The 57671-nt window shown below is 33.9% G+C and carries 56 protein-coding genes (1 of these 56 running past the window's edge); 39 read left to right on the top strand and 17 right to left on the bottom strand.

From position 1 onward, the window contains the following. The 9 genes from CHB72_RS13290 to CHB72_RS13250 all read left to right on the top strand — a co-directional run. Window positions 1-124: the final stretch of an FAD-dependent oxidoreductase gene (locus CHB72_RS13290; protein ID WP_089283369.1), read on the top strand. The gene continues 1820 nt to the left of window position 1, outside the view; the window shows 124 of its 1944 coding nt (coding positions 1821-1944); its start codon lies off the left edge, out of view; the stop codon is at window positions 122-124. A 104-nt stretch (window positions 125-228) separates the two neighbouring features. Then, window positions 229-999 (top strand): MurR/RpiR family transcriptional regulator, encoded by a 771-nt coding sequence (locus tag CHB72_RS13285; RefSeq protein ID WP_089283368.1) that lies wholly within the window; start codon window positions 229-231, stop codon window positions 997-999. Window positions 1000-2021: 1022 nt separating this feature from the next. After that, complete coding sequence (locus CHB72_RS13280; RefSeq protein WP_089283367.1) at window positions 2022-2291, top strand: CD3324 family protein; 270 nt, start codon at window positions 2022-2024, stop codon at window positions 2289-2291. 169 nt (window positions 2292-2460) lie between these two features. After that, entirely contained in the window at window positions 2461-3189 is a 729-nt protein-coding gene (locus tag CHB72_RS13275; protein ID WP_089283366.1) for an MBL fold metallo-hydrolase, read from the top strand. Between the two features lie 390 nt (window positions 3190-3579). Continuing rightward, window positions 3580-4146 (top strand): sigma-70 family RNA polymerase sigma factor, encoded by a 567-nt coding sequence (locus tag CHB72_RS13270; protein WP_089283365.1) that lies wholly within the window; start codon window positions 3580-3582, stop codon window positions 4144-4146. Beyond that, window positions 4133-5200, top strand: a complete 1068-nt coding sequence (locus tag CHB72_RS13265; protein WP_089283364.1) for a DUF4179 domain-containing protein — start codon at window positions 4133-4135, stop codon at window positions 5198-5200. Before CHB72_RS13270 ends, CHB72_RS13265 begins: the two co-directional genes overlap by 14 nt. Window positions 5201-6209: 1009 nt before the next feature. Further along, complete coding sequence (locus CHB72_RS13260; RefSeq protein WP_089283363.1) at window positions 6210-6776, top strand: sigma-70 family RNA polymerase sigma factor; 567 nt, start codon at window positions 6210-6212, stop codon at window positions 6774-6776. Next, window positions 6769-7860 carry a DUF4179 domain-containing protein gene (locus CHB72_RS13255; protein WP_089283362.1) on the top strand — a complete coding sequence of 364 codons (1092 nt, stop codon included), beginning with the start codon at window positions 6769-6771 and terminating at the stop codon, window positions 7858-7860. Before CHB72_RS13260 ends, CHB72_RS13255 begins: the two co-directional genes overlap by 8 nt. Window positions 7861-8773: 913 nt before the next feature. Further along, window positions 8774-9940, top strand: coding sequence for a bis-aminopropyl spermidine synthase family protein (locus CHB72_RS13250; RefSeq protein WP_089283361.1), 1167 nt, complete (start codon window positions 8774-8776; stop codon window positions 9938-9940). 392 nt (window positions 9941-10332) lie between these two features. Here the strand turns inward: CHB72_RS13250 and CHB72_RS13245 are convergent, their stop codons facing one another. Then, window positions 10333-11226 carry a DMT family transporter gene (locus CHB72_RS13245; protein ID WP_089283360.1) on the bottom strand — a complete coding sequence of 298 codons (894 nt, stop codon included), beginning with the start codon at window positions 11224-11226 and terminating at the stop codon, window positions 10333-10335. Here CHB72_RS13245 and CHB72_RS13240 point away from each other — a divergent pair. Then, on the top strand, window positions 11215-12171 hold the full coding sequence (locus CHB72_RS13240) for an aminotransferase-like domain-containing protein (protein ID WP_176431371.1): 957 nt from the start codon (window positions 11215-11217) through the stop codon (window positions 12169-12171). The genes CHB72_RS13245 and CHB72_RS13240 overlap by 12 nt on opposite strands. Before the next feature lie 214 nt (window positions 12172-12385). Here the strand turns inward: CHB72_RS13240 and CHB72_RS13235 are convergent, their stop codons facing one another. Together CHB72_RS13235 and CHB72_RS13230 are read right to left on the bottom strand one after the other, a co-directional pair. Next, window positions 12386-12787 (bottom strand): pyridoxamine 5'-phosphate oxidase family protein, encoded by a 402-nt coding sequence (locus CHB72_RS13235; RefSeq protein WP_089283358.1) that lies wholly within the window; start codon window positions 12785-12787, stop codon window positions 12386-12388. Window positions 12788-12843: 56 nt separating this feature from the next. After that, complete coding sequence (locus tag CHB72_RS13230; RefSeq protein WP_242975126.1) at window positions 12844-13332, bottom strand: MarR family winged helix-turn-helix transcriptional regulator; 489 nt, start codon at window positions 13330-13332, stop codon at window positions 12844-12846. A 161-nt stretch (window positions 13333-13493) separates the two neighbouring features. Here CHB72_RS13230 and CHB72_RS13225 point away from each other — a divergent pair, with 161 nt between their 5' ends. The 3 genes from CHB72_RS13225 (at window position 13494) to CHB72_RS13215 (ending at window position 16134) form a co-directional block, all read left to right on the top strand. Then, the gene (locus CHB72_RS13225; RefSeq protein ID WP_089283357.1) at window positions 13494-14822 is read left to right on the top strand and encodes an FAD-dependent oxidoreductase; all 1329 of its coding nucleotides are present in this window, start codon (window positions 13494-13496) and stop codon (window positions 14820-14822) included. Between the two features lie 257 nt (window positions 14823-15079). Further along, window positions 15080-15559 (top strand): permease, encoded by a 480-nt coding sequence (locus CHB72_RS13220; RefSeq protein WP_089283356.1) that lies wholly within the window; start codon window positions 15080-15082, stop codon window positions 15557-15559. Further along, the gene (locus CHB72_RS13215) at window positions 15556-16134 is read left to right on the top strand and encodes a permease (RefSeq protein ID WP_089283355.1); all 579 of its coding nucleotides are present in this window, start codon (window positions 15556-15558) and stop codon (window positions 16132-16134) included. The genes CHB72_RS13220 and CHB72_RS13215 overlap by 4 nt, the downstream gene beginning before the upstream one ends. 327 nt (window positions 16135-16461) lie before the next feature. On the opposite strand, the gene CHB72_RS13210 is transcribed toward CHB72_RS13215, so the two are convergent. Further along, window positions 16462-17802 (bottom strand): DUF6398 domain-containing protein, encoded by a 1341-nt coding sequence (locus tag CHB72_RS13210; RefSeq protein WP_089283354.1) that lies wholly within the window; start codon window positions 17800-17802, stop codon window positions 16462-16464. 496 nt (window positions 17803-18298) lie between these two features. Continuing rightward, window positions 18299-19024: a M15 family metallopeptidase gene (locus CHB72_RS13205; protein ID WP_089283353.1), complete on the bottom strand. Its 726-nt coding sequence runs from the start codon at window positions 19022-19024 to the stop codon at window positions 18299-18301. A 559-nt stretch (window positions 19025-19583) separates the two neighbouring features. On the opposite strand from CHB72_RS13205, the gene CHB72_RS26595 reads away from it, so the two are divergent. After that, the gene (locus CHB72_RS26595; protein WP_176431369.1) at window positions 19584-19739 is read left to right on the top strand and encodes a hypothetical protein; all 156 of its coding nucleotides are present in this window, start codon (window positions 19584-19586) and stop codon (window positions 19737-19739) included. Between the two features lie 349 nt (window positions 19740-20088). Here CHB72_RS26595 and CHB72_RS13200 read toward each other — a convergent pair whose 3' ends face one another. Both CHB72_RS13200 and CHB72_RS13195 read right to left on the bottom strand, forming a co-directional pair. Continuing rightward, window positions 20089-20829: a class I SAM-dependent methyltransferase gene (locus tag CHB72_RS13200; RefSeq protein WP_089283352.1), complete on the bottom strand. Its 741-nt coding sequence runs from the start codon at window positions 20827-20829 to the stop codon at window positions 20089-20091. Between the two features lie 621 nt (window positions 20830-21450). Next, a complete protein-coding gene (locus CHB72_RS13195) occupies window positions 21451-22242 on the bottom strand; it encodes an acetoacetate decarboxylase family protein (RefSeq protein WP_089283351.1) in 792 nt (263 codons plus the stop codon). Window positions 22243-22389: 147 nt separating this feature from the next. Here CHB72_RS13195 and CHB72_RS13190 point away from each other — a divergent pair, with 147 nt between their 5' ends. Then, complete coding sequence (locus CHB72_RS13190) at window positions 22390-23181, top strand: AraC family transcriptional regulator (protein WP_089283350.1); 792 nt, start codon at window positions 22390-22392, stop codon at window positions 23179-23181. 76 nt (window positions 23182-23257) lie between these two features. Continuing rightward, on the top strand, window positions 23258-23665 hold the full coding sequence (locus CHB72_RS13185; protein ID WP_089283349.1) for a DUF2000 domain-containing protein: 408 nt from the start codon (window positions 23258-23260) through the stop codon (window positions 23663-23665). Window positions 23666-23881: 216 nt separating this feature from the next. On the opposite strand, the gene pdxR is transcribed toward CHB72_RS13185, so the two are convergent. Further along, the gene (gene pdxR / locus CHB72_RS13180) at window positions 23882-25390 is read right to left on the bottom strand and encodes a MocR-like pyridoxine biosynthesis transcription factor PdxR (protein WP_089283348.1); all 1509 of its coding nucleotides are present in this window, start codon (window positions 25388-25390) and stop codon (window positions 23882-23884) included. 115 nt (window positions 25391-25505) lie between these two features. Between pdxR and CHB72_RS13175 the strand changes: the two genes are divergently transcribed. The 3 genes from CHB72_RS13175 to CHB72_RS13165 all read left to right on the top strand — a co-directional run bounded on the left by CHB72_RS13175 (window position 25506) and on the right by CHB72_RS13165 (window position 27474). Continuing rightward, the gene (locus tag CHB72_RS13175; protein ID WP_242975125.1) at window positions 25506-26231 is read left to right on the top strand and encodes an AzlC family ABC transporter permease; all 726 of its coding nucleotides are present in this window, start codon (window positions 25506-25508) and stop codon (window positions 26229-26231) included. Continuing rightward, on the top strand, window positions 26221-26535 hold the full coding sequence (locus CHB72_RS13170; protein ID WP_089283444.1) for an AzlD domain-containing protein: 315 nt from the start codon (window positions 26221-26223) through the stop codon (window positions 26533-26535). Before CHB72_RS13175 ends, CHB72_RS13170 begins: the two co-directional genes overlap by 11 nt. Before the next feature lie 504 nt (window positions 26536-27039). Then, a complete protein-coding gene (locus CHB72_RS13165) occupies window positions 27040-27474 on the top strand; it encodes a C-GCAxxG-C-C family protein (RefSeq protein WP_089283347.1) in 435 nt (144 codons plus the stop codon). A 237-nt stretch (window positions 27475-27711) separates the two neighbouring features. Here CHB72_RS13165 and CHB72_RS13160 read toward each other — a convergent pair whose 3' ends face one another. Then, window positions 27712-28221 (bottom strand): GNAT family N-acetyltransferase, encoded by a 510-nt coding sequence (locus CHB72_RS13160; protein WP_089283346.1) that lies wholly within the window; start codon window positions 28219-28221, stop codon window positions 27712-27714. A 288-nt stretch (window positions 28222-28509) separates the two neighbouring features. On the opposite strand from CHB72_RS13160, the gene CHB72_RS13155 reads away from it, so the two are divergent. The 3 genes from CHB72_RS13155 (at window position 28510) to CHB72_RS28285 (ending at window position 31051) form a co-directional block, all read left to right on the top strand. Then, window positions 28510-28644: a hypothetical protein gene (locus tag CHB72_RS13155; protein WP_330397042.1), complete on the top strand. Its 135-nt coding sequence runs from the start codon at window positions 28510-28512 to the stop codon at window positions 28642-28644. Between the two features lie 461 nt (window positions 28645-29105). Next, entirely contained in the window at window positions 29106-30242 is a 1137-nt protein-coding gene (locus tag CHB72_RS13145) for an iron-containing alcohol dehydrogenase (RefSeq protein ID WP_089283443.1), read from the top strand. Window positions 30243-30664: 422 nt separating this feature from the next. Beyond that, the gene (locus CHB72_RS28285) at window positions 30665-31051 is read left to right on the top strand and encodes a DUF6076 domain-containing protein (protein WP_408606572.1); all 387 of its coding nucleotides are present in this window, start codon (window positions 30665-30667) and stop codon (window positions 31049-31051) included. Window positions 31052-31143: 92 nt separating this feature from the next. On the opposite strand, the gene CHB72_RS13135 is transcribed toward CHB72_RS28285, so the two are convergent. The 3 genes from CHB72_RS13135 to CHB72_RS13125 all read right to left on the bottom strand — a co-directional run bounded on the left by CHB72_RS13135 (window position 31144) and on the right by CHB72_RS13125 (window position 33956). Next, entirely contained in the window at window positions 31144-32688 is a 1545-nt protein-coding gene (locus CHB72_RS13135) for a M56 family metallopeptidase (protein WP_176431368.1), read from the bottom strand. After that, window positions 32688-33050 carry a BlaI/MecI/CopY family transcriptional regulator gene (locus CHB72_RS13130; protein ID WP_089283343.1) on the bottom strand — a complete coding sequence of 121 codons (363 nt, stop codon included), beginning with the start codon at window positions 33048-33050 and terminating at the stop codon, window positions 32688-32690. Before CHB72_RS13130 ends, CHB72_RS13135 begins: the two co-directional genes overlap by 1 nt. A gap of 285 nt (window positions 33051-33335) precedes the next feature. Then, complete coding sequence (locus CHB72_RS13125; RefSeq protein WP_089283342.1) at window positions 33336-33956, bottom strand: stalk domain-containing protein; 621 nt, start codon at window positions 33954-33956, stop codon at window positions 33336-33338. Window positions 33957-34190: 234 nt separating this feature from the next. Between CHB72_RS13125 and CHB72_RS13120 the strand changes: the two genes are divergently transcribed. The 8 genes from CHB72_RS13120 to CHB72_RS13085 all read left to right on the top strand — a co-directional run bounded on the left by CHB72_RS13120 (window position 34191) and on the right by CHB72_RS13085 (window position 40157). Continuing rightward, the gene (locus CHB72_RS13120; protein ID WP_089283341.1) at window positions 34191-34469 is read left to right on the top strand and encodes a hypothetical protein; all 279 of its coding nucleotides are present in this window, start codon (window positions 34191-34193) and stop codon (window positions 34467-34469) included. 165 nt (window positions 34470-34634) lie between these two features. Beyond that, on the top strand, window positions 34635-34805 hold the full coding sequence (locus CHB72_RS27030) for a hypothetical protein (protein WP_207652556.1): 171 nt from the start codon (window positions 34635-34637) through the stop codon (window positions 34803-34805). Next, window positions 34745-35269, top strand: a complete 525-nt coding sequence (locus CHB72_RS13110) for an aminotransferase-like domain-containing protein (protein WP_141131409.1) — start codon at window positions 34745-34747, stop codon at window positions 35267-35269. Before CHB72_RS27030 ends, CHB72_RS13110 begins: the two co-directional genes overlap by 61 nt. A 208-nt stretch (window positions 35270-35477) precedes the next feature. Continuing rightward, window positions 35478-35663 carry a hypothetical protein gene (locus CHB72_RS13105; RefSeq protein WP_089283338.1) on the top strand — a complete coding sequence of 62 codons (186 nt, stop codon included), beginning with the start codon at window positions 35478-35480 and terminating at the stop codon, window positions 35661-35663. Between the two features lie 105 nt (window positions 35664-35768). Next, on the top strand, window positions 35769-36044 hold the full coding sequence (locus CHB72_RS13100; protein WP_141131407.1) for a hypothetical protein: 276 nt from the start codon (window positions 35769-35771) through the stop codon (window positions 36042-36044). Continuing rightward, window positions 36031-36408 (top strand): hypothetical protein, encoded by a 378-nt coding sequence (locus tag CHB72_RS13095; protein WP_089283336.1) that lies wholly within the window; start codon window positions 36031-36033, stop codon window positions 36406-36408. Before CHB72_RS13100 ends, CHB72_RS13095 begins: the two co-directional genes overlap by 14 nt. Before the next feature lie 215 nt (window positions 36409-36623). Then, window positions 36624-38072 carry an aminotransferase-like domain-containing protein gene (locus CHB72_RS13090; protein ID WP_089283335.1) on the top strand — a complete coding sequence of 483 codons (1449 nt, stop codon included), beginning with the start codon at window positions 36624-36626 and terminating at the stop codon, window positions 38070-38072. Window positions 38073-38522: 450 nt separating this feature from the next. Next, window positions 38523-40157, top strand: a complete 1635-nt coding sequence (locus CHB72_RS13085) for a methyl-accepting chemotaxis protein (protein WP_207652552.1) — start codon at window positions 38523-38525, stop codon at window positions 40155-40157. A gap of 221 nt (window positions 40158-40378) precedes the next feature. Here CHB72_RS13085 and CHB72_RS13080 read toward each other — a convergent pair whose 3' ends face one another. Continuing rightward, complete coding sequence (locus CHB72_RS13080; protein ID WP_089283333.1) at window positions 40379-40645, bottom strand: hypothetical protein; 267 nt, start codon at window positions 40643-40645, stop codon at window positions 40379-40381. Window positions 40646-40694: 49 nt separating this feature from the next. Continuing rightward, window positions 40695-42455, bottom strand: a complete 1761-nt coding sequence (locus tag CHB72_RS13075) for a S8 family peptidase (RefSeq protein ID WP_089283332.1) — start codon at window positions 42453-42455, stop codon at window positions 40695-40697. Between the two features lie 370 nt (window positions 42456-42825). Between CHB72_RS13075 and splB the strand changes: the two genes are divergently transcribed. Further along, window positions 42826-43836, top strand: coding sequence for a spore photoproduct lyase (splB, locus tag CHB72_RS13070; protein WP_089283331.1), 1011 nt, complete (start codon window positions 42826-42828; stop codon window positions 43834-43836). 114 nt (window positions 43837-43950) lie between these two features. On the opposite strand, the gene CHB72_RS13065 is transcribed toward splB, so the two are convergent. From CHB72_RS13065 to CHB72_RS13055, 3 genes are read right to left on the bottom strand one after another with little or no spacing between them, the layout of a single operon-like run. Further along, entirely contained in the window at window positions 43951-45210 is a 1260-nt protein-coding gene (locus CHB72_RS13065; RefSeq protein WP_089283330.1) for a PTS ascorbate transporter subunit IIC, read from the bottom strand. 15 nt (window positions 45211-45225) lie between these two features. Continuing rightward, window positions 45226-45492: a PTS sugar transporter subunit IIB gene (locus tag CHB72_RS13060; protein ID WP_089283329.1), complete on the bottom strand. Its 267-nt coding sequence runs from the start codon at window positions 45490-45492 to the stop codon at window positions 45226-45228. 16 nt (window positions 45493-45508) lie between these two features. Next, window positions 45509-47596, bottom strand: a complete 2088-nt coding sequence (locus tag CHB72_RS13055; RefSeq protein ID WP_176431366.1) for a BglG family transcription antiterminator — start codon at window positions 47594-47596, stop codon at window positions 45509-45511. Window positions 47597-47830: 234 nt separating this feature from the next. Here CHB72_RS13055 and CHB72_RS13050 point away from each other — a divergent pair, with 234 nt between their 5' ends. From CHB72_RS13050 to CHB72_RS13015, 8 genes are all read left to right on the top strand, one after another. Continuing rightward, window positions 47831-47995, top strand: a complete 165-nt coding sequence (locus CHB72_RS13050) for an HPr family phosphocarrier protein (protein WP_089283327.1) — start codon at window positions 47831-47833, stop codon at window positions 47993-47995. A 221-nt stretch (window positions 47996-48216) separates the two neighbouring features. Then, entirely contained in the window at window positions 48217-49128 is a 912-nt protein-coding gene (locus CHB72_RS13045; protein ID WP_089283326.1) for a PhzF family isomerase, read from the top strand. A gap of 253 nt (window positions 49129-49381) precedes the next feature. Then, window positions 49382-50116, top strand: a complete 735-nt coding sequence (locus CHB72_RS13040; RefSeq protein WP_176431365.1) for a MerR family transcriptional regulator — start codon at window positions 49382-49384, stop codon at window positions 50114-50116. Between the two features lie 91 nt (window positions 50117-50207). Next, window positions 50208-51419, top strand: a complete 1212-nt coding sequence (locus CHB72_RS13035) for a M28 family peptidase (RefSeq protein WP_089283324.1) — start codon at window positions 50208-50210, stop codon at window positions 51417-51419. Between the two features lie 221 nt (window positions 51420-51640). Then, window positions 51641-52519, top strand: coding sequence for a pyridoxal 5'-phosphate synthase lyase subunit PdxS (pdxS, locus tag CHB72_RS13030; protein WP_176431364.1), 879 nt, complete (start codon window positions 51641-51643; stop codon window positions 52517-52519). A gap of 1 nt (window position 52520) precedes the next feature. After that, window positions 52521-53090, top strand: a complete 570-nt coding sequence (pdxT, locus tag CHB72_RS13025) for a pyridoxal 5'-phosphate synthase glutaminase subunit PdxT (protein ID WP_089283323.1) — start codon at window positions 52521-52523, stop codon at window positions 53088-53090. A 600-nt stretch (window positions 53091-53690) separates the two neighbouring features. Next, window positions 53691-56189, top strand: a complete 2499-nt coding sequence (locus CHB72_RS13020) for a DUF2339 domain-containing protein (RefSeq protein WP_089283322.1) — start codon at window positions 53691-53693, stop codon at window positions 56187-56189. A 1-nt stretch (window position 56190) separates the two neighbouring features. Next, window positions 56191-57462 (top strand): hypothetical protein, encoded by a 1272-nt coding sequence (locus tag CHB72_RS13015; RefSeq protein WP_089283321.1) that lies wholly within the window; start codon window positions 56191-56193, stop codon window positions 57460-57462. The last annotated feature ends 209 nt before the right edge of the window (window positions 57463-57671 follow it).

Here is a 57671-nt window from a genome sequence, read left to right as displayed (position 1 = left end):
AGGTGCGGATGCTGGAGGTATGTATGGGAAAGCATATGTTAATTTCGAAGGAGGAACACTAGGTTTTGCTTATACATCAGGCAGATTAGCAGGCCAAAATGCAATCTCTTATATAAACAAATAACTACTTAAATTGAATCTCTTAGCGAAGAATGGTATAATATTGACAATATTTAAACGATACTGACATTATGAGTCAGTATTATATCTTTTGGAGGATATTCTATTATGATTAACTTACTAGGGCTGATACAGATGTATAATACCTATGACCACAATAGCATTTTTCACAGCGTAGCAACCTGTCTTATTAAAAATTACAGGTTGTTGGATACAATGACTTCTACAGAAATTGCAGATTTATGTAATGTATCACTTTCAACTTTAAATCGGTTTTATAAGAAGATGGCTTACCCGATGACTGTATCAAGTCTACCTAGTTTAGTCAGCCAGACTAAGGATAATTACATGTTTGATGGGAATTACATTCCTTTTGGAATAAATAACAATATAGAGTGTGGAATGGATTATTATATTGACATATTACAGGAAAGAATCGCCTCTTTGCATGAATTGATTGATAAAGAACAGATTAAAAATTTAGTGGAGGATATCAACTCATGTACAAAGGTAGTATTTTTAGGATGCCCCATCCCACATGGAGTCTGGAGATTTCAGATGGATTTAACTTTACAAGGAATAGAGAACAGTGCTTTCATGGATCCAAATTACCAAGTTCAAGCGCTTGATTGTCTTGAAAAAGGCACAATTGTTTTTTATACACAGTACTGCAGACTTGGGGATAATATATACAAGAAAGGAATATTAAAATGTAAAGACAAAATTAAAAAAGTTGTGATTCTTACAAACAATAAAGAGCACCCATTGTCATCTCTTGCTGATTACTTATTTTACTACGAGGGGAATGGTACAGAACAGGATAATATCTTGATAAATATATATATGAATCTTATCGCTCTAACTTTTAGAAAAAAATAATAAATTATATAATCTTCTTAGTAAGATTGGAAAAAGCTGATGTACAATAATTATATGTACATCAGCTTTTTCAATTTGGGAATTCCCTCTTTGATATATATACTGAATTTTCCTGTGTTTTTTAAGTTGATACATTGCTTTTAAAAAATGTTACTTTTAGATTAATTCTTGTTATTCTAAATATTAGTATAATATTAACATTCGCTTTATTAGAAGTCGTTTCTAAATCTAGAAAGGATGACAATAATTTTTTAATTCATTGGGCTTAGAGAGCAAGTGCTATTCCAACCTGATTTTGTTGATACTATCAACTCCAGGCACCTAGTGTGTGATCTGACATCAATTACAGGAAAATTACCATATATTGGATAGTGCTGAGTATTATGATGAAGCCATATCAAGAATCTGACACAGGTAGTTACAGAGAAGTGTGGCTTATTTCAGATGTGATTTGGAAAGGGGAAAAATATATAGGAAAGAAAATTTTTTATCTGATGATGATAAAAACAGATTTATAGAAACCTTATTTAAAATGAAGGATAAATATAATTTTATGATCTATGCTATTGTCTTATGGATAATCATGTCCATTTATTAATCGGTGACAATGGTAATGACATATCCAAAATCAAGGGACAAGGGGACAGGTTCATTGTCCGAAAGTGGTTTATAGATTTCTCAATAAAACCATTGTTTAAACTCGATAAAAAACCGCCAGTTAAATGATACGGTGAACCTTATCATAAGTAACGGCGGTTTTTGAAGAACCTTAGAATCTAATAGATAAATAAAGAAATTTAATTTATAATAATAATATAGATGAAGTAAATGGTAGCAAAAAGGAGGAAACCATTATGAGTAAGCAAGATAAGTTGGTTATTGGATTCGGCTCCAAGCAAAGACTGTAAAAACAAAGATGTACTTTGTTTGGGGCCATTTTTAAAGAGAGATTCGATAAAATAACTTTATGCAGTCTTTGCTTCAATATTAATAAATAATAATATTGAATAGGAGCAAAGATTATGAAATATGAAAAGGCACAAAACCTATTACCAAAAGATATCGTTGAACTGCTTCAGCAATATGCTGATGGGAAATATATCTATATACCTAGAAAAACTGAAAATAAAAAGAAATGGGGAGAAAATAGTGGATATAAGGATGAAATAAAGAAAAGAAATATAGAAATTTTTAACAAAAACTTTAAAGGAACACCTATAAAAGCTCTTGCTAAGCAGTATTATCTTACCGAAAATAGCATTAGAAGAATCCTTAGAGCATACAAAATATGAAGAAAATAAAAATATCCAAAAGATACTTGATATTAAAAGAGATCAAGTATCTTTTTTTATTAAAAGGTCAAGGATAATACAGAAATGATTATGGTCACCAAAGAACTTGTGTTAATGGTATTATGAATATAATTGGATGAGAGAGTATACAATGGTAGGAGGGAGTTACATGAATAAAATCAATATTCTAGAAATCAAGGTTGGTTTTAATGATGAAATAAATAGGATTTATCCAGTAATAATTGAAGGTGAAGGGGAAATGATTTTGGTTGACTGCGGATATCCAAATTTTTTATCACTGGTAGAAGAGGAAGCAATAATTAGAGGGATTGATATAAAAAAACTGTCTAAGATAATTATAACTCACCACGATTTCGATCACATGGGGTCTTTAGCGGCATTTAAAAGAAAGTATCCTTCTATAAAGGTATTGGCATCCATAGATGATGAAAAGTATATAAATGGAAGTAAAAAATCATTAAGACTACAACAGGCAGAATCTATATATGATTTTTTATCAGAGGGAGAAAAAGAGGGTGCAAAAACTTTTCATAGCATACTTGAATCAGTAGAGCCCTGTGATGTTGATATATGCATAAAGGACAAGGATTTTTTTGATTGTTGTGGAGGTATTGAAATAGTTACTACTCCAGGACATGTGCCAGGACATATTTCAATTTACATTAAAACTAGTAAAACATTGATTGCTGGGGATGCATTAGTTATTGAAAACAATAAGCTTGCTATTGCAAATCCACAATATACTTTAGACATGGTAGCTGCAAAAAAATCAATTATTAAATTAATGAATTATGAAATAGATAGAATTATTTGCTACCACGGGGGAGTTTATAAAAAAGATATTAAAAAGTCGTTGAGTAGCATTATTTCAAGTTAAGTTAGTGATTTGTCCTAAGTAACTGTTTTATTATAAGTAAAATCGCCGATACAACGATACGGTAAACCGTACCATAAATGACTGCGGTTTTTTGATAATGGTACTAGCATATTGGAAGAAGTGGTTTTTCTAAAGGAGTTAGTAGGAGCAGATCCTGCTGGCTCCTTTGTTTTGCAAGGAAGGTGATTCCTATAAGGGTCTAGAATTGTAATAAAAGATTTCTTTAAAATTATAAAATCAAAAACTTAACCTAAATATAATTGACCTAGTAAATCTAAAAAGATAAAATTTTTGATAGATTTACTCTTATTGTTACGAAGTATTGAGTGAAAAGATAAATATATAAAAAAATCTACATGTAGAAAGCAACACTTAAAGAAGGTGATACTATTGAAAATAACAGAAGAAAATTTTATTGATCAAATGAAGATTGGAAATGAAGGAGCTTTAGAATATGTCGTTGATAATTATGCATGGATCCTCAAGACCGTTTTAAAAAAACATCTTTTCTCTCTTGTGAATTTTTATGAAGAATGTATGAATGATTGTATCCTTGCTATTTGGGAGAATATTCACTACTATGATCCAAAGAAATCCAGCTTTAAGAATTGGATAGGTGGAATAGCAAAATATAAGTCTATTGATTATGTAAGGAAATATTTAAAGGATTTAGAAAATGAAAATATAGAAGATTTAATAATCCCTGTGGAAGATTATTCTCTTATTGAAATTTTGACAGATGAAACCAGCAAAGAAATTAAAAAAATGCTACAGAGTTTATCGGAAGAGGACAGGAAGATTTTCCACAAATTATATTTTGAAGACAGAGATATGGATGAGATATCTAAAGATACAGGACTTAGCAAACCTATTCTTTATAATAGAATTTCAAGGGGTAAAAAGAAACTTCGTGGAATCATTGGTATTGAGGGAGGGTATGAAAATGAAAAACTCTAAAAATATTTATGAACTTCTAAATCAAATGGAATTTAATATTAATGATTATGAAAGAGAGGAATTAACGGATATGGAAAAGAAAAAATTGAAAGAGAATTTTAGAAAAAAAAGAAAGAAAAAATTTGATTTTAGAAAAATAGGCATCATTGTTGCTACTTTAGTATTAACTATAGGTATTTTTAGTCAAACAAGTTTTGGGAAAAATGTCTATGCTGCTACTCAATCAACAATCTCAGAAATTACTTATTCTATAGGGAAAGCATTGGGTATTGAAAGGAATATTGAGCTTTATGGAAATGTAGTTGATCAAATAGTAGAAAATAATGGAGTAGAAATCAAATTAACTGATGTTATTATCGATAAAGACGAGTTGATTTTTTCTACAATTGTCAACATCAATAAACCTGTAGACGGGTTTATGTTTGATCATAATATTTTTATTAATGGGAAGAAATTAAGGAATAATGGTATGACAGGTAGTTGTGGAAAAATTGATGATTCTGAAACAATGTTTGTTGACACTTATCTTGTTGATGCTGTAGGTATTGATACTAAAGAAAATATAGATATAAAAATTGTTTTTAGTGATTTGAATTACTTTACAATTAAATCTGAAGATATAGTAGAAGGGAAAGTGAAAGGAAAATGGATATTTGAATTCACAGCAGATGGTAGTGAATTAATGGCAGATACTTATGTGTTGCCATTAGATTATTCTTTCGACATAGATAATCAAAGCTACATTCTGGAAGAACTTAGATACAATCCTGTAAATCAAAAGATACGAGGAAATGTGAAAGGAAAATCCAATGGCTCTTATCAAATTGACTTAAGAGGATATGATAATTTAGGAAATGAAATAACCTTTTATTTAAGCAGTAAATCAGGTGAAGATTTTGTATTTAAATACTCAAATTTATACAAAGATTTTTCTGATGAAATTACATCTATTACCTTAACTCCATATGCTGCAAAGCTACCGGAAGAAAGCGGGAGGGAGAGTAATGATTATAAACAAGTTGGAGAAGAATTTACAATATTTTTAAACAAATAATGATATATGCAATAACAGAAGTGGTGAGGAAGTCCTCGCCACTTCTGTTATTTTTGCAACGTTATTTTGCTTGCTTCTTTACATAAAACCTTCAGTTCAGGGATACGGAGAACCGTACCATAAGTGACGGCGGTTTTTCCAAAAGTTAGTATTCACAATGAATAAGAAATATCTCCAGTGGAAAAGTCTCTGATGTGTAGTATATCTAGGCATGAAAAACCCCACTGAAATCAGTGGGGTTTAGGGTAAAATAAATTACAATCTACATTATAAAAAACCGACTTACTTACACATAATATAAAAGACATAGCTATATTCAGAACAATATTTATGGTATAGATTAATTTCTGTCTGTAGAATATTAATAGCCTGTTTTGCAACTTCATTGTTTGTATACTTTTTAAGCATCCTACTAAGATTAGCTTGCAATGGATTATGATAATTATCGGTCCAATCGATGACAGGCGCAATAAAATGAGATTTATAACAATACCCTGCATTTTTAATTTGATTTATTTTGGTTTCTACAGTATCAATTTGTGGATAGTTATTATTCCAATAATCATAATCGTTGAATGAATCGTGCAAGGTATGCTTTAGAATATATTTGCTGGTATAACTAGAAATATAAATGATGTCTCCAACTTATTTGTAGAAAAAGCTAAAGGTTGACGATAGAAGCGCGTTATTAGACATACTAGGCCACCTAATTACTCATAACAGTTAAAAAAATTGGTATATTTTTAGTTGAAGCAGAAAACATGCAGACAAAAATATAACTTGTGAAATAAAAATTAATTTTGATACTTTTATTTTTTTATAAAAACACAGGATAGTTAGACATAGCATAAGCTCCGCCAACATTTTAATGCTTTGAGATATTTGTTTCCTACTAAAAAATTTACCTAGGAGTGAGTGAAAACTCTACAATCTTACGAATAGTATTATGAAAGACGTTTTTCAAATATAAAATAACAATATAAAGTAAAAGGATTGTGAGGAAGTTAGAATGCAAGATATTAATGAGGAACGTGTCCTGCTTATGCTGAAAAAATCTCCGAGTGAAGGAATCGATATGGCAATAGATAAATATGGCGGTCCTGTTAAAACAATTTGTAAAAACATTTTATTCGACTGCAGTGGGGAGGATATTGAGGAAGCGGTGGCAGACAGCTTCGTAGGATTATGGAAATCTATTGACAAGTTTAAGAGCAACGGGAATTACTCACTGAAAAGTTATCTTTACGGGATAGCGAGGCATACTGCACTTGATAAACGAAGAGTGATGAAGAAAGAGACCTTTGTACTGTCGGTGGAAGAAGTAGTTATTGAAGCCACGGTTGATTTGGAATGCGATTATGTAAAAAAGCTTAATGAGAATATTGTCCATGATTCTGTAAATAGCATGGAAGAACCTATGCGGTCGGTTTTCATTCTAAGATATTTTTATTATGAAAAGGTAAATGATATTGCAAAGCGACTTGGTTTGACGCCAAAAGTTGTAGAAAACCATTTGTACAGAGGAAAGAGCAAGCTGAAGAGGGAGCTTCTAGGAAGGGGTGTCCAGTATGAATAATAACAATGAAACGAATCAAAAAAAAGGAGAATATCGTATAGATAAAATGTTCAGTGAGATCTTTGAGATGGAGACTATGAACATTCTGGATGGTTCGGACCTTTTACAGGATGATCTTTCAAAAGAGGAAAAGGAGAGGATATTAAAAATGACAATTGGAAAAATCGGAGTGGAGAATGAAGACAAATATACAACATCTCATCAGCCAAGAGGGAAAAAAAGAAAAATTCTAACTGTCGCATTAATAGCAGTATTTGCCCTTGTAACTACAGCTTTTGCAGCGGAGATATTTCAGTGGGATATTCGAATTTCCAACTACTTTGGGATAGAAGAATACAATAATGCAGATCTGTCAGGGGGCGGAATGAATGTTGGTATAAGTGATGAAAATAATGGGGTTACCATCGAAGTAGTTCAGACAATCGGTGATGCAAACAATTTGTACATTTTACTTGATATTACGGCTCCAGAAGATAAGGTTATCTACTCGAATATAGGATTTGATGCCTTCTATCTTCAGGTTGAAGGGGCTACAAGTCACGGATACAGTTTTGACATGTTAGATGACGACAATGAAAATGACAATAAGGCAACTATCTTGGTATATATGGATGCCGATGAAAAAATAAATAATGGGAAAATGATCAGCCTTAAGTTTAGAGATTTAAGACATTATATAAACGGAGATTGGATTACGGATATTGAAGGTGAATGGAATCTGGAATGGAAGCTGGATTATGAGGATATTTCAACAAAGTATACCATAGGGAAAAAATTGATGGTAGATGGAGAAACAGTTAATATCGATTCAATATCTATTTCACCGATTGCATTAAATGTACAAATAAGCGGAAGTTATATTGAAGAGCACGATTCAAAGCCTCCAGAGACTGGAACAGGGGAACTGATCCAAATTACAGCAATTGAATTAAAGGATGGTACTGTGCTGACACAGAAGGATGCATCTATGTGGGGTAGCTCTATGAGGGGGACAAAATGTGTGCTCAATATGCAGATGAAAAGGTTGATTGATGTGGATCAAATAAAAAGCATAACCTTGAATGATACAAAGATTGTTTTATAATTAGAGACTATTGAACAAACGATAATTTCCTACAAGGGGAGATGCTAAAGGCCAGCTAACTGCTATCAAGAAAAATTTCACAAAAACTATTTACTAAAAAAAGGGCATGGTAATTAGCCCTTTTTCTATGTGGTGCGTCCAGCAAAGCTGGACTACACTAGCCGGAAGTAATGATGGTTTTGAAAATAACTAATTAAAAGATATATTGATATAAGTAAAATAACATGCTAGTAATATGAAGGATAAAATAAACTAAAAATAAACAGATAAAATAAACTAATATTGCCGTGCAGATAAAATAAACTAATATTGTATTATTTATTTACATATGTTATAATATGGATTGAAAATAATCAAAGAATAAGAAGGGAGAGAATTTGATGTCCGAGGTAGTTCTTAACTAATTAACTGAATAGTTATTTCTTGAAAAATTTGCAAACTTAATTTATATTAAGTCTATTAGTCGATGAGTTTTTTAAGGAGAAGTTAGGAACACGGATAGAATTCAACCTTATATTATATGTTAATAAACCGTGCTTTTGTACGGTATTTTTATGTCAAAAAACGAGTTTTTATACTATATTTTCCCTTGCTGATTATTTATTCTAAAATTTAACAATTCAGTGTAGGGTTAAATAGGATATTGATTTGACATATATTGTAAAATATGAAAGGCTGTAGTGACTTTGTGTTGCTGCGGCCTTTTTTATTTTTGCTATTTATGTTTCTAATTAATTATTAACATACCAGTATTGAACTTTCCTTACTTTTAAGGAAATAGTTAAAAATTAATCTTTGAGAGAAACGATAGATTAAGCATACTTTATTTAGAGCATAGATTGCTTTTTATTAGTTTACATGCAGAAATAAAAGAATTGAGTAACTAAAATCAATATAATATGGAGTGATATCAATGGTTAATTATATAAAAAAAGTAAATGAAAATGTAAATATAGAAGAAGGAGAACAGATAATAGAGAATATATTGTTAAATGTATATTTCAAAGAAGGTATTTCTAACAAAGAATTGGCAAGAAAAAACCTTTTACCCATACCTGTGATTGTAGCCGTAAAAAAAGAGCTTATTAGATGTGGATTACTAATTCAAAATAATGGAGTAAGATTAACCAAAGAAGGGCTGTACTTCATAGAGAATAAGCTAGGTTTCCAGGGAATAAGAAAGGGCCTATATATGAGGTTATTGAAAGAAACATGGGAAGAAGAGCAAGAAATTACTGAAATAAAATGTATTTTAAATGAAATATTTATAGAGCGTCCCTCAGCAGATATTACTATAGATCAATCAAAATGCACTTTAGATACGGCTGTAAAAAGAGCAGTGTTATGCCTACAGAATTACGCGCTAATAGGTAAAAACATTTTATGTTTAGGAGATGATGACTTAGTAAGTATAGCGCTAGGTTTTTTGCTCAAGAAGTTGTTTACGAATATAGAACATTGCAGTACAACAATTTCTGTAATGGATATTGACAATAGAATTCTCAGTTATATACAAGATATAGCTGAGAAAGAAAGACTTCCTATTAAATGCGTGTGTTTAGATTTTAGAAAGGCATTATTAAATAATTTTATAGAACAATTTGATTGTTTCTTTACTGATCCTCCTTATACTTTGGAGGGAATGATCTTATTTCTTTCAAGAGGAGTTGAAACTTTGAAAAAGCGGAGTGGTCTTCCAATTTTTCTTTCTTATGCTCACAAGTCACCAGATTTTGAACTTTCTATGCAAAAATGCTTCGTAGATATGGGTCTTATGCTTTCTAAAGTGATGGCTAGATTTAATACCTATGAAGGAGCCGGGATAATTGGTAATACTGGTCAAATGGTAGTTCTTAGAACTACTAGCAAGAGTAAGGCATTGATACAAACTTTTTATCATGGACCGCTTTATACTGGAGAACTAAAAAAAACGGTTCGCCTTTATAGGTGCAGGGATTGTGGTGAAACCACTAAAGTTGGGCTTTTAGAAGAAATCCAAACTATAGAAGAGCTAAAGTCAAATGGTTGCAGTAGATGTGGTAAGCAAATATTTAATCTAATTGAGAAAAGCAAAATTTAGTTTAGGCTGATATGCTATAGATAAAGCTTTACTTATAATAATTAAGCGCAAGTACCTTACCCCTAGTAAGTTTTAGAGTGTTAGATTTACTAAACTAAATTGGACAGTTTTTGTAAGATTATAATCTTTAAAATAAACAAGAATTAAATGCCAAGGAGGGTTTTGATTACTACGTATTTATGGAAGCAGTAGACTTTGCAGGATTATTTGAACTTGTGATAAAATGTAAGCCATGATAAAGGGGAGGTACATTGTCAAAAACCTACTAAATACTGCCTTTGGTTAACATAGTTTGAGAAAACCGCAGTTCAAACGTTACGGAGAACCTTATCATGAGTAACGGTGGTTTCTGCTAATATACTAATTTGACTCTAAACTTTTAGCTAAAAGCGTCAATCAAATAGTGAAAGATTTGAAGTTGATTCTTTAGGTTTGCGTATGCCTAAATAAATTGCAGCAATTGAAAAGATCATACCGACAGCTTGTTTTGTTGTGAAACTTTCATGTAAGAAGACAATACCTACAAATGCTGAACTGATAGGCATAAATACTGTAAACAGCCCTGCTATATTAGCAGGAACATCAGCTATCCCTCTAAACCAGAGAAAAAATGAGAATATACTTGCCGTCAAAGAGTAATAAATCATTAGTAGCCATATACGGGGTGTTATGATTATTCTTGTTGTCATTAAAGAATATATTGAAAATGGAATAAATAACAAAAATCCGAAAACATTTACTATTGCAGTCATTTGCAACGGTTTAAGCTTGGTGGACACCTGTTTTGCAAAAATAGTGAACAGTGCTTCTGAAATCACTGCACATAGAATAAGGGCATTCCCAAACATATTGGCTGAATTTGGGGATACAATACCCTCTACATCAATTGAAATCAAGGTGATTCCTAAAAAAGCAAGTGCTATGGAGATAGAATTATATAAATTCAGTTTCTCTTTAAGAAAAAAGATGGCGATCAGAGCTATGCATGCTGGTGTAGTACTTGTAATAATACCGGCTGAAATGGCAGAAGTGTACCGGACGCCGTAAAGCATAAAGATACTGAATAGAAAGACGCCGAATAATGACTGTAGAAAAAGCAGCATCCAATCCTTTGGATCAAGACTGAATTTCCTATCTTTTTGCATAAAAACCATAGGTACTAATATAGCTGCTGCGATAACAAAACGGATATTGGCGAATAAAAAAACAGGAACTGATTGTGAAATCACTTTACCGACAGCGATATTAATACCAACCAAACACAAAGGAAGGTATTGCAGGATCATTTCAGCGAATACCAGGTATTTACCACAGAAGAGAAGATTTTTATTACTTCCGGGTCACAGCAGGCATTGAGTATTTTATCAAACATGCCTTTTCCTAATGGTAAAAAGAATATTCTGGTGGAGCAGCCTACTTACCGCCTTATGCAAGATATGACGATTTTAAATGGTAACAAACTGATTGGAATAAAGAGAAATTTTCATGGGATTGATCTGAAAGAGTTGGAAAAAATATTTAAACAAGAAAGCATCAAGTTCTTCTACACGATTCCAAGATTCCATAATCCTTTGGGTACAAGCTACTCTGAAAAAGAAAAGATGAAAATTGTTGGATTGGCCCAAAAATATGACGTCTATATTGTTGAGGATGACTATTTTATTGATATCGAAACAAACAGAAAAGCATTGCCCCTATATTACTATGATACCTCTAAAAAGGTAATCTATATTAAAAGCTTTTCTAAAACCTTTATGCCAGGAATTAGAATTGGTGCTGTTGTGTTACATGATCATTTGAAAGATGAATTTTTTGAACACAAGAGGTGTCATGACCAAAGCACATCGGTATTGGCTCAAGGTGCACTGGAGATTTTTATAAACAGCGGTATGTATAAGAACCACGTTAGAAAGATTCAACGAGAATATGGAAAGAAAATGACCTGTTTACGTGAATTTCTGAAAAACCAAAGTATTGAGGGAATTGAATATTTTGTTCCGCCCACAGGCTTCTTTATCTGGGTAAAGCTGCCTCCGGAATTGAATGTCAATACCTTGGCCAGAAGGCTTAAGGAGAAAAACATCCTTATTTTAACAGCAAAAGAATTCTTAACAGTAGACCATCAGGATGAGAATAGTTTCAGGATAGCCATATCCCATCTTCTTGTAGATCAAATTAGATGCGGCCTCAAGACAGTGTTTGAAGAAATCAGAGCTTATGCTTCACAGTGATGGTGTTTATACATTTTTTTTGATTTAAGTTAGAGCAAGAAGAGAGCTGCCTTTGTTCCAGCAAATTTGCATGGAGATGATTTTAATTAAATGCTTATGGAAAAGAAGAATAGTGGATAATAAAACAAGGCTATGGAGATCCATAGCCTTAAAAGCATTCAGAGGAGACATTTTTTTCATTAAAAGCCTTTATTCTGAATATAGATGGGCATATTTAAAATTCAAAGTTCTTTGGCGGTTGTCCGGAAAAGTCCGCTATAGTAGCTGCCCCATGTTCTATATAAAAAGCCTCAAATATTGGATTGTCTGCAGTCTTGTATATTGATTTTACCATAGGTTGAGTGTCAAGTATTTTTTCTTTGATTTTTAAATCACCAGTAAATTTAATTTCTCCTTCAATTCTCACCCAAACAAAGTCTTGCCCAGTAGCTGAAAACTCAACATAAGGGATTTCCTTCAACTGTTTGTAAACATCTTTTGTATTGTTTGTACAAAAATAGAATTTTCCCCCCTCTTCAAACATAAATCCCCATGGTCTGACCCGAGGTTTACCATTTTCAACTGTTGCTAAATACCCGTTCGAATTTTCCTTTAAAAATTTGATTACTTCTTGCATTAGAATTACCTCCAATTTTATTTATAGTTTGATATCAAATATTTTATGTAAAAAATTTAAAAATTCTCTTTAATTTTATTTAAGCTTTTAATGAGTATTTCCTTTTCACCCTCTGAAAATCCTTTATAAACTGTAGATAATAATGCATTTGATATCTCTTCAAAATTAGATTGTAGCTTTTTTCCCTCCTCTGTCAGCATGACTAAGATTACCCTGTTATCAGATGGATCTTTTTCTTTTTTGATATAACCTATGTCTATCAGTTTATCCACCAAGGCTGTAACGGTAGACTTATCTTTTTCGATTCTATTAGCGATATCCTTCATAGTAAGCACTTGCTCTTTAAAAAGTGCAACAAGAATATCACCATGGGACGTTACAAGACCTTTTATGTTTCGCTCCTTCATTTCACGCATAATGAACTTATGCGCTCTTTCTCTTATCGTTGAGATTAATGAGATAATGGTATTGGTTTTCATATTTTCATTATAGTTTGATATCAAACTAGTGTCAATAGATATTTTGAAAATTTTTTTAAATTTCAAATATTTTCCTGTTATGATGCCTGTTTTAGGGGTAAAAGATATTATGGAACAAGGATAGAATGCCTTAACGACAATGTAGAGCCTTAAGTTTCTAATAGGTTTTTTTGGGAGATTCATGATAATGAAACTCGTTATCAATATATTTAAGGAGGTATTTTGTAATGAAGATTGCTGTAATTGGTTGTACCCATGCGGGAACGGCTGCTATAAAGAATGCAGCTGGTTTATATCCAGAGGCAGAAATTACTGTTTATGAAAGAAATGACAATATTTCATTTCTTTCCTGCGGTATAGCCTTATATGTGGGTGGGGTAGTAAAGGATCCAAAGGGATTGTTCTACAGCTCTCCAGAGGAACTGGCAAGCATGGGTGTGGTTACAAAAATGAAACAGGATGTTATACATGTGGATATGGACAATAAAAAGCTTAAAGTCCGTGATCTTCAAACAGGTGAAGAATATGAGGATACCTATGATAAATTAATTATTACAACAGGATCATGGCCTATCGTTCCCAAGATCGAAGGTATCCAACTGGAAAATATTCTGCTGTCAAAAAACTATGTTCACTCCAATAAGATTATTGAAAAGGCAAAGGATGCAAAAAATATTGTCGTAGTAGGTGCAGGGTATATCGGTGTAGAGCTGGTAGAAGCCTTTGAAATGAAAGGAAAAAATGTAACTTTAATCGATGGGTTGGATCGTACCTTGAGCAAATATTTGGATCAAGAGTTTACGGATGTGGCAGAAAAGGCATTTACAGATCATGGTGTAAAACTGGCTTTAGGTGAGACCGTGATGCGATTTGAAGGTCAAGAGGGTAAGGTATCCAAGATAGTAACATCAAAAGGAGAATATGATGCGGATCTGGTGATTCTATGCATTGGCTTCAGCCCAAACACAGAACTGTTCAAAGATCAACTGGAAATGCTGAACAATGGAGCTATCATTGTGGATGAGTATATGCGTACCAGTAAAGAAGATATCTATGCTGCCGGGGACTGCTGTGCCATTATATATAATCCCACAGGTGAACACAGATACATTCCTTTGGCAACCAATGCCGTTCGCATGGGGACACTGGTGGCAAGGAATCTAAAGAAGCCAACAATAAAATATATGGGTACCCAAGGTACATCAGGAATCAAAATCTATGAGCATAATATTGCTTCTACAGGACTGACGGAGGCGTCAGCAAGAGATCTAGGTATGGATATTCAAACTGTAACGGTAACGGATAACTATCGTCCTGAATTTATGCCGGACTATGATGCAGCTACCTTGAAAGTCGTATATGATAAAGATTCCAGAAGGATATTAGGAGGGCAGATTGTTTCAAAAACAGATCTGACCCAATCCATCAATACAGTTTCTGTTTGCATTCAAAACAAAATGACCATCGATGAACTGGCCTTTATAGATTTCTTCTTCCAGCCTTATTTTAACAAACCATGGAATTTATTGAATCTAGCGGGATTAAGTGCAGAATAGGATCGTGAATAATAAAGAGAATTTTCTTGTGACTGAGGAAATTCTCTTTTTCTTGTAGCTTCAACATATACAGTTATTTTATTGTTTTCACGTGAAATCTGACAAGCTATATTTAACATAGGAAAACTATGGTAAAATAAGAATATATAACTTCAGAACAACGTCATTGAAGGTTTCAAGTATGGATTAAAGCTGTGAAATGGGAGATGAGGGTTGTTAGTCAACGGATAAAACTAAAACTTGCGAGTTGGTGAAAGATGTTTACATATATTCTATATATCATTACAATTATATTTTTGCTTTTATCTTTTGTTAAAGATAGAAAGAAAACAGCTTTGGCGTTAAAGAAGGCACGGAATAGCTTTCTGGCCGTATTGCCACAATTTTTGGCTATCTTATTTCTTGTTGGAGTTTTACTTACTTTATTGGATTCAGGAACACTACAAAGTATTATTGGAACGCAATCAGGTGTAAAAGGTATGATTTTCACATCTATTGTGGGTTCGGTTACGTTAGTTCCTGTTTTTACTGTTCTCCCCATTGTTTCACAATTACTCAAAAATGGTGCAGGTTTAATGCAAATAGCAGTTTTTATTTGTACGCTTACTACGGTTGGCTTTGTGACAATGCCCTTAGAAATTAAGTTTTTTGGCACAAAGGCTGCTTTACTTCGCAATATATTAGCTTACCTATTTTCGTTTATAGTCGCTTTTATTATTGGAGTGATATTGACATGAAAAAAATATTTCTAAAATATAAATTTTTTATAATCCTAGCCATTTTTGTTCTTTTGATGCTAATTTTCCATCCACAGGTTGGAAGTCAATCCCTGGTTTTTACGGGTAAGAATTTTATCAGTTTTTTATTTATGCTCACACCTATTTTCATATGCATCGGGTTACTGGATGTTTGGGTAGAGAGAGAAATGCTGATAAAGATTATGGGTAAAAAGTCAGGTGTGGAAGGGATACTTATTGCTTTTTTGCTGGGGTTAGTTACTGCAGTTCCGCTATATGCTCTGCTGCCAATAGCAGGAATATTGCTAAAAAAAGGCAGTAAGCTGTCAAATGTTTTAATCTTTTTATGTTCATCTACCAATATCAGAATACCTTTGCTACTTTTTATAGCGTCTTCCATGGGGTGGAAATATACCCTGTTGAGTTTTATTTTAAATATATTTGTGGTTATTGCCATTGCGTATACGATTGAAAAGGTTTTAACGGACAACGATAAAAAATTAATTTATAGCAATGCAAATAAGCTATACACAAACCAAGGGGAAGATAGGCTATATAAAAACTCTGATTTTTAAAGTTTATCCTCCACATAAATTAAGAATGTCAAGGGGACGTTTTGTTTGCCATCTGCTTTAAAGAATTTTTAGGGGAACAGACAAGATCTTCTCAATAAAATGATACTTTAACAAATAGATTATACTCAATATTAAATAAGCACTATAGCATAATTAAATAAACTATGAATCATTGACTGCACTGGCAGTAGATAAGAGCAGATATCGATAAAGGGAGATCTTCTCTTATCGACTACTAGCTATAAAAAATTTTAGCTTTGAACAGAATCTTGTTGGTAAGACATGAGAGCTTGCACTTTAAGGTTTATTAGTGTTTTAGCATACCATCTAACAAGATTTCTTTGAGAATGCATCAAAATGATTTTTTATCCATTCTTTGGCATTGGGAATTTTTTCCCATAGCTCTATGGCATCCCATACATAGGCCTCGGCCTCCGCTACATCTCCAATACCTATAAACTCTGGAGGTGACTTAGGGATTTTTTTCTTCCCTAAAATATATAAGGGAACATAAGCATTTGACTCAAAAGCTTCTTTTAACATTTTATCTGCCTGAGATTTCTTTTTTTCCCTAAAATAATATAGGGCCTTGCTATATAGCCATGCTGCAGACCATTCATCTTCATATTCTTTAAATAATCTTTCGATATCCGTAGTAGCCGAGATTTCCAGCAGCCAGTTTAGCAAAATATATCGTATCCCTTGATTGTCATTGGGATTCAGTCTCAATATATCTTTACAATGATCTATCGCTTCTTGTTTTTTACCAATGGACCATAGCATATCGGCTAAGGCAAACCTTGCCATCATATAAGGTCGTGTCTCTACAAAACCCCAAAAGTGACCTTCATAATCCCTAAAGTTTTCTTTTCCTATAATCCTTTCTCCAGCTTCAACTGCTTTTTGGTAAAAGTTGATAACCTCTTCGGAGGTTTTTGCTTCTTCTTCAGCTAAAATCATATAGGCATCTACACAGTCTTGACTCAATGCTAAAGCACGGTGAGCCAGCATACAGCTTTCCTTGCTACTATCTGCTCCCATAGCCTGATATGCAAGTTCTTGAGCTTGTTCAAGAAGTTTTTTGGGGTCTTTTCTTTCACTCTTACTTTTTTGTGTCCTTCTGGGAAATTCAATGACCTTCCCTTGAGGAATTTCTGATTTCTGATCAGGAATATAAGGGATCAATCCTTTTTCAAAGGCGATTTCCTGGATTTCCAAAGGGGCTTGTCGAGCATCTATAGCAAGGCCATCTACCATGATCATCCATGCCAAGGGGTTATCTTCTATTTTACTAGGTAATGTCCACTCAGGGTCAAAGGGTGTCATTCCTATCATATCCCGAATGAGTTTGGATTTACTGCTGGCGGTATTATTGCTGACCTCAAAGCGGTGATAGAGCTCACCAGCTTTCATATGAGGAATCTGAGAAGGGTCAAATAAAAAATTTACGCTTCCGACAGCATGTACAATGGCACAAGCCCATATCTTTCCTCTTCCTGTGGCAAGAGGAGAAGGTCTTTTTCTACATAAGGCAGCACACAGCTGTAAACAAGTAAACTTATATTCTTCATTGAGATATTTATCACAGAATCCTTCAATGAAGCTAGAGATCTCAGTATATTTGTCTTGCATTGTTTTTGGCACACTCATAGACTTTTTCTTTGCCATGATAATAATTCCTCCTATCATCGTAATTTATTTTATCGTACCATTTTTTGCATTTTTAGACAATATATGCTTTTCTATACTTTTATTTTCTACTACTGCATTTAATTGTGGAATCTGATCTGGCAGGATATTGATTTCTATGTTTATGGCGTGTTATGGTTGTGATAAAATACTATGAGATACTTTGAATATTTTAAGTCTTCTTAGAACTAGAAATGCAAAATTCTAGCATGGAGGAATCTTGAATGAAATCAAGCTGTTCAAGACATAAAAGATTAAATAGAAATTGGTGTTAGAACCGAAATTAATCAGAAGAAAAAAAGTATTGGGGCCTTTCTTCTATTAACCATATTGTTTCTGATACACGTATATCTTCATTGGCGAAATACAGTGCCTTCATTATGATTTCTGGCCGATACTCAAAATGAAGTATATCAAAGTATCCCCATTTGCCCCCCAAAATAAAGTAGTTACTCTCCATTACATTTACTATAGCCTACGGATAACCCTTTAATCGTTTTTCTCTTTCTATTCTTGCTGTCCATTGCCAGTAATCATTTTTATGAATAGCCAAATCTATTGATATGCCAAAGGCATGGGGACTTAGCATATTGGTTTTGGCTATGTACCTATAATTATACGTACCTCCTATGGGATACATATATCCCCAAAGTTCAGGATTATTTTTTGCCAGCTGATTTAACTCTGCAATTGCATTTTTAAGGAAATGAGCTGCTGAGTTATTAGCATTAAAACGATGGTGAGTAGAATTTAGTGTTATTCCTGTGAGATTTCTTTCTATTTCTGACTGATTATTTCCATACACTTCCTTCGACAGAGAGTATGCTCTTATTCTCCCAGGATTATAATCCTGAGGCATAAGAGCATCTATGGAACCCAGCATATACTTCTGCTCCATCATATCTTGCAGGTCAGGATTTTGTAGCTTTTCTAACGCTGTTTTTTCTTTTTTGCCATCATAGATCAATTTTTTCCCTGATTTTAATATAAGATAGACCTGATTTTTATCTATCACTTCAATATCTAGAATATATTCAGGATATGCCATCATTAGTGAGAATATATCTTTCTTTAATGTATTCTCATATTCTTTACTTAAAGCAATAGACACTTTTTTTGTTGTTTGCTTAAAATCAGAAATTCCTTTTACGGAGAATATGCCTATGAGAATCAATATTAGTATAATGATATATCTTTTCATTTATTCACCTACTCTTCTAGATTCTTGATGAATTTTTTGGCGGGGAAAGATTACCTCTTTTAATATTATTCAGTTTCTTTAATTTTTTTCCTTATATTCTATTGAATAATATAGTATAATAATACAATAGAATTTACTAAGGAGTAATTTTGATATGATATTGCTATTCATTTCACTGACAGCAATGATGTATATTTTTATTCGTTTCACATCAAGCTTTGCAGGTAGTAATTCTTTTTATTGCCACAGGGTTTCTTACCTGTGTGAAATATTATCTTATCAAAATCTTTTAAATAAGGATATATTATATCTTGATGTTATTATAGATATTATGATAAGTACGTGTATTATTTCTACATTTTTTCTAACTTCATTATCAAATCATTTAATAATGTCTCTTGATATTTTATTGCTTTTATATACATTACTTATTATAATTAAATACATTTTAAAAAATTCAATAACCTCACCAGTAAGATAATTTGGTAAACCTCTAATAACCTATACTTTTAGAGACTTTTTTCCAATGTTAAATTATTATATGGGAGGTTTTTTTGTTATGCTTAAAAAACTATCATCAGTTAGAGAGGGTTTAAGAAGTATAAAGTACAAGGAAATTTATAATATAGTGTTATATGAAAAAATTGTAAAGGAAATAAACAAAATAAATTACGAAAATTTAAGTGATACAGCCTTTTATAGTAAAGGCAACTGAAAATTATATGAAGGGAGCACTTTTTTCTCTAAGGCCTATTTATAGCAGGATTTTAAAGAAGTTTGAGGAAACTTTATACAAAATAAAGAAAATATAATTAGGCAAAAGTCAAATACACCACTAAAAAAGCCTATGTTTCGTTAACTCTAAAAAAAAACGCAGTTACAGCGTTACGGTGAACCTTATCATAAGTAATGGCGGTTTTTTGAAAGTTAGTATTTACAATATATAAAGAATATTTATAGAAAAAAAGCCTCAGTTTCCTAGGATTTTGAACATGAAAAAGCCACACTGACAAAGTGTGGCTTAGAACTAAATTATTTTAGATGATTTGTTTTAGAAAACCCACCTATTTAGACATAATATAAAAAACATAGCTATACTCACTACAATATTTGTGGTACAGATTAATTTCTGTCTGTAGCATATTAATAACCTGTTTTGCAACCTGATTATTTTCATACTTTTTCAACATCACATTAAGATTTTTTTGTAACGGAGTATAATAATTTTCTGTCCAATCAGTAACAGGCATGATAAAATGGGATTTATAACTATATCCTGTATTTTTAATTTGATTTATTTTGTTTTCTATAGTATCAATTTGTGGATATTCCTCATTCCAAAAACCACAGATTTCCTCCGAAGGGGTATTTATTATCCAACTGAGCTCACTGCAAATAAAATATCCATCATCCCTGAGAAATCTCTTCCAATCACGAAGTCCATTTTCAAAGCCAGCTATATAAATAGAACCCTCTGACCAGATTAAATCAAATGAATTATCCTCAAATGGCATTTCAAACATTGAGATACACTTTCCTATTACCCTATCAGATAATCCATATTTTTGTGCAGTGTTATTTAAATGCTCTATAAATGGCATATGATTGTCTATTGCAATAATCAAGGCATTGGGAAATTCCTGTGCTAATAACATTGTATGAATGCCATTGCCACAACCAATGTCTAAAATCTTAATATGCTCTTTTGAATTATTAAACATTGATATTGCTTTTAATGTAGAAGCTTTACTACCAGGAGCAAGCCTATCTAAACCTTCAAATGCTTCAAAAAAATATTTTTCCATTTTATAATCCTCCAGTTAGTTATTTATACTGGAATGCAGGAGGGTACGCAATAAAATTATAAATTATTTAGAAAAACCCTCCTGCTTTAAACCGACTCATTTTTAATATGTTTAAACATAAAAAACATCCTTTCAGTTATTATCAGTGCTATTATATAGCAATTTAGTAAAGTTGTCTATATTTAAATTTGAAACATCTTATGAATGAACTAAGTACTAAAGAATATTCCTTAAGTTTTTAATTGTAATAAGTTCGTTATATTTCTAATTCTATTGAAAATAATCTAATGAAAGTTGGAGGATTTCGCTATTATTTAGAGAATTTTCTTATTATTAATTAGTTCAAATTTCTATAATATTGAAAAAAGAGCAGTGGAAAAAACAATGGAAACAATTCAGTGAACTCAATAAAAAGTATTTCCAAGAGGGATACCAATATTTAACCGAGTTTGATCTATCATCTTTCTTCGACACTATAAATCATAGCATATTAAAACAAATGCTCTAAGAATATGGTGTAGATTTATTAATCAATTTATTAAGTAATGCAACGAAAGACAATGCTAGCGGGGACTAAAGTCCCCACTACAATTGTTTGCCAATTCACTGTATAGATGTTTCCTATCTCAAGTCACGAAGGTGGATTAGATCATCAACGGTAAGTGCCACAGAAAATCGATAACCTGCAACGACAGTTATTGGTTTTAAATCGGGTAGTTCAGTATAGGGATGATCGAATATTTCCATTGAAGCTTCACCCTTCAAAATCTGTGATGTTTTTACATTTCGTGATTTAAGCTGAACAAGCTGGTGAACTGCAGGTTGATCATGCTTATCCTTGATAAGCTCTGGAAAATATCTTACATTTACAGCAGATGCAAATGCTGGTGTAGGAAGGGAATTGCTTTCTTCAATTAGTGTTACCTTTGTCTCTGCTAGTCGGCGGCCCCCAACTGATAGAGCTGCACCAAATCTACCTCCTTTTCCTAGAAGGGGAGAAGCTTTAGAAGGTATATCATAAGAACGGGTTATCCAAGTTTCTCCAATTTGCTTAGGCCAGCCTTGAATTAACCCCCGCATAAGGGATTTGTCTTGATCAACCCAAATGAAGGGACAATAGGCTACTGGAGTATCTTTATAGCTTGCTGATAATAAAATAATCGTTTCACGGTATTGGCTACAAACAGGATCTAGATAGGCCTCCTCAGAGTCGCTGGTATATTGCCATTCAATGAAGTAAATTCCACATTGATTGGAAGCAAGCTTAAGACCCTCTGGCAAAAAAGCTGCAGCTTTCTCTTGATCTGCTACATATTCTACAGCCAATACATTACCTACATAATGCCAAGGTGGATTTGGCACAAGACTAGACTTGCCTTTAGGTGTCCGTGGAAGAGTATATCCTTTGATCATATTTTACCTCCTTTTATCAATATTTAATACGCTTATATTTTATAAAAGGAATTAGCCAGATGTATTGTAAAAAATTGCAGCAGCAGATAATTTAAAGAACTAAATTCATGCTATAATAAATTATATATTTTATGTAGGGTGGTGTTTATGAAAGGGATACACTATTATCGAGCAGATGCATGTAATATGGTTGAGATTAAAACCTGTACTAATGATGTACATGCATACAAAGATCATCTTCATCAAGAATTATCAATAGGCTATATCCAAAAAGGAGCAACGATATTAAATGTCAGTGGAAAAAATTACAACATTAAAGCTGGTGATGCGGTAATTATATATCCCTATGTAAGTCATAGATGTCAACCTTTAAACATTACTGAATGGGAGTTTACAATGATTTATATAGGGAATGAGTTCTGTAAGGAGATTTTTGATGATTTAGATGAGCAACATTCCATTGGTATAAAGAGATTAGGTAAGTACGAATTTGCTCAGATTAAACATTTAGCTGATGTTTTAAAGAGTGATGCTAGTAGGTTTGATAAGGAAATCGAACTAATAAATATACTTATTCAATTATTTAAGACATGTGATGTGGACATAAAGCTTGAAAGTAATCGAAAGATGAATGCAATCAAGACCTATATAGAGGGTCATTTTCTTCAGTCTCTACATCTGAAGGACATGGAGAAACATTTCAATATTAATAAATTTGCATTAATTAGAAATTTTAAGGATAAGTTTAATACTACCCCCAATGCCTATCAGTTACAGCTTAAAATTAATTATGGGAAATATCTCCTGAAAAGCAGTGATAATATAATAGATATTGCCTTAAGATCAGGTTTTTATGATCAAGCTCATTTTACAAAGGAATTTAAAAAAGCCTATGGAATAACCCCTCTTCAATACCATAAAGCGTTAAAAATTTGTTAAAAAATTCAAGTCAATATTATACAATAAAGAAATAGAAAATACCTCTATAATCATTTTATGAAGGAGGTATTTATATATGAAATGTGTAATGATTGTTGACGGGAATTTACCAATTGGTATGATTGCAAATACCACCGCCGCTTTAGGTGTTAGTCTAGCCAGTGAAATAAAGGGTTTGGCTGGTAAAAAAGTAATAGATAAGCATAGTAGGGTTCATGAAGGCATTACAAATATACCTATTCCAGTATTAACCTTATCTAAAGAAAAGATTAAGGAAAAATATGATGTGCTATTAGAAAATAATGATCCAGACATTAAGGCGATTGGCTTTAGTGACGTGGCACAAAAGTCCTTAGATTATGATGATTATGAAATAAAGCTATCCTCAACAAATGAAGACCAAATAAATTATTTAGGCGTATGTCTTTATGGACCAAAGAAAAAAATCAATAAACTAACTGGCAGCTTAACAATGCTAAGGTAGTGGGAGTGCTGGGGAATCTACCACAAATGAATTTCAAAAAGGCCAAACGCTAATCAGGTTCGGCCTAATTTCATTTGTTTATAGTATGAAAATCGCAGTTATAGTGTATAGAATAACTACAGTTATTAAAAGATATGTTGATTTTCCCATATGCGTGGATAAAAGAAAATAGTTTATAAAGATATATTTATCTATAAACTGTCTTACTGTTATAGTTTAGATAATTGGCCTTACTTCTCTTTTAGAGATAGAAAATTGACTTTTTTTAAATTTCCCTATTGATTTTTCCAATCTACTTATCCCTTCTAATATTATCTCTTCATTATGCTGGGAGAAGCATAGACGAAATTCCTTGTCTTCCCCTGGAGCTGCATAAAACGCTTCTCCTGGAACAAAGGATACTCCCGTTTTTAAAGCCTCTTGCAACAGTTTTTTTAATGAAATGTTTTCATTTATTTTACACCATATGTAAAACCCTCCTTGAGGGATCTGAAAGGAAAGCTTTGATTTGAGACTCTGGTTAAGGGCCTCAGTCATAACATTTCTCCGATTTCTATAGATTCCCCGCATCTTTATCAGATGATTTGCCAGGTATCCCTCCTTAATGAATAAGTCAAGCAGCCACTGTGAAATATTATTACTGTGCAAATCAACATACTGTTTCTCCAAAATTATTCTATGAATAAATGATGGATGGGCAACCATGTATCCCAGCCTTAATCCCGGCATTAGGATTTTTGAAAAAGTGCTTAAATATATCACTCCTCCATAGTCATCCAAAGCTTTCAAGCTTGCCGGGGGCCTGTCTTCATAGTAGAGGTTGCTGTAAGGATCGTCTTCTAGAATAGCCAGCCTATAACGTGCTGCAAGCTGGATAAGCTTCTTTCTTTCCCCGGCATTCATAACAGTACCGGTAGGGTTTCGGAAGGTAGGAATACAGTACAACAATTTTGGCCTGTAGCGGGTTAAATAATCTTCTAATATTTCAAAGGGGAAATCCTCGCTTTGAGGCAGGCTTAATACTCTTGCCCCCAATGATTGAAATACTTGGATAGCTCCTAGGTAAGTAGGAGCCTGGATGATCACATAATCACCCGGCTCAATCAGCACTCTTGCAGTAAGATATAAACCCTGTTGAGACCCTGAAAGAATAATTACTTCATCAGAGTAGCACTTGATACCTTCTGAACCTAACATTTGAGTAATCGTATGTCTCAAGGGTTCATATCCGTGAACAGGTATATGCCCAAAATCTCTAGGTTCCAACTCGGCCAAGTAATCTCTGTGAAGTTTAGAAAATATATCGATAGGATAATAATTAGGGTCCGGCATACCGGCATCAAGAGAAATTTTATCCTCCAGCACATTACTAACCATCAGTTCACTCATAAGTGTAGCCATCGAAGGATGAATATAAGGTTTTAACAATTGAGGCCAGGGTATTTCATTATTGGTTTTACTTTCCAAAGCATATCTATCGCTGACATATGTACCACTACCATTTTTTATGCTTACATAGCCACCCTTTTCTAAATGCCGATATGCATTGATGGCTGTGGTTCTACTAACCTCGAACAATAAAGCCAGCTCCCTTTCCGCAGGAAGCTTTTCACCTACTGTCAAGGAACCATCAACAATCTTAGTTTTTATAAGGGCAGCAATCTGCAAGTAATATGGTGAAGTAGTATCCAATTTCGTATTAACTATCAATTTGGATATATTCATTTTCTGGTTTTCACTCCTTTGGTATCCAATTTTACCTAATAATATTATAATTGGATATTTACTTAGTATTTCCTTCTAAATTATAATAAAAAAATGAAAGGAGTTGAAATCTCTAGTGGATAAAAATACATCTTACACTTTGCGAAATTGGAATACAGTTATCTGGAAGGAAGTATTAAAAGACTGCTTACCCATTACCGCAGGAATTATTCCATTTGGATTGACCTGTGGCATAATGGGCAGAACCGCAGGTTTTTCAGCTTTTCAAATAACCTTTATGTCCATAATAGTTTTTGCAGGAGCAGCCCAGTTTATGGCTATTGCCATGATGAATTCCGGTATTACCAATTGGGGAGTAATTGTCTTTACCACTTTCTTAATTAACCTGCGCCACTTGTTAATGGGTGCATCTCTATCATCTTATCTTTTTAAGCAACCTCGAACCCTACAGTATCTCTTAGCCTTCAGTATGACGGATGAAAGCTATGCGTTGACGATCAACCGAATTGAAAAAAAGGGCTATGATGCATATTACCAGTTGGGAGCAAGCTATTTTTTATACATCATATGGGCTTTTTCTACTTTTTTAGGAGCTGTTCTTTACCATAGTATACCTAACCCCTTGGAATGGGGACTTGATTTTGTCATACCATTAACATTTCTAGTTTTGTTAATACCCCGACTGATTAACCGAACTGCCCTGTTTGTAGCCCTAGTCTCTGCTCTGACAGCTGTTTTGGGGGCCTTACATCTGCCTGGCAAGTGGTACATTATTCTAGCCGCTGTTACTGCAAGTATTGTTGGAGGACTAATTGAAAGGGGAAGAAGAAATGAATTTTAAACTAATTTCTATTATAATAGGTATGGCTTTGGTAACCTTCATTACTCGCATTGGCTCACAGGTTATCTTTACCAGCACGGGAATACCAGCTTGGTTGGAGAAGTGGTTGAAACATGTACCGACAGCATTCTTAACGGCCCTGATAACTCCAGCTATTTTGCTTCCTAAGGGTTATCTGGATATATCATTCAATAATAGTTATCTTCTAGCAGGAATTATTGCTGCATTTATTGCTTATAAAACTAAAAACGTATTAACTACCATTATTATAGGAATGGCTGTAATGATATATGTGAACAATTGATATCGTAATAAAGATTTATATAATGGGATATGGCTTAAATAAATCGCAGCTAAGAGATATGGTGAATTCCACCAATGAAGGTATAGACCGTATTTTACTAAATGACTTAATATGGCCTATTAATTATATTACACCTTTAATTGACAGGAATACTAATAATACCGGGAATATGCTAATAAGTGATATATTTTAAAACAAATTGAGTAAAAAGCATGAGGGGACAGTTATGCGACAGTCTAAGTAATTGTGTATTATCGAAATATTTATTTTGATTTTAGATTAAGAATAATATCAACATATTCATAAGGCTTATTTATGTTATTTAAGTTTTTTGTCAGCATTGTTTAGCTTATTATGAACATTAAATTGATAAGGTTATTTTTAATTAAAAATACATTAATTCATCTTTAAGATTAAATAATTATGCTAAAAAATATATTATTGAGCTGATAATAATTTTCTTAATTAAGGATAAATAAAATTAAAAAATATGGAGGTAAAGTAATGAAATTTAAAGAGATTATTGATGAAAGAGTACATGATTATTATTGGAAGGAAGATTTAAATTGTGCTACTACAATGTTAAAGACATTAGCAGAAATATTTGAAATTAAATTGGAATCTCAAATTATAGATTCTGCTATTGGCATGCATGGTGCAGGAAAATTTGGAGCCCAATGTGGCTTAGTAGAAGGATCATTAATGTTTTTGGGTATATTTGGAAGAGGAAAAGGAGTTTCTCAAGAAATAATTATAAGTATATGTTATGATTTTGCAGATAATTTTCAAGAAGAGTTTCGGAGTTTAGTTTGTAGAGAATTACGACCAGAAGGTTTTAAAGACGATAATCCACCACATTTATGTGAAGATCTAACAAAAAGAGCAGTAAAATTTACTGTAAATTATATAATGAATAACAGAGATTTTACTTCTAATTAAAATATACTATATTATTAATCTTGAATGATAATTTTAATTGAAAAAGCAGACCATCACATAACAGCAGATTAGTAACATCCCAGTTGAGAGTATAAATGAGAGTTGGGCTGACTTATGTAAGGTTGCAATTTAAATTGGAAATTAGGAGCATTAATGGGGACGTTGCGAATCTGCGGGACGGTAGAGGCCACTGAAAAAGTACAGATTTTAGAAAATCATTCTAGCAAAAGTCCCTGATTACATACTTTGCACACAAGATAAATCCAGTGATTCACTCTGACCGAATTCCTTGTACAATAATGCCCTTATATACCCTCTGTCTGAAGTGGTTGAATGAATATAAAAGCCCAGACTATAATAAAAGTGGATAAGGGCTGTCATTTTTGATGCAGTATGGAGGGTTACGGCTTTAATATTGTCTTTTATAAGAGCATCCTCCACTGCTTGAAAAAGAGCTTTGCCTATACCATTGTTTTGTACTGTTGGCTTAACACCATAACGACTAATATATGTAATGTTCTCTGGCATTATTTCGTAACGTATAGAACCAATGACTTCATTGTTTAAACATGCAACCAGTATGTTTTTATTGTCAAGCTCATCCTTTATTGTTTCTTCCGTCTCTTTAAGGGCAGAGACCCTCTGGGGAAGACCGAGGTCCAGGGCATATTTATTAAAGGCCTCTCTTGTTATTATATATATATCTTTTATATCTGAAATATCCGCTTTTCTAATTATCAAATCCATATATTATTACTCCAATTTATTTTTATTTCTTATAAGTATACGCCAGTTTAAGGTTTTTAAGAGTTTTCTTCAATAGTTGTTTTGAGAAAAACTATTTATAATTATACAATACAATGAATTAAAATACAAGACTTGATTTAAAATACTCATAAACCAAGGGATAGGGAAGGCAGACAAGGTGGAACACCGATACCTTTTTTGTTTTACCATTTTATCCCGCGAAAAGGATTGGATGTAGTAATAGATATGTAAGAGTATCTCAAAAACTGCTCCAAGATTCACTGAGAAATGCAATCAATGGAAGAAATGGTTGGCAAGCAAGTTTTAGGGGTAGTAAACTTTCCTCCAAGACAAATTGCTGATTTTATGTCAGAAGTATTGGTATTAGGAATATACGCCGAGCAAGGCGTTGTATTAATTTAACCAGAACAGCCTGTTAAAAAAGGTGACAAATTAGGTTGATGCATAATTCTCTTAAACTATGAAGGAATCATACTAAAGGTAGAGTTAAAGGATCTGTTCGATAATGACTTTTTTCTCTCATAACAGCCCAGATTAAGTAGGGGTCTATTCCAAACTCTTCAGCAGCAGTTAAAACTTCTTTCTTAAAGGGTTTTTGATATGTTAATTCATATGCTTTACGACAGGGTTTTTCCCTTAGAGCTCTTATTCCCCACCTTACAGATATATAATATTGCTCCTGTTGTTGGTACCAATCCAAATTGCTTTTTAAATTTCATAAGAATTTGTTATAATGTTCATAGGAAATTCTTTGCATTTAAGTAGTGCCAATTAATGAAAATGAAGAAAAAACTTGTGAAGAAGAACTTGTAGAAGTAGTCATATGTATATTCATTATGAGATTATATAGGAAGGTGATGAAAATGAAAGAATTGAGATTTCACGGAGACTTAATCGTGATAGGAGAGGATTCTATTGAGTATTTAAAAAAACTTGAATGCAAAAAGGTGATGATCGTTACAGGGCAAAGTGCTATGTTTAAAAATAGTACAATTGATAGAATTAAGTGCATTTTGTCAGAAAAGAGTTGTGTAGTTGAAATTTATTCAGGAATTAAAGCAAATCCTACAACCACGGATATTGAAGAGGGAGTAGGAAAAATGAGAGAATTTCAACCGGATGTTTTAATCGGAGTAGGTGGAGGTTCTGCTATTGATGCCTCTAAAGTAATGGGATTGTTTTATGAGTATCCCGAGTATAATTTTCAGCGAGCTTTAAAAGAACCACTGCCTGAAAAGAGAAAGGCTTTGAAACTGGTAGCTATACCTTCTACTTCAGGTACAGCCGCAGAGGTGACACGAGCTGCTGTTATTACTTTTACAGAAGAAAATATCAAGATCGGATTAAAGACGAATGCTTTTATTCCTGACGTTGCTATCTTAGATCCCAAGATTACTCTTTCCATGCCTAAGAACATTGTCGCTGAAACAGGAATGGATGCTATGACCCATGCAGTAGAAGCCTATATTAATAAAAATATTGATGATTTTACAGCTTGTCTGGCTAAGGGCGCTGTGGAAGGATTGTTTAAATTCTTGCCAGATTCTTTTGAAAAGGGAGATATATATAGTAGAGAGAAGGTACATAATTATCAATGTATAGCAGGTTGTGCCTTTACCAATGTGGGATTGGGAATGAGCCACGGCATTTCTCATGCAATTGGTGGTATGTTTAACTTTGGACATGGATTGATTAATGCTATAGCACTCCCTTATGTATTAGAATTTAATAAAAAAGATGAGGAAGTAGCTAAAAGACTTATTGAATTAGCAAAATCAATTGACAAGGAAGATTTTATCGAAGAGGTGAGAAAATTAAATAAACGATTAGACATACCAGATTCTTTCAGTCATATGGGAATTAATCGAAATGATTTTGAAAGAAATTTTGAAATGCTGGTTGATAATTCTCTAAAAGGTTCTACAAGATCAAATCCAATTGTTATCACAAAGGAAGCAATGGAACTAATTCTATGGACTATATTTGAAGGAAAAAAATAGAAGAGAAAAAGGAAAGCCCCCCAGCTCGTCCACGGAAAAAGCTTGAAGAAATAGTCCATTATGAAAGTTGGTAGGGTATGCTTCAAACGAAGGAACAGATAATACGTTTGAAATCACTCCGGATTTATGATATTTTAAATTCGGGGTGATTATATATGCCACGAACAGCAAGATTAAGAAGCGAGAGAGGAATGTACCACATTCACAGGTTATGAAAAGAATTAGTTATACCATATTTTTTCCATCCTAATTCAAATTATTAACTATTGCGACGAAGAACTTAAAAATCCTTTAAAAATGAAAAACAGGCTGGAAATTAGACGGGGTATCATAGGGACAAAAAGTGAACCGGATATTATCCCTGTGATGGGGCGGACAGTTTCGGCTGTCCACCCTGCTTTTTTGCCTATGCTGTCAGGTCTTTGTCTGAAACATCCATAAATTCATATTCTTCGGGAGCCGCTTTCGCTTACTACCTGATTGAGTATCTGGATGAGATGCTGTTCTTCGAATTTACCGAGATGCTGAAAAACAGACAGTATGTGAAGCGGTGTAAGCTCTGCGGGCGGTATTTCGTGCTGACCGATAAGCGCAAGCGGGATTTCTGCGACAGGCCATACACGGGCAAGCGAACCTGCAAGCAGGTGGGGCGAAGCTGTTCTTTGAAAAAGGCATCGAAGCCGACACGTTTTTACAGCAATATCTCACCGAGTACAACAAGGTCTATTCCCGCCGGTCAAGCTCGGCATGATTATGTTGCGGGTAGGATTTCCGGTGAAGAGATGCTTACGAGGGTACGACTGAATTAGAGACAGAGAAAAAAACAGGTATGCAAGGTTATGTTGTATACCTGTTTCCATTCGGAAACTATTCTCCCACCTGTTCCTGCTACATCCACACCTTATCCAACAAATGGTGTGTATTGTGGATGTTCATGTACGTATTTGTTCATAATCTCTGCAGCTTTGTCCTGACTGATCGGTTCAGCATTTTTAATATCGGGTTCATCCTCGGTTGAATAAAACCATGGATGTTCTTCATCCTGCAAACTGTAATATAGAATAGATTCCACCAAGGGCAATTCGGTTCCGCTATATGTATAATAGTTGTAGCTAGACTCAAAGGCGCTACTTGAGCCCTCATTGGCAATACAACCGTTTTTACAGAGATAATATCGGTTTCGTTCCCATCCGTCCAGTACATGAAACACTTCCCCATTTACTATCGTATAGATATCATAAATGACACCATCCCAACTACCGTTATCCCAGCCATCCGTATTTGCGCCAAATATGAGTTCATCTATGCCATTGCCATCTATATCTTTTATCAGATAACCAAGCGTTTCATAGTCCCAATTCTGATAAAATACACTGCTAAATGGTTCCTCTTCCGGATAGTTTCCGTCAAAATTTTCGAGCACATCTCTTGCCTGTGCAATAAGTTCGTCGTATCCCGAATAATCTGTTCCTTCTAACGGTGTCTCAATCGGTTTATCCTGCTCCTTCGGATTCGTCAAAAAACACACTGCAACAACAACACAAGCAACAACGGCGACTACAACAGTCCAAAACGCAGGTTTCTTATAATTCAGCACAGTTTTAATCCTCTCCTTCACGCCGACCTCACCGAAAGCAAGGGGGCAAACCATCACCATTTTCCGCTGCATACTGCAAGATACCAGCGCATAGGAATAGGCTTTCTTTTCATCTATCTTCATATTTTTGATTACCGCTTCATCACAGGCAAGTTCAATATCCCGGCAAAACAGAATATACGCCGCACCCACCAGCGGATTGAACCAATATACCGTCAGCAACAGAAATCCCAGCGGCTTCCACCAATGATCCTTGTGTTTTAAGTGAGCCTGTTCATGGGCAAGCACATAATTCACCTGTCCTTCAGGTATACCAGAGGGCAGATAAATTTGAGGTCTGATGATACCTAAAATAAACGGAGATTTCACAGCATCACAGAGCCAGATGCTATCCCTCAGAAGGACAGCCTCCCACACCTTGCGCCGCATCCGTAGGTAGCTGATGATTGCATACAGCAATAATAGGACAGCCCCTACAAACCAAATCCATGCAAAAATTTCAATATTTAAACGCATTGCGGAGCCAGTCGTTTCGAGGTCAATCGGATTAATGGCCCGATCAATCATCTGAATACCGCTTTGTAGCTGAAAATTATACGGTTCGTTTGCAGCGATAGAATTACTTGAATAAATACCTTGAACTGGTATTGTCTCTGCACTCGGTATCAAGCTGAATATGCTTTCAAAAGAGAACGGAAAAACCAGACGGACTGCGACTATTGCCCAAAGTATGCACGGAATCCACTTTGGTGCTCTTTTCATAAACAGTCGCAACACTATTACCGTCAAAATCAGCCAGCTTGTGGCAATGTTCATATTAAGCAGTTTCAAAAAAATTGCACCCATCATCAGCATCCCTCTGCATTGTCAATCATTTTTCGGATTTCAGTCGCTTCCTCTGGTGTCAGTGTACTATTCTTGGTAAAGGCAGCAATAAAAGCCGGAAAGGAGCCGTCAAAGGTATCTTCCACAAACTTCTTGCTTTGCAGTGCGTAAAACTCCTGTCGAGGAATTAATGAAGTTATTGTACCATTGTCATTCTGAAATAAACCCTTGTTGCACAGCCGCCGTAGGACATTGTGAGCGGTGGTACGCTTCCAGTTGAACGCTACTGCTGTGAGTTTTACCAGTTCTGAAGAGGTGACCGGCTCACGCTCCCAAATCATGTCTGCATAACGAGCTTCAATCACACCTAACTGAATTTCTGTCATAATGTATTCCTCCCCCCAGGGACCACTCAGCGTAGTCTCTATATAGACTACGCTGAGTGGTCCCTTTTGTCAAGGGGATCCATGTTGTTACGAATCTGCCCAGAGCGGTAAGTGCGTCAAATTTACAAGCCCCTCATTTCTAAAAGAATTCTTTTTTAGAAATGAGGGGCTTTTTCCGTATTCAGTTTGCCTTATGGTGTAGGTTCACAACTTATCCTTGTGACTTCCCGCCTTTAACCCAGCCTCTGATTGAATGTTTTTTATATTACTTAAAATTTAAAAATATTAGTAAACTACTAAAGTCTTTTCACCTACAGTATAAAACTTGCTGTTATGCTTTAGTTGAAACTGAACAACATATTCACCTAATTTATGAAAACTTACATTTTCAAAAAGTTCATAATAATCAAATCCACCAAATGAATCTTTTTCTACTTTATATGTATCTGTTGGAGAAACAACTACTTCCTTACCATTAGGGTCACTTATAACAATTCTAAACTCATAATTACCTTCTTTAAGCTCATGCACTTGTACAAGCGCAAAAAAATCCATTACTTCATGCTGTGGAATTAGCCCAAAAGGATTGTATAAAGAAATAGTTTCATCTTCATTTTCTAGAATATCATCCATAACTATTATATTTACCTCTGGTTTAATTAGATTAGCTGTATTAGTTTTACTATCCCAATCAACTATTGTGTTCATAGCTTCACTTACAGCTTTTAGTGGTAAAACTGTACTATCATGAAAATTCACTCCTGGTACTTGACTTTCTAGCTTCTGTCCATTTACTAGAACATTTACTATTGAGAATCCTTTGTATTCTTCGTTAACTGATGCTGCTGCCACTACTGTAAAACAAATTACAATAGCTAATGTTAATACTGTAATTCTTTTTTTCATGTTGTTTTACACTCTCCTTAATATATTTAATATATTATTTTTTTGTGCGTAATACATATTCTACCAAAATTGTTAATTTCCTTTTTAATTACTGGATTTTGTACAAATAGGACCATAGCATCTTCCTGAGTTTACCATGGAAGTATTACCAAAAAACAACTAAAGGTGAGAATAGGCCGCCCATAGAAGTATTTTTTATCCCCAAAAAATTCTACGAAAGGCGGTATCTCACCTATGAAAAGTATATCATTCAAACTAGATGAGAATAAAGTGGTAAATACTTCTGCTTGGCTTGTTTCTTTGATTCAATTTGCTAATAAAGTTAACTTCTTTGATGCTTTTAAATCCTTTAATCTTAAAATGAAAAGCGTAAATTACTCAAACCTAAACAGATTGCAGACCTTAGTTGTTTCTATTGTAATGGGATGTAACTACACTAGTGATATCAATGAAAAACTAGTTCCTGATACAACAACTGCTAAGCTTTTAGGGATGGATAGGTTCCCTGATTAATCTCAAATTAATCGTTTCTTGAATAGATTTGATGAGACAAATATAGATCAACTTGAGTTTATTCATCACAACTTATTCATGAAAAACGCCATAACAAATGGGGGGCAAATTTATAAAAGCATTTGTTCGGAAATAGAGCCAAAAGATCTAGGATACTCAGAAACCATGGGCCATCCAAAATCAAGAAAAACATTGGTAGATTATTTACAGCAAATGAGAAGGGTGAAATGTCATGAAAATCAAATCATTATTACTAATGGTGCTGTGCAAGCCCTCTGGATTATAGGGCAAGTACTATTGAAAGAAGGGGAGCTAAGGGCATATCGATTCCTGTAGATCAGCAGGGACTCAACACAGGACTATTCCCCCAGGAGCTACATCCTAAACTAATCCTAGTAACACCTTCCCATCAATTTCCACTGGGTGGAGTAATGCCTATTGCAAGACGATTAGAGCTCATCCAGTATACGAAGCAAAAAAATTGCTTCATCGTTGAAGATGACTACGATAGTGAATACCGATATGAAGGCTATCCTATACCCTCCATTCAAGGATTAGCACCAGAAAATGTCATATATGTCGGAACCTTTAGTAAAATATTATCCCCTGCCCTAAGGATAGGTTATTTAATCCTTCCAGAAAAACTGGTTGATAGTTGCAGGAAAGAGAAACACATCTCCGACCTACATACAGAAACCCTGACTCAACTGGCATTGGAAAGGTTTATTGAAGAAGGACAATTACTCAAGCATATTAGAAATGTGTTAGCGAATATGCAGTCCGTAAAGATCAGCATTTAAATCAATTAATTTTTGATTATGGAAATGTAGAGGAAAAGAAGATAACAGAAGGGATTAAGTTGTTGAAAAGGGTTATCCAGGGATAAGCTTATTGTAGATGAGAAAGTAGAGTTTTAAATGCTATGTGGTATATTGAGGAGCATTACATATGAACAATATGGTAAAATATAAATATAGAATTATAATTAGCTGAAATGGAGGATATAGTATGGATGCGCTCAATAACATTAAGTTAATGGATAAAAGTAAGCTTTTGCAAATATTTGATTACCTAAATGAACGATTAAAAGAAAATCAACTACAACTTGAAATAACGATTTATGATGGTTCTATTATGACTATGGTTTATGATAATAGGCCTGCAACGAAGGATATAGATTGTGTATTTAGCTAAACCAATTTTAAGCTAATAGATAACATATTAGACCTTACTAAATTTGCTTTCAACCTTTCCGATGGATGGATCAATGAAGAAATAAAAGAACCATTGAAATCTATATTGAAAGAAGATAAAGAAACCTACAAAGCTTATTCTAATTTAAAGATATTAAAACCTAAAGCCGAACAATTATTAGCTATGAAAATACTAGCTTCAAGACTAGAATCAGCAAAAGATTTTGTTGATGCTTATATATTATGCAAAGATTTAAAAATAACTACTAAGGACAAACTAATGAATATAATTTCAAATTATATACCCTTAACGATCTTAGGAGAGAGACAAATAAACTTTATTAAATACTTAGGAGAGGATTTAGGATATGATTGGAAATAAGTACCTGCAAGAGCTTTATGAATATTCAGATGAAGATACGAGTTTGAACCAATTATTAGAATTATTAAAATCAAAAGATAAGAAATTCATAGATAGTTTATATAAAGCAATAGATCTAGATATATGTAATCATAAAGAAATAAAATATCTAACGGTAATCTCAGCCTTAATAGACTATTATTTACAAATTTATGGTTTTGAAGTACCTGGTTGGCTTAGAGATGAAAAATTAAGTTTTAGTAAACCCTATTATCATTCTAGAAGAATAAGTGATTTCGATAAAATAAAATTACAATACACCAATTCTGCACCACTTAGAACAAGAAATGTTTATTTTGATTTGGATGGTATAAAAAGAGTTTAATCGAAATTAGAAGAATGCCTTTAAATAAGGTGTTTCTTTGTTTAAAAAATCGCCGTTAAACCCGTTATGGAGAATCTTATCATAAGTAATGGCGGTTTGTATAAGAGATGAAAATTTACAATATGTAAGAAGTAATTAGATGAAGAAAGCTATCGTAATAAAGCAAGCAAAGATAAAAGAATGAGCTTGCAAAATTAATAGCAAGGGGGATAACTATGCTGACAATTGACTGGAAGCCAGACAAAACCCTACCTACATCCTTATATAAGCAGATTGCAGATTATATAAAAAAAAGGATAGCTATTGGTGAATGGGGAATTGGAAGTAAGTTGCCGACACAGAGAGAATTAGCAAAGGCTTTCAATGTAAACAGAAGTACAATTGTAGAGGCTTTAGATGAGCTTAAATCTGAGGGATTGATAGAAGGAAAAGGCAGTGGAGGAACAGTTGTGATAAATAACACATGGTCACTGCTAGCATCTACTTCGCCTCTAAATTGGTATAATTATATCAAAAGTGGTATATACAAACCTAACCGAGCTACCATTCAAAGTATCAATAAACTAGAGTATGAAAATGATATCATTCGTCTAGGAACAGGTGAGCTTTCTCCAGAATTATATCCTAAAGAAATGATGAAAACCGTCTTAAACAATATTTCAAATAAAGTGACTTCACTAGGCTATGAAGAGCCAAAAGGATTGCTATTTTTAAGGGAAACCATCGCTCAATATCTTAAAAAATTTAACATAAATGTCTCTCCATCTTCCATATTAATTGTTTCAGGCTCCCTACAAGCTTTACAGCTAGTTGCAATGGGGATTTTACAACCAGGTTCAACTGTTTTAGTAGAAAATCCATCTTATTTGAAATCTCTTTATATATTTGAATCATCTGGAATGAAACTAAAAGGCATTGATATGGATGATAATGGAATTAAGTCAGATGAAACGGTTAAAAATTCAAGTAATAGTGGTACAACTCTCTTATACACGATTCCAACTCTTCACAATCCAACAGGCAGGATAATGCCTCAAGTAAGACGAAAACAGATTCTTGAAATATGTGAGAAAAGTAGATTGCCTATTATTGAAGATGATGCTTATAGGGAGTTGTGGCTAGATGAAGAACCTCCTATGCCGCTTAAGGCCATAGATAAGCATGGCATTGTGTTATATATGGGAAGCATTTCAAAATCTTTAGCTCCAGGACTGAGGATTGGATGGATCGTGGGACCAGAGTCAGTCATCGAACGATTAGGAGATATAAAAATGCAAACGGATTACGGTGCAAGCTCCCTTTCCCAGTGGGCTGTGGCAGAATGGATTTCCAGTGGCTTATATGAAAGTTATCTTATAGAGCTAAGAGAGGCTTTGAAGATTCGAAGAAAAACGGCTCAAGATACTTTAGAAAAACATTTTTCAAATATAGCTGAATGGAATATACCAAAGGGAGGATTTTATATTTGGCTCAAGCTAAAAAAACAACTTTCTCTAGATAGATTATTTGCGATTTCCTCTATAGAGAGAATTTTAATTAATCCCGGGAATATTTATGATTTTTCAAAAAATCCCAGCATAAGAATTTCATATGCCTACGCTTCCTTGGAGGACTTAGAGAGGGGATTAGTAAAATTAGCTCAACTCATAAAGGAATGTGATTGAAAATCCACAGATAGCAATTTGATTGAAAAAAGACTAGCACATAAATATTTGTTAGTTATATAAGTACTTGAAAATATCTTTATAAAGCTTTACTCTTTCATTTTTTATATTTATCTGTCAGCGGGGAATTTTGTTTTATTGAAGGAAGGTAGAAAATATTATAGAATAGCTACTATAGAATATTTATTATATTAGCATCTATCGAAATAGCTAATGCAGATCCAACTGTAGATAAGATGAGTAACAGTTAGAAAAAGCAAAAAATGGAAATATTTTGGATTGTAAAACGGTTATTGGTGTTTTATTGGCAGAAAAATGTGTTTAGATATCAGTCGGTTAACTTTTTTAAATTTTCTCAATTCGACAGATTGTATTAAAGGAATTTGGTATAATCTGTCGAATTATGTTAAGAAAGGTATCTATCAGTCAGTATTTATAGGAGGTGTATTTATGGTAGCCAAAGCATCATTAAATTTACGATCGAAAATTGCAAGACAAACTTTGAGTATTTCAAAGGAAATGGCACGTATTACAGCAGAAATTCTGACGGAAACTCCATTAGATCAAGGGGGTAGAGAAAAACTATATGAGATTTTTAAAAACAATCTGGAACAGGTGGAGTATATCTTAGTATCTAATATGGAGGGTTTAAGTTTGATTCATACAAACCCTTTTCGTGAAGGGATGGTTTTTTTTGATGATGTAGCCCGTAAAGGAATACAATCCAATGAGCCTGTTGTGCAAGTGTATCATCGGAACACAGGAGAAGTGTTAGTTGATGCAGCCAGTCCTGTACGCATAAAGGGAAAACGTTATCACACTGTGAGAGTAGGAATTGTAAAAATAGAAGATAGTTTAATGTTAAGAAACTTTACCACAATTTTACTTTCTCCGATACTGACATTGGCAGTTATTTACATAGGGGGAATGTCTCAAACCTCGTTTTTTACTGGAGGAGTCGTAGGTATTATTACAGCTTTTATTGCTGCTTATTCTTCCAAGAAAAGCCAAAGAAAAATTCTTAATGTTGTTGAAAAAGGAATGAAAAGGGTTGGAAGTGGTGATCTGACCTTTCACGAAAAAAATACACGTCAGGACGTATTGGGGCAATTGTTGTATGAGACCAACAAGCTCAGTATGGGTTTTAACACATTGGTGGGAAAGCTTATAGATATTGCATCACAAGTAGCCAAGAGTTCTTCAGAACAGGAAACATCAACAGAGGAGGTTCAAAAAGCTACAGAAAATATCGCTGCAACCATACAGGAAGTCAGTGCGGGGGCCCAGGAGCAGGTGGCATCAATGGAGGAAGTTTCAGAATTTATGCGAAGAATTTCAAAAGATATGCACCAATTGATGGAAAGCATGAAGATGGCAATGAATTCGGGAGAGGAAGGAATGATAAAAGGTCAAAAGGGAAATGCCTCCATTGAATCTTCTATTCGACAAATGGAAGTAATTCGACAATTCTTTGAGTCCTCCACCAATGTTATGAGGGATTTAGAGAAAAAGTCTCAAAAAATTGGAGATATTATCCATACTATTACTGGTATTGCAGAGCAAACCAATTTGCTGGCCTTGAATGCAGCTATTGAAGCAGCAAGGGCAGGTGATCATGGAAGAGGCTTTGCAGTAGTTGCAGAAGAGGTAAAAAAACTAGCAGAAGATTCTAGTCATTCTGCATTGGAAATAATGGAAATTATCACTGAAACCCAGAAAAAAACAAAAGAAGCTGTAGCTGCCATGAAAGTAGGTAGTCAAGAGGTAGAGAAAGGAAGTACTGTTATAGAAGAAACTGGAGAAAGTATTAGGGAAATTTTAAATTCACTAGAAACCATTACGGGACAAATGAAGGAAAACGGAGAATTTACGTTAGCGTTAAATGATGCTAGTTTCCAGTTGGAGAAGGAAACAACAGCAGTGAATGATGCTGCCAAGACAACTTCCCTAGCAATGCAAGATATTGCTGCCACCATTGAGGAACAAAGTGCCATGTCGGAAGAAATCGCACAGAATGCGAATCTTTTGGCAGGAGCATCTGAAAATCTACGGAAATTATTGCAACGCTTCAAGATACAAGGGTAAATCAGCCTGATTTTAAAACGATGGCAGATTTTAGGAAGTAAACTCCTCCAACTAAAGCTGAACATCGGGGAATCAGATGGAGAACTCTACTCCACCTGATTCCCCGATGTTTCAGCTTGCTGAAACGAGTTGACTACTAGTATTAGTAATAATACAAAGATCAAGATCACTCCTCTTTGTAATAACTCCTTTTGAATAAGAACTGAAAATAAACAAGTAGCTTACGTAAGATACAATTCATGTGAAGGTTTAATATATTTGACCCATGGCTTTTCGGATAGATCTGCAATGTTATTTGCAGAGAGCGTTGCAGTAAATAATTGTTGATTCTGTACGTTCTTCTTAATTCCCAAGCTTTCTAGGAAAGCTGTTTCTGTAGCATTTGGTACCTGTACTGTTTTGATTAAAACAATCAGGCATTTTTGATCTTGATCTTGAACGTCAGCCAATTTGGCTGCAAGTACCGCATCTATTTTTGAATAATCCATATAACCCTCACGCTCTTTTTTTCATTTTCTTTTATTATATCACAACTCTTTATAAATTATTTAAATCAATAAGTCCATAGCCCCACTTAGGATGAAAACCTTCTGACCGGTACCCAGGGATAGAACTATCCTTTTTCAGCCACGCCTTAACTTCTTCTGGATCCATTGTTGAATCCTTTTCCAGTAATAAAGCGATGACACCAGAAATAAAGGGTGTTGCCATACTAGTTCCTGCCATAACTCTATGATGATCATCAACCTTGAATGCAGGGTTAATAGAAGAATCTTTTGAAAGTGCAGAAATGATATATGCACCAGGAGCTGCTACATCTGGTTTTTCTACACCGTTGCGTAAAGGCCCTTCACTGCTAAAACTGGAAATTTGATCCAAGTTTTCTGCAAAAGCTCTACGAATCTCTCCACTGCTATCTGTCCACTGTACTTTTGTTGTGTAAGAAGCAACGGTTATGGCTCTATGGGCTGCCCCTGGAGAGCCAATCTTCATACTATCCTGCATATTGCTATCTGTGAAAATTACATCATCGCTGTAGCTGTCATCCAGTGTCCAAATATCTACACGACCATTTTGAATAGACAATCCGCGTAATAAGAGATGCCAATTGCCTGAAGTGATGGATTCGGGTGCGTTCGATGGGGAATAGATTTCAATCCAAATATTATGATCACCATTTTCAAGGTCTGGGCCTGGTGTTACGATTCGTATAAACCCTTCCGGTAAATCATACTCTCTTCTAGGTAAACCATTGGTTATGGGACCTTGAAAAGGTGTTGTAAATCCTTGAGGAGACTGAATAGCCACCTCAACCTGATCCGTTCCTGAATACCAACCATTTAATACCATGGTTCTAATAGGCTCATGAAGAGGTGAATGCATAGAGGATGGCACATGAAACCGGACAGTACACGTTTCTCCTTCAGAAACAGTAGCCTGGGCATGAATATTATCATTACCTTCATTACCGGCGGCACAACAAACAATGCGTCCTTTGCCAGATAATGTATCAATAGCTATTGATAATGGGTCACTGCCGTCATGGGGGTCAGCATGTCCTCCAAGACTGAGATTTATAACTGCCGGACGACCAAGTTCTTCTGCAACTCTAAAAATGTAGTATAATCCGTCAATGATATGGCCGGTTTGTAAATCTGACTTGACGATAACAAATTCTGCCTCTGGTGCTATACCGAGATATTTTTCATCATTGCCGCTGGCAATTCCTGCTACATGAGTACCATGTCCGTTAGTGTCTCTAGATACTTCAAGTAATGGTCCGGTAAGCTCAATACCATAATCACCCTCTGCTACACCGGGACCGGATATGATTTGATCCCAGATCCGTAAAATTCGTCCTTCAAAGGCAGGATGTTTTGGATCGATGCCAGTATCAATGATACCGATAATAACATTTTTTCCTGTCCATGGACTTTGTGAAGGGGGTGGAAGATGTACTTTGCTTCGTCCTACATCCATCCTAAGCATTAAAGGATGAGAAGGAATGATACGACGAATCGCCGCTTCTTCAGATAATATATCCAGCTTTTCAAGAGGTAAAAATCCTGTTCGAATCTGGCCCTTTGGTTGATTAACCCGAATCCCGTGTGCAGCAAGATGATCAAGCTGAGCTGTTTCGTCACAATCAATAAGAACGATAACTCGTGGGGGCTTGGGGGTATCTTCCGTAACGATTAATCCCATCCGCCTTTCATGAGATAGCAATCCCCTTACGCCTTCCCTTTTATAATCCTCTAAGGCATTGGTCAGTCCTGGAGCAATCTTATCATACTTCATAGTGAATTCCCTCCTTTCAGTGGTAAATAATTTCAAAAAGTAGATTTTCCTTTTTTTCTTTTTGTACTCTTCATACAACACATATTTCATAGGAAAACATAGAAAAAATAATTAATGGGTTTTGTTTTATAAAATTTTACATATATGGTACTATATAGATAATATACTATAAATAGGGTAGAAAAAACAAGTGATAATTATTTTGAAAATCGGATGGGCTCTACATAAGGATAAGACGGTTATCTCCCTAAATCTTGCTGCCCTTCCGGTAGTTCATCAGATACAACATCTGCATGGGCATCTTCCTGTCCCTTTGTCTGTGCATAATAATATTAAATAAATGGGAACAATATTGGTGGAGGCGATTCATGTGAATTTATTCATACCAGATATGGCATATATTGATCCTAAAAGTTTAAAATATGAAGCTGGAAGGCTGGCTAAGGAAAATTTAGAAAAACTAAATGTACCCATAAGAGAAACCAATAGAGTCACAATAGAAGGAAAAACACCTTCTGAAAATTATGTTAAATCAAAAAGAACTATTTATTTGACCGTAAATAAACAAAAAGAGTTAAGACCATGTAGACCATCTGCAGACTACCAATTTGCCCTATCAAGTTCATGCCCAGGACATTGTGAATACTGCTATTTACAAACAACTCAAGGGGAAAAACCATTCATGAAGGTATTTGTAAATATAGATGAGATACTTCAAGTGATCCAATCACATATAGACAAGAATCTTCCTAATATAACTACATTTGAGTGTGGAAGCATCACTGACCCTATCGCCCTCGAACATTTAACAGGGAACCTTAAAACATGTGTAAAATTTTTTGGGGACAGTCAATATGGAAGACTTAGGCTAATTACTAAATATGATAATGTAGAGTCATTTCTAGATATCAATCACAATAAACATACTAAGTTTAGATTTAGTATCAATACTAGATATATAATAAATAAATTTGAACATAATACGGCAAGTTTTGAAGAAAGGATAGAGGCTGCGAAAAAGATTGGAAAGGCTGGATATCCATTGGGATTTATTATTGCTCCTATTATGATACATGATAATTGGAAGGAAGAATATAAAGATTTAATCTATAGATTAAAGTCTAAACTGGGGGAGTATAAAGAGGAAATTACCTTTGAACTAATACAACATAGGTTTACTGCTACTGCAAAAGAATTGATCCTTACGAGGTTTCCCAAAACAGAGCTAGATCTCAGTGAGGAGACCAGGCAACTAAAATGGGGGCCCTATGGAAAATTCAAATATGTTTATCCAAAGGAGAAAAGTAGTGAAATAAAGGAGTATATGTCCCAGCTTGTAAAGAATAATTTTTATGATGTTAAAATTGAATATTTCACATAGAAATGAGAAACGCCTATGTCTCCAATTAGTAAATCAGTAACCACAGGAACCGACCCCTTGGTTACGACCCAGGAACCGACTCCTTGGTTAGACCCCAACACATCTATTATACTATTACTGTACAACTTTAATGATGTATCCTAAAATAATTCCAACTATACCAAAATCTGCGTCTCCAAAAGTTGTTGATGCAAAACCTAAGCTTCCAAGCACAGGCAGTAGAAGAGCGGGTAAAATGCTAATTAAGGCACCATTCGCAAAAGCGCCTAGCACTGCACCTCTTCTTCCACCTGTTGCATTACCATATACCCCTGCTGTCGCTCCTGTGAAGAAGTGGGGAATAAGACCTGGCACAATCACCGGTAGACTAAGCAATGGTGTAATGAACATTCCAATCAATCCTGCAATAAAACTGAATGCGAAGCCAATGATTACTGCATTAGGGGCAAATGGAAAGACTATGGGACAATCTAATGCTGGCTTGGCATCGGGGATAAGTTTATCAGAAATCCCCTTAAAAGCAGGAACGATTTCTGCAATCAACATTCTAACACCTGCTAAGACAACATACACTCCTGCCGCAAAAGTAATGGATTGAATAATTGCCCATACGAACCAATTCTGGCCACCACTTAATGCTTCTTCAATATAAGCAGGACTTGCAGCAATTGAAACAATTGCAAATAAGATAAGCATTGTCAACGAAATCGATACGCTTGTATCTCTTAAAAAAGACAACGACTCTGGTACTTTTAAATCTTCAGTAGATTTTGATTTATCGCCAAAATATTTCCCGACAACTGCTGCTACTAAATACCCAAATGACCCAAAATGACCTAAAGCAATATCATCATTTCCTGTAATTTGGCGTGTGAACGGTTGCAAAATTGCTGGCATTACAACCATCAATAATCCAAGTATAAGTGCACCAGAAGCTATTAAAATAGGTCCTGATAAACCACCTGCAATAAATACTGCTGCAATCATGCATGCCATAAATAAAGTGTGATGCCCTGTAAGAAATACATACTTCAGCTTGGTAAACCTAGCTAAAACTAAATTTACGACCATTCCAAATACCATAATCAACGCTGTCGCAGTCCCAAACTCTTCGAGCGCTAGTGCAACTACCGCTTCATTGTTTGGAATAACGCCTTTTACATGAAAAGCTGCTTCAAAAAGAGTACTAAAGGAATTAAGCGAGCCTATAAGTGTTCCTGCCCCTGCTCCAAGAATTACAAATCCCAAAGTAGCTTTAAGTGATCCAGAAATTACATTTGATGTTTTCGCCTTTTGAAGCAACAATCCTATCAGTGCAAATGCACCGACTAAGATTGCTGGTGTCGAAAGAATATCTAGAATGTACTTTGACATTAAATTTCCCCCTTACTAAAGATAATCTGTTATTGCTTTTTTCAGTTCCTGTTCATCCAAAAGATTAATCAAACCAGCAACGTTCCTATTTTCGGACGCTAAGTTCATAATAATATCTCTTGAACCAAGGTACAGATCTGCCGACATTCCTTTTGCTGACGATAGATCGGTGTGTTCAACTGTAGCGTCGATACCAAGTTTCTTGATAATTCCTTCTACTTTTAATGAAACCATAAAACTACTTCCCAATCCATTCCCACAGACAATCAAAATTTTCTTCATACATTTTCACCTCCTTTTAGTATTTTTCAATAACTGACAAAATTGCAGCGACAGATTCTGCCTTCATTATTGCTTCCACTTCTTCAGGTCTTGACAGCAGTGTTGTCAATTGTGATAATGCTTTTAAATGCGAAGAATTATCCTCCGCAGCTAAAATAATAATCAAGTTTACAGAGTGTTCTTCGTCATCATTAAAATCAACATCTTGATTAAGCTTAAGTAAACTCATACTTAATTTATTAACCCCATTCTCTGGTCTTGCATGCGGTATGGCGATTCTGGGTCCTATCACAAAATACGGGCCTACATTAACAACTGTATCAATCATGGCATCAACATACTCCTGATTAATATACTTTCTGTTTAGTAAAGGTTCTGAAGCCATTTTTATTGCTTCTTTCCAGTCGCTCGCCTGTTCAACGATACGAATGTGATCTGAAATAATTAACTCACTTAACATGGGTTTATATGTTACCTCCTCATGAAGTGTCAGATCATCAGAAAAATAGTTTTTAAGTTCATTGACTAACATTTCCATATCCTTCACTTCGCAGTATTTTTCTACAATATTGAGCATATCATGGACAATTTCGTTCTTATAGAATGTTTTTCGTGTGTAACCTAATCGATTCAAAATTTCTTTTTTATCATCACTTGTTATAATAGGTGTAACACATAAAGCATTTGTTAGTCTATTTAAGTACGATGTCGAAACTACTAAATCAACTTTTGGTTTTTTAGATTCAAACTCTCTAAAGGAATAAGTTCGTACATTGCATTCATCTGGTACCAAGTTAACAATCTGTTTGGCAATGAAATTCGACGTTGCGATTCCACTCGGACAAACAACAGCAATATTCTTAGTATTCAAATTAAGGCCTTGATTTTTAAACCAACTCCCAAAATGCATTGCAAAATAAGTTGTTTCCGATTCGTTAAAGGTAATTCCAAGCCTTACTTCCGTAGGTCTAAGAGCCCTTTTAGTAAGACTATAAATCTCACCATAATCCATGATGATCTCATCTTTAATTGGATTCTCAACATGAATTTGATAGACAGCACGATAATAAGCTGGAAGGAAGTGAACGTATAAATTTTTTTGTAAGTCTGGTTTGTTTTCAAATACAATGCACGACAAGATTTCAAATTCTCTAATTAAATCTGGTATGATTTCATTCTTTATCATAGTCGATAAATCGTTAGGTTGATTAACGTAATAGGCATCTAAACTTGCACAGAGCAATTGGATTGCAACATGAACAAATTCCCCATCGTTTAAATTCATACTAAACCTTTCTTTCATTTTAGTACAAACGACCTGGGCTGCTGTATATTCTTTAGCATGTTTAACTTGTACGCCCTCTTCTTGAGGATAATCAACAAAGATTTCCCTACGAATTCGAAACGTTATTAAGCCTAAATAATAACTGATAAATCGAAGCATACGATCATTGAACTTTCTTTCCAATATTGACTCTGTTTGCATAAGTGCTTCTTTAAAAAAATCGATAGAATGCCCTATATTTAAATCCATTTCTACATTATTCAATGCTCTTCTCAACTTCTCATTTAACAATTCAGCGTGAAAATGGTCTAGAAGGAGCGTAATTGCATATGCAATCGATTTCCTAACGCTCATTTCATTACCTAATAAGTAATATCCGGCAACTCTATCATAGTCCAAACCCACCTCAAACTTCTTTAAAAATTCAGAGCAATTCTTGATGTCTTTTAGGCAAGTCGATCTAGCTACATTCGTCAAATCTGAAAGCTCTTGTATCCCATACTTTGAACTTGTACATGTGATTAAGATAAGAATCAATGCCATACGTTCATCAGCGGAAGGTTCATATTCATATTCATTAATTACTGGAAGAAGCTCTTCAATTGCTTTTTCTTTTTCTAAATTGATTGAAAAACCGCTCTGCCGTGAAGTATTGATCGCATCCAATCCATTAGTTTCCAGCCAATAATTAATCATCTTAATATCATAATAGATGGTTCTGCGAGACACTTTCATTTTTTCTTGCAGGTTTTTAATATGAATTCCCTTATTGGCATTCATGATTTCCCTGAGAATTTGAAGCTTTCTGTTGTCCAACATGATATTGACTCCTTTCAATTTTATTATAGCTCTATACATTTTAATGTGGAAGTTCATATTTAAGCATACAAAGATGTGCAAAAGTAGACTTTACACCATCTTATTTTTGCACATTTAGCGATGAAAGGAATGGGACTTCTCAATTTCATAGAGCTTTTTTACAATAAAATAAAAAGGAAAAGGAGTTTTTAAAATGTTAAAACAGCTTCAAATTTTCAATCTACTGTTGAACTCATATACAACGGGAGGACAGGCAATGCAAAAAGCATTATGTCATTATTAACCCTAGGTGCTAAACATGGTAATACTATGGAGCTAGTCATTGACGGTTTAGATGAAGCTAAAGCTATGATAGAAATGAAGCAAGTCATTTCTGAGCAAATCCAATTGAACATTTAAAATCTTTTTGTCTTTTCTTTTGGTTTGGGAATTTTTCAATCATGCCGTTATCCACATCTTATCCTTCTTTCCAAACAGTAAGTATCTGACTAATAAGTGCGTACTTGTATGTGCATTCAAGTAAAACTATAATTAATTATATAATATCTAGATATTAATTGCCACAAAGTAAGAAAATGTAGTGCAATTTATAAATTTATAATATATTTAGGGGGTAAATCATGATAAGAAAATATAACTTATATCAAATTGATTCATTTACAAAGGAAAAATTCACAGGAAATCCAGCAGGAGTAATAACAAATGCAGATGGATTAACTGATTATGAAATGCAGAAAATTGCTAGAGAACTTAATAATTCTGAGACAGCCTATATCTTTTCTTCGAATAGCAATGAGTATGATGTTCATATACGTTTTTTTACTCCAACAAATGAAGTGCCAATCTGTGGGCATGCTACTATTGCTGCTCATTATGCCCGTGCTGTTGAAAATGGACTTGATACTTCAAGGGTTTATCATAAGACAGGTGCCGGGATTTTGCCTGTTGATATAGTAAAGGAAAATGAGGATTACAAAATTGTTATGACACAGGGTAAAGTTGAGTTTGGCACCATTATTAACAGCATAAATAAAGAAGAACTTTTAGCAGCACTTAATATAAGAAATAGTGATTTGCTGGAAAACTATGAAATTCAGATTGTCTCAACAGGTCATTCCAAGGTTATGGTCGGTATAAAAAGTATTGCAACTTTAAATACATTGCAACCAGATTATAATGCACTTTCTAAGTTGAGTAAGATTATTAAATGTAATGGATATTATGTTTTCACAGTTGATTCACAAGATAGTGATATTTTAATACATGGCAGAATGTTTGCACCTGCAATAGGTATTAATGAAGACCCTGTAACTGGTAATGCAAATGGTCCTTTAGGTGCATATCTTGTTCACCATAATTTTGTTAAACACGGTAATTCTTTGTTTAAATTTAAGACTAAGCAGGGTGAGGCTATAAGACGACCAGGTATTATTGAAGTTGAGGTAAAAATAGAAGATAAAGAACCTGTAGAAGTTAAAGTTTCTGGGAATGCTGTGATAGTATTTAGATCTGAATTATCATTAAATGATTAAAGAAAAAAGTCTACGTTATAGCCGTTACGGAGAACCTTATCATAAGTAACGGCGTTTTTTTTGAAAGGAAAGAATCATCAACTTGTATTATGTAATTATATTGGTCCAAATAGTTTTACTTATTTAGAAACGACAGAATCAAAGGATTCTTATTATAGTATGCAAATATGATTATATGAAAGAAGAAAGTCAAAAATAACTCCATCAGAGTACGAGAAGAAAAAAACAAAAATGTTTTATGGAGGAGAATGCATTGTTTTATAAAACAAGCGATATTGCGCGAAAAACAAATATTCACCCTAACACTGTAAGATTTTATGAACGGATTGGACTTATATTACCCGCTCCGAGAGCAGAGAATGGATATAGATTGTTTAATGATAGACACCTATATCAAGTAATGGTTTTAAGGTGTATTTTTCTTGATGAGTGGCCAGGAGAAAATATTCGTAAAGCTTCTATTAAAATAATTGATGCTATGAAATCTTGGGAATTGAAAGCTGCTAGAAACTATACGAAAGAGTATATACAGATTATCGAAATAGAATATGAGAAAGCCAAAGAAGCTGTTAAAATATTAAAACAATGGTCAGACCATGTAATGGTAGAAGAACCAGGAGAAATCCATAGTAGAGCAGAAGCTGCAACAGTAATCGGGGTTACACCTGAAGCCCTTAGAAATTGGGAGCGAAACGGGTTGATTGGTGTACCACGAGTTGGAAAAAACCAAAGGCGGATATACGGTAGGAAAGAAATTGAGCGTCTTAGAATAATCTATATGCTCCGACAAGCAAAATACAGTATGTCTGCTATACATAAGTGTTTAAAAAAGTTTGATGCTGGATGCAATGAAGAAGCCTTAGAGGCATTACATAATCCAAATAAAGAAGATATTGTATGGACAGGAGACCATTGGCTATATGTCTTACAAAAGACTGCAGACAAAGCAGAAGAAATTTTTAAGATATTAGATAAAATAGAAGAATAGATTATCAAACCTTACATTAATACACCACCTTTTTCTGAGATGATATAATTCAGAAAATAAGAAGTTTTATTAAATCTTGGAGGTGTAGATTATGGAATTATCAGTGAAAGGTACAAATTTTATCAAAGCATATCTTGAAAAGCTAACGGTGGAAATAGGTGAGCGCCATGTGGGAAGTGATGGCAATAGGCAGGCAGTAGATTTCTTTTATAATGTTATGTCATCATTTGGCTATGATATGCAAAAGGATGGGTTTGATTGTATCGAATGGGAATGTGGTGAAGTATGTTTAAAAGCTGGAGACAAGGAGTATCTAGCATTTGTAAGCCCCTATGCACTGCCATGTGATGTTAATGCAGAATTAGTGGTTACATCTACTTTAGATGAACTAAAATCAGCGGACGCTTATGAGAAAATATTGGTAATTACTAATGAATTGACGAAAGAACAGATTATGCCTAAAAATTTTGTATTTTACAATCCAGAGGAACACAAACAGATTGTATCCTTATTAGAAGATAAAAAGCCTAAAGCAATTATTTGCGTTACTGGATATGGGAATGGTACATCAGGGGGGCTCTATCCTTTTCCCATATTTGAAGATGGGGACTTTGACATACCATCTGTTTATATGAAAGATATAGATGGTGAAAAATTAATAAAATTTAATGGACAAAAAGTTGAATTGTCATTTGAATCAAAAAGAATTTCTACTAAAGCATATAATGCAATTGCAAGAAAAAAAGGTGAAGGAAAAGGGCGGCTTGTATTGTGTGCCCACATAGATACAAAGAAAGATACATCAGGTGCACTGGATAACGCAGCGGGTGTGGCTGTATTAATGGCTTTAGCAGATCAACTAAGAGACTACAAGGGGCTTAATGATATCGAAATTGTTGCCTTCAATGGTGAAGATTACTATTCGGTACCAGGACAAATGTTATATATCAATCAAAATAATGGGAATTTCGAAGATGTAAAAATGGTGATCAACATTGATGGGGCGGGGCATAAGGATTCAAAAACAGCTTTTTCATTTTATAATCTATCAGATAATCAGATAAATAAAGTAATGAGGATTATTGATAATTATAAAACCGTTGTCAAAGGAGAGGAATGGTACGAAGGAGACCATTCTATGTTTCTTCAAAACGGTGTTCCGTGTATTGCCGTGACATCATCAAATGTGAGAGATGTTGTTATGAATATTTCGCATACGCCAAAGGATACAATGGACAATGTGGATATAGCATTGTTGTGGGACTTGGTTACAGCTTTAAAAGATATTGTTAAACATCATTAGTGCTCTAAGATAGTTGAATAGTTCAAGTTTTTATTCACTAAACATATTGTTTAGTGAATTTTTTAGAACTATACCAATACAATTAAATTAAAAACAATACAATTTTTGAAATAGTGTTGATAAAACAGTACAAAAATGACATAATTGTATTACGGAATAGATACAATTAAAATTGTATCTATGTTTGTATGCACTTAAAATCAAAACAAGGAGGTATTATAATGGATGATAGATATGAATTGAACAAAAATCTTGCTCAAATGTTAAAGGGTGGAGTGATCATGGATGTAACAACTCCAGAAGAAGCAAAAATTTCTGAAGAAGCAGGTGCTTGTGCTGTTATGGCTCTTGAAAGGGTTCCAGCTGATATCAGAAAACATGGTGGAGTTGCAAGAGCTTCAGATCCACAGATGATTAAAGAAATACAGAAAGCTGTTTCTATTCCCGTTATGGCTAAAGTAAGAATTGGACATTTCGTGGAAGCTCAAATTTTAGAAGCTATTAACGTTGACTATATTGATGAAAGTGAAGTTCTAACACCTGCTGATCCAATTCTACATATTGACAAAAAAACTTTCAGAGTTCCTTTTGTTTGTGGAGCTAAAAATCTTGGCGAAGCTTTAAGAAGAATTGGAGAAGGTGCGTCAATGATTAGAACGAAAGGTGAGCCAGGCACGGGTGATGTTATAGAAGCAGTTAAGCATATGAGAATGATGAATTCTGAAATAAGAAGAATACAAGGTCTGTCTAAAGAAGAATTAATGAATGCTGCTAAAGAACTACAAGCCCCTATTCATTTAGTGGAATTTGTTCATGAATATGGAAGATTGCCTGTTGTAAACTTTGCGGCCGGTGGTATTGCAACCCCTGCTGATGCTGCAATGATGATGCAGCTTGGTTGCGACGGAGTGTTCGTTGGCTCTGGAATTTTTAAATCTGGAGATCCGAGAAAAAGAGCTGCTGCTATAGTTAAAGCTGTTACAAACTTTAATGATACAAAGATACTAGCTGAAGTATCAGAAAATCTTGGAGAAGCAATGGTTGGAATCAATGTATATTCAATAGATAAAGAAGAAAGAATGGCTAATAGAGGGTATTGATATGAAAAGAATTGGTGTTTTAGCACTTCAAGGTGCATTTAAAGAGCATATAGAGATAATTAAATCACTAGGTCACGAAGCTATTGAGATAAGAAATGCGAAACAGCTTTATAATCTTGATGGAATTATTTTACCTGGTGGTGAAAGTACAACAATAGGAAAACTACTTGATGATTTTAAAATCAAGGAAGTCTTAGTAAATAAAATCAGTAACGGATTACCTGTATGGGGAACGTGTGCAGGAATGATTCTGCTTGCCAAAGAAATAGATGGTAATGAAGACGCTCACCTAAAAGTTATGGACATTAAAGTAAGACGAAATGCATATGGTACTCAACTGGATAGCTTCGTCACTACAGGAGTGGTTGAAGGGGTATCTGAAAAAGAAATTCCTATGGTGTTTATAAGGGCTCCTTACATTGTTGATATTGATGAAAAGGTTGATGTGCTTCATAAAGTAGATGGAAATATCGTAGCTGCACGCCAGGAAAATATACTTGTAACTTCTTTCCATCCTGAACTGACTGATGATAAAATTTTCCATGAATACTTTATCAATATGATAAAGTAATCTAAGTAGAAAAATTTTAAGTATAATAAATAGTGGACTGAAAATCATTATTTATTTACAGTCTACTATTTTAAATTATTTTCGATACAAAAGTATTAACTTTTCAATTTATAATTATCAAGTTAAGAAGATAATCAGATATAGTTCTCCTGTCAGTAGGGTTATCTTATTAACCAAAGTAACGGCGATTTTTTTAAATAACTAGTATTTACAACATATATGGCGTATTTAGATAGAGGAAGGCTATTTGCGGTTACTATAATAAGTTCCCGATTTACCATAGTCTATCTCCCTTTAAATTTGGCTTTTTTATATTGTTTGAAAAAATTCTCAACTTATTAGCTAAAAAAATAGAACAATTGCTATTTTGTCGATAAAATAATATTGTGACTGAAATAACAACAATGTTTTTTTCTTTAATTGAATCCAAGGACTATCACTGTAGCTAAATTGTGACGTTAAAAGCCAATAAGCTAGGTCTTTAGCACTAAGTTAGTTATTATAACTTTAATAAAAATTTTATAAACAAAGGAAAAATAGTTTTAATGTGGAAATATATTAACGACATGATTTGGTGCCAATATAGGGGAGGGTACATTTATGGAGTTAGGCAATAAAGTCCAGGGGCTATTAAAAAGCCAAAAGGACATTTTAAAGGAGTATGAAGAATTATTTAAGGAAATTAATTTGAATGATCCTATTAATGAAAATATTGAGATGAAAAAAGAAATTGAGGACATCAAAAAAAATCTAGTAGAGGCAGAGAAAAGGATAACAAAGCTTCAACAGGAAAATATGAGCATAAAGGCCTCATTGAAAGAGCAGATGCTTAATGAAAGAGCGGCTATACTTAATGGATCTAAGAAGAAAATGGAGCTTTATTTTAGCAAGGAAGAAAAAAATGGAATTAATAAGCTTCAGGCCTTAGAGAATTCAGTAAAGGATAGAATTCATAAAATAAATAGCGTGGCTTCTAAAGAACTTAAGGAGCAGGATGAAGAAATAAGTAAGGCAATAGATAATATTAAGCTGGAGCTTGATGAGAAAATAAGTGTTCAAAAGGAAAAGCTAAAGCAAGTAAATCTAAAAGTAATAGATGAAATAAAGATGGAGTATGATATTTTACAGGAGGAGGAAGTCAGTGACGAGACTCTTGCTAAAAAGCAAAAACACAATGATATAGAAGTTAAAATCGGTCTTAATTGGATTAATAAGGTGGGAATAATTTTATTACTACTAGGTGTTGCTACTGCCATGAAGCATACATATTCTTTGTGGTTTAATGACTACATGAAAGGTATCTCAGGCTTCCTTTTAGGGGGCGGGTTATTGGCTGTAGGCGAATGGTTCAACAAAAAGAATAAAAATCTATTTGCCTTAGGTTTGTGTGGTGGTGGAATAGGTGTCTTGTATCTTACTGTTTTTAGCAGCTACTTCTTTCTAAACATACTGAACTTACCAATTAGTATCATGGTTTCAATTCTTATAACTATGGGGTCAATTGCTCTCTCTCAGAGATATAGCTCAATGACCATTGCTGGTATATCTTTATTTGGTGGGTACCTGCCATTCTTTAGCTTTGTACTAATTGAAGGAATATGGGGCTCCCAAGTATATATCGCTATGGGTTACTTAATAATATTGAATCTTTTGGTACTAGCAATATCTTTTGAAAGAAGATGGATTTACATAAACTATCTAAGCTTTTTATTAAATATGCCTTGCCTAATATATTTAACCTTTAGTGCTAGTAATAAAATTATTGGAATATCCTATGGAATACTAACCTTTCTTATGTATTTAGGTATAACACTTGCTTATCCAATTAGAAAAAATATTAAGCTTAGAAGACTTGATTTAGCATTGCTGGGGCTTAATACTATTATAAATTGTTTGCTTGTATATGCACTGTTTGAGACAGCAGGGTTCGATGATTATAAGGGATTCTTGGCATTGGTCTATGCAGTTAGCTATTTTGGCTTAAGCAGGCTCATATTTAAAAAAACCTCTCAGGAGGAATATGTTCAAGCATTATTTAGTATAACAGCATTGACCTTCTGCATACTCATGATTCCTTTTCAATTTGGTGTTAAATGGGCAGCTATGGGTTGGTTAATAGAAGCTATTCTAATGCTTACCCTTGCCAAGAGGCATAATACAGAGAAGCTTGAATTAGGGGGTTGGGCAATACTTGGCATTTGTACCCTTGGTTTTTTTGCATATGATTTTAATCTAGGCTGGAGCATTAAATACTTTGCATTTAGGTATTCTTTCTTAACTCTAGGATTGATCTATGTTCTTACTTTATATATTTCGGAATATAACAAAAGCCAACTATCCAAGTACACTAAAAAAGGTAAAATATTTAATGGGTTTAAATATTTTATTGTTCTTAATTCTTGGGTCTATTTATTGAGAATGTCCATAAGATTATATGACCAATACCTTGCTGCAAAAATACCTTACTCTTATATAGATTTTTATCAGTTAATTACTATAGCAGGGGTGACAATAATATTTGCCTACGGAATAATAAAAATAGAAGCCATAAAAGATAAGATAGTAGTTGGTATTTCCACCACATTACTGATATTATCAAATGTATTATGTATAGCCATAAATTTAATGAGGGTAGGAGGCCATTCTAATACCACATTGAGGGGAATATCTATCACGATATTAATACTATACAATATTTTGGTGGTTATTAGCGTAAAGAACTTAACGATACAGCTTATAAAAAGAAAAAGCCTTAGTGTTGAATATTATCCACTGGCAATAGCTATTTATCTCCTAGGAGTCACTACACTATTTTTAACTAGACAATTTAACCTTCAAAATATTAATTTGATTATAAGTATAATTTTCATTGCTATGTCATTCTCGTGTATCACCTTTGGGTTTAAGAAGAGCTACTTATTAATACGGAGGTTTGGTTTAGGTCTGTCGATCTTCTCAACGGGCAAGCTATTTATCTTTGACTTATATTACTTAAGTGGTGCAGGGAGAATTATAGCATATTTTTGCTTTGGATTAGTGTTCATAGGAATATCCTTCATCTATCAAAGATTGAGAACAAGTATGGAGGAGGCTAAGTAAAATGCAAAAATCCCAAATTTTACTATTAGCAATATTAACTTTTTTACTTTCCTCAACAATAAATGTTTTCGCAGTCACTCAAAGCCAATGGAAATATTCTAAAGAGGTTTACTTTGAAAACAAAGAAGATGTCAAGGCTATTTATTTAGATGATGAGATATATAGACATGCAAAGGAGGACTTATCGGATTTAAGGCTTATAAACGAAAAAAGTGAGTTTATACCTTACTATATTTACAATAGGTTCCTAAGTACAAATAAAGTAGAGTATACCGAATATATTGGGAAAGAAGTACTTTCCTTCATGAAAGATAACGATTACTACATTGATTATGAAATAAACTCTATTAAAGAAAATATGGATGTGATAGGCAACAAGCTTAATTTCAATATATTAAAAGATAGTTTTTATAAAGAAGTACAGATATTTGGCAGCCATGATAATAAGAGCTGGGAGAATATCAAATCCGATATTATCTATAGAGTTAATGATATAGAAAAATTAGCAATTTCGTTAGATGATACCTACAAGTATCTTTACTATAGAATCGTTTCAGTCAATGATACTTCTGGTGTTGCTATTAATAATATGAGCCTTGAGTATGATGTTAATGAAGCTATATATGAGGAATATAAAGGATTTAAGAAAATAGACCATAAGGTAGAAGTAAACAAGGAAAGCAATGAAACCATTTTAAATATCCATAATAGGGATAGACTTAGAATAAATAGTATAAGGATAATTAGCAAGGATGATTTTAATAGGAGCTATAAGCTCTATATTACTAATGGAGAAGGAGAAAAGCTTAAAGAAGTTAGAAAGGGAGAAATATATAGATTAAATTTAAACCAGGTTAAAGCTGAGAATACCAGTATACAAATAGGATGTACCACGGGGGAATTTATCACATCGGAGCATTTGCAGGTTGTTATTAAAGATAGAGATGATTATCCTATAAATATCGAAGGCGTAGAGATAAGCTACTATATAGATAAAATGGTGTTTAAATCAAATGATACTGACAAAATTCATATTCTCTTTGGTAATGAGGAGATCTCAAAACCTCATTATGACATTAGTACTTACATAGAAGAGATAGAAAAAGTAAAGCAGGAAAGCACCAGTTTATCAGACTTAGTAGAGAAAGTCATAGAGGAAAAAGATCAAGAGAAGAACTTTGAGTTTAAGTGGATATTAAATATTTCTGTATTGCTAATTTCTGGTCTACTTATTATATTAATCATTCGGAAGGGTCACTTTCATATAAAATAGCTACCAAGCAGCGAGTCAAGGTGCCTGTCTTCTTGGGTAAATAAACGTCTCACCCACTTTTAGAGAAGAAAATTTTCCGTCAGTATTCTATAATCATTACCTTTAATGCTTAATTACCTAAGTTTTGTACAAATAACTAAGCTGTATTTAGAAAATGATGGAAGCTTAATTGAACATACTTAGGCTGTAATGCTTCAACAAATAATTTT

The sequence above is a fragment of the Anaerovirgula multivorans genome (assembly GCF_900188145.1).
Taxonomy (GTDB): domain Bacteria; phylum Bacillota; class Clostridia; order Peptostreptococcales; family Natronincolaceae; genus Anaerovirgula; species Anaerovirgula multivorans.
Note: the sequence above shows the minus strand (reverse complement) of the source record. Positions and strands in the feature narration are given on the sequence as shown.

What these genes read in the sequence shown, in the direction of transcription:
- CHB72_RS13285 (WP_089283368.1), top strand. Translation starts at nt 229, where the DNA reads ATGATTAACTTACTAGGGCTGATACAGATGTATAATACCTATGACCAC.
- CHB72_RS13280 (WP_089283367.1), top strand. Translation starts at nt 2,022, where the DNA reads ATGAAATATGAAAAGGCACAAAACCTATTACCAAAAGATATCGTTGAA.
- CHB72_RS13275 (WP_089283366.1), top strand. Translation starts at nt 2,461, where the DNA reads ATGAATAAAATCAATATTCTAGAAATCAAGGTTGGTTTTAATGATGAA.
- CHB72_RS13265 (WP_089283364.1), top strand. Translation starts at nt 4,133, where the DNA reads ATGAAAAACTCTAAAAATATTTATGAACTTCTAAATCAAATGGAATTT.
- CHB72_RS13260 (WP_089283363.1), top strand. Translation starts at nt 6,210, where the DNA reads ATGCAAGATATTAATGAGGAACGTGTCCTGCTTATGCTGAAAAAATCT.
- CHB72_RS13255 (WP_089283362.1), top strand. Translation starts at nt 6,769, where the DNA reads ATGAATAATAACAATGAAACGAATCAAAAAAAAGGAGAATATCGTATA.
- CHB72_RS13250 (WP_089283361.1), top strand. Translation starts at nt 8,774, where the DNA reads ATGGTTAATTATATAAAAAAAGTAAATGAAAATGTAAATATAGAAGAA.
- CHB72_RS13245 (WP_089283360.1), bottom strand. Translation starts at nt 11,226, where the DNA reads ATGATCCTGCAATACCTTCCTTTGTGTTTGGTTGGTATTAATATCGCT.
- CHB72_RS13235 (WP_089283358.1), bottom strand. Translation starts at nt 12,787, where the DNA reads ATGCAAGAAGTAATCAAATTTTTAAAGGAAAATTCGAACGGGTATTTA.
- CHB72_RS13225 (WP_089283357.1), top strand. Translation starts at nt 13,494, where the DNA reads ATGAAGATTGCTGTAATTGGTTGTACCCATGCGGGAACGGCTGCTATA.
- CHB72_RS13220 (WP_089283356.1), top strand. Translation starts at nt 15,080, where the DNA reads ATGTTTACATATATTCTATATATCATTACAATTATATTTTTGCTTTTA.
- CHB72_RS13215 (WP_089283355.1), top strand. Translation starts at nt 15,556, where the DNA reads ATGAAAAAAATATTTCTAAAATATAAATTTTTTATAATCCTAGCCATT.
- CHB72_RS13210 (WP_089283354.1), bottom strand. Translation starts at nt 17,802, where the DNA reads ATGGCAAAGAAAAAGTCTATGAGTGTGCCAAAAACAATGCAAGACAAA.
- CHB72_RS13205 (WP_089283353.1), bottom strand. Translation starts at nt 19,024, where the DNA reads ATGAAAAGATATATCATTATACTAATATTGATTCTCATAGGCATATTC.
- CHB72_RS26595 (WP_176431369.1), top strand. Translation starts at nt 19,584, where the DNA reads ATGCTTAAAAAACTATCATCAGTTAGAGAGGGTTTAAGAAGTATAAAG.
- CHB72_RS13200 (WP_089283352.1), bottom strand. Translation starts at nt 20,829, where the DNA reads ATGGAAAAATATTTTTTTGAAGCATTTGAAGGTTTAGATAGGCTTGCT.
- CHB72_RS13195 (WP_089283351.1), bottom strand. Translation starts at nt 22,242, where the DNA reads ATGATCAAAGGATATACTCTTCCACGGACACCTAAAGGCAAGTCTAGT.
- CHB72_RS13190 (WP_089283350.1), top strand. Translation starts at nt 22,390, where the DNA reads ATGAAAGGGATACACTATTATCGAGCAGATGCATGTAATATGGTTGAG.
- CHB72_RS13185 (WP_089283349.1), top strand. Translation starts at nt 23,258, where the DNA reads ATGAAATGTGTAATGATTGTTGACGGGAATTTACCAATTGGTATGATT.
- pdxR (WP_089283348.1), bottom strand. Translation starts at nt 25,390, where the DNA reads ATGAATATATCCAAATTGATAGTTAATACGAAATTGGATACTACTTCA.
- CHB72_RS13170 (WP_089283444.1), top strand. Translation starts at nt 26,221, where the DNA reads ATGAATTTTAAACTAATTTCTATTATAATAGGTATGGCTTTGGTAACC.
- CHB72_RS13165 (WP_089283347.1), top strand. Translation starts at nt 27,040, where the DNA reads ATGAAATTTAAAGAGATTATTGATGAAAGAGTACATGATTATTATTGG.
- CHB72_RS13160 (WP_089283346.1), bottom strand. Translation starts at nt 28,221, where the DNA reads ATGGATTTGATAATTAGAAAAGCGGATATTTCAGATATAAAAGATATA.
- CHB72_RS13155 (WP_330397042.1), top strand. Translation starts at nt 28,510, where the DNA reads ATGCAATCAATGGAAGAAATGGTTGGCAAGCAAGTTTTAGGGGTAGTA.
- CHB72_RS13145 (WP_089283443.1), top strand. Translation starts at nt 29,106, where the DNA reads ATGAAAGAATTGAGATTTCACGGAGACTTAATCGTGATAGGAGAGGAT.
- CHB72_RS13135 (WP_176431368.1), bottom strand. Translation starts at nt 32,688, where the DNA reads ATGATGGGTGCAATTTTTTTGAAACTGCTTAATATGAACATTGCCACA.
- CHB72_RS13130 (WP_089283343.1), bottom strand. Translation starts at nt 33,050, where the DNA reads ATGACAGAAATTCAGTTAGGTGTGATTGAAGCTCGTTATGCAGACATG.
- CHB72_RS13125 (WP_089283342.1), bottom strand. Translation starts at nt 33,956, where the DNA reads ATGAAAAAAAGAATTACAGTATTAACATTAGCTATTGTAATTTGTTTT.
- CHB72_RS13120 (WP_089283341.1), top strand. Translation starts at nt 34,191, where the DNA reads ATGAAAAGTATATCATTCAAACTAGATGAGAATAAAGTGGTAAATACT.
- CHB72_RS27030 (WP_207652556.1), top strand. Translation starts at nt 34,635, where the DNA reads ATGGGCCATCCAAAATCAAGAAAAACATTGGTAGATTATTTACAGCAA.
- CHB72_RS13105 (WP_089283338.1), top strand. Translation starts at nt 35,478, where the DNA reads ATGGATGCGCTCAATAACATTAAGTTAATGGATAAAAGTAAGCTTTTG.
- CHB72_RS13095 (WP_089283336.1), top strand. Translation starts at nt 36,031, where the DNA reads ATGATTGGAAATAAGTACCTGCAAGAGCTTTATGAATATTCAGATGAA.
- CHB72_RS13090 (WP_089283335.1), top strand. Translation starts at nt 36,624, where the DNA reads ATGCTGACAATTGACTGGAAGCCAGACAAAACCCTACCTACATCCTTA.
- CHB72_RS13085 (WP_207652552.1), top strand. Translation starts at nt 38,523, where the DNA reads ATGGTAGCCAAAGCATCATTAAATTTACGATCGAAAATTGCAAGACAA.
- CHB72_RS13080 (WP_089283333.1), bottom strand. Translation starts at nt 40,645, where the DNA reads ATGGATTATTCAAAAATAGATGCGGTACTTGCAGCCAAATTGGCTGAC.
- CHB72_RS13075 (WP_089283332.1), bottom strand. Translation starts at nt 42,455, where the DNA reads ATGAAGTATGATAAGATTGCTCCAGGACTGACCAATGCCTTAGAGGAT.
- CHB72_RS13065 (WP_089283330.1), bottom strand. Translation starts at nt 45,210, where the DNA reads ATGTCAAAGTACATTCTAGATATTCTTTCGACACCAGCAATCTTAGTC.
- CHB72_RS13060 (WP_089283329.1), bottom strand. Translation starts at nt 45,492, where the DNA reads ATGAAGAAAATTTTGATTGTCTGTGGGAATGGATTGGGAAGTAGTTTT.
- CHB72_RS13055 (WP_176431366.1), bottom strand. Translation starts at nt 47,596, where the DNA reads ATGTTGGACAACAGAAAGCTTCAAATTCTCAGGGAAATCATGAATGCC.
- CHB72_RS13045 (WP_089283326.1), top strand. Translation starts at nt 48,217, where the DNA reads ATGATAAGAAAATATAACTTATATCAAATTGATTCATTTACAAAGGAA.
- CHB72_RS13035 (WP_089283324.1), top strand. Translation starts at nt 50,208, where the DNA reads ATGGAATTATCAGTGAAAGGTACAAATTTTATCAAAGCATATCTTGAA.
- pdxS (WP_176431364.1), top strand. Translation starts at nt 51,641, where the DNA reads ATGGATGATAGATATGAATTGAACAAAAATCTTGCTCAAATGTTAAAG.
- pdxT (WP_089283323.1), top strand. Translation starts at nt 52,521, where the DNA reads ATGAAAAGAATTGGTGTTTTAGCACTTCAAGGTGCATTTAAAGAGCAT.
- CHB72_RS13020 (WP_089283322.1), top strand. Translation starts at nt 53,691, where the DNA reads ATGGAGTTAGGCAATAAAGTCCAGGGGCTATTAAAAAGCCAAAAGGAC.
- CHB72_RS13015 (WP_089283321.1), top strand. Translation starts at nt 56,191, where the DNA reads ATGCAAAAATCCCAAATTTTACTATTAGCAATATTAACTTTTTTACTT.